The following is a 41,599-nucleotide window of genomic DNA, read 5'->3' as shown; positions in this document are numbered from 1 at the left end:
CTGCTGCGGGGGCGGTCTGGGCCAAAGTCGGCGTCGCGACGGCGGCGGCGAGCGCCGCGAACATCATGAGCTTCATGCGGGGTCTCCTGCAAACGGGCAGCAATCTGTGCTGCTCGTCCGGTCCAACGCACATTTCCCCGCATGGCTCCCGATTTTCTTTACGCTCCCGAATCGAGCGCGTAGCCCGCCGAGCGTACGGTGCGGATGATGTCGGGACGGTCGCCGCGATTGATCGCTTTCCGCAGGCGGCGGATGTGGACGTCGACCGTGCGGCTTTCGATGTCGCTGTCATGGCCCCATACCGCATCGAGCAAGCGCTCACGCGAGAACACCCAGCCGGGATGTTCGAGGAAATGCTTGAGCAGGCGGAATTCGGTTGGGCCGAGCGGAATGACCTCGCCCGAACGGCGCACCTTGTGGCCGACCGTGTCCATCTCGATGTCGGAATAGGTCAGTTGCTCGCCCGCCAGTGCCGGGCGCACGCGCCGCAGCACCGCGCCGACGCGCGCGACCAGTTCGCGCGGGGAGAAGGGCTTAGTGACATAATCGTCCGCGCCCGTCTCCAGCCCGCGCACCCGGTCTTCTTCCTCGCCGCGTGCCGTCAGCATGATGATCGGCACGTTCGCCGTCTCGGGCATGCGCCGTAGGCGACGGCAGACCTCGATGCCCGACAGCCCCTCGACCATCCAGTCGAGCAGCACGATGTCGGGGGGTATTCTCCTTGGCGAGCAGCAGCGCTTCCTCGCCATCGGGGGTCTGCGCGATTTCGAAATCCTCGCGCTTGAAGTGCCAGATCAGCAGCTCGGCGAGCGCCGCATCGTCTTCCACCAGCAACATTTTTGGCCCGGGCCATGTCGTTTACTCCGTCACGAGGTAGGAATGTCGCCGCGGTCGCGTTCGGCCATGTGCGTGCCGGTTGCGGCGAAATAGATCATCTCGGCAATGTTGGTGGCATGGTCGCCGACACGTTCGAGATTCTTGGCGATGAACAGCAATTGCGCGACCTGACCGATCGTCTTGGGGTTTTCCATCATGTGCGTGACCAGCACGCGGAACAGACTGTTGTAGAAATCGTCGACCTGCCGGTCGCGATCGCACACTTCGACGGCCGCTTCGGCATCGCGCGCGGCAAAGGCGTCGAGCGCATCATGCACCATCTGCACCGCCAGCGCGGACATGGCGGGCAACACCGAGAGTGGCTCGATCTCGCCGTGGCTTTCGATCATGGGAACGCGCTTGGCGATGTTCTTGGCATAATCGCCGATGCGTTCGACCACGCCTGCGATCTTCAATGCGGCGACGACTTCACGCAGATCATCGGCCAGCGGCGCGCGCAACGCGATGATCCGCACCGCGAGCTGTTCGACTTCCATCTGCAGCGCGTCGATACGCTTGTCGCCCGCGACAATCTCACGCGCGCCTTCCAGATCGTGACGACGGAGTGCTTCCATCGCGGCCGCGATGGCATGCTCCGCCAGCCCGCCCATTTGCGCGATCAGCCCGCGCAACTGGCCGATATCTTCGTCGAAAGCTTTTACCGTATGGTCGTTCAAGGGCGTGGTCCTGCGTTCAGCCGTAGCGGCCGGTGATATAATCCTTGGTGCGCTCCTGCCGAGGATTGGTGAAGATGTCCGAGGTTGCGCCATATTCGACGAGCGTGCCGAGGTGGAAAAAGGCGGTGCGCTGCGACACGCGCGCCGCCTGTTGCATGTTATGCGTCACGATCACGATGGCATAGCGGCCCTTGAGCTCGTGGATCAGTTCCTCGATCTTGGCGGTAGCGATCGGGTCGAGTGCTGAGCAGGGCTCGTCCATCAAGATGACTTCGGGGTCGACCGCGATCGCGCGCGCGATGCACAAGCGCTGCTGCTGGCCGCCCGACAGAGCGGTACCGCTTTCGGTCAGGCGATCTTTCACTTCCTCCCACAGCCCCGCGCGGCGCAGCGACTTCTCGACGATCTCGGCGAGTTGCGGCTTGTTGGCGGCAAGCCCGTGAATGCGCGGGCCGTAGGCGACGTTTTCAAAGATCGATTTGGGGAAGGGATTGGGTTTCTGAAATACCATGCCGACACGGGCGCGGAGTTGCACCACGTCCATTTCCGGCGAGTAGATGTTCTCGCCGTCGAGGGTGATATCCCCTTCGACCTTCGCCCCGGCGATCGTGTCGTTCATGCGATTGAGCGTGCGGAGGAAGGTCGATTTGCCGCAGCCGGACGGGCCAATCAGCGAGGTGACATAGTCCTGCCCGAAGGTGAGCGAAACGTCGGCAATGGCCTGTTTCGCGCCATACCACACGTTGACGTGCTGCGCGGAGATTTTCGGTTGATTGGGAATGCTCACCAGCGGGTCTCGAATTTGTTACGGAGGTAGATCGCGAAGCCATTCATCGCGAGCAGGAAGACGAGCAGCACGATGATCGCCGCGCTGGTTTTCTCAACGAAACCGCGGTCGATCTGATCGGACCAGAGGAAGATCTGCACCGGCAGCACGGTTGCCGGATCGGTCAGCCGCGCCGGGGGCGAGGCGATGAACGCGCGCATCCCGATCATCAGCAGCGGGGCGGTTTCGCCGAGTGCGCGCGCCATGCCGATGATCGTGCCGGTCAGGATGCCGGGCAGCGCAAGGGGCAGGACATGGTGGAACACCACCTGGATCGGGCTTGCGCCGACGCCCAGCGCAGCATCTCGGATCGACGGCGGCACCGCCTTTATCGCATTCCGCCCGGCGATGACGATCACCGGCATCGTCATCAGCGCCAGCGTCAATCCGCCGACGATCGATGCCGAGCGCGGCATGCCGAAGGTGCCGAGAAACACCGCCAGCCCGAGCAGCCCGAAGATGATCGAAGGGACCGCCGCGAGGTTGTTGATCGATACCTCGATCAAATCGGTCCAGCGGTTCCGCGGGGCGTATTCTTCGAGATAGAGCGCGGAAAGAACGCCGATCGGAAACGCGATCAGCAACGTCACCAACATCGTGAACAGCGATCCCTTGAACGCGCCCCAGATCCCGGCGCGGGTCGGGTCGTTGGAATCGGAGGCGGTCAGGAAGGGCAGGTTGAACCCGGTCGAAATCGCGCCGCGTGCCTGCAACGTCGCGACGATCGCCTCGGCGGCGGGATCGCCCTGGCGCTTGGCGGCGACGTCGATCGTGTCGGCGGCCGGCACCCAAATGATGCTGCGCCCACGGAGGATGGCGGGGTCGCGCTTCACCGCCTCACGGACGCTGAGCCAGGCACCGTCCGATAGCCACTGGTCGCCGTTCTTGCCGAAAGCGGCGATTGCGGCGTCGTCGGTCGCGCGTTCGATTCCGGCACCGGCCAGCGCCAGGTCGGCACCCGGACCGTGCAGGCGGTTTGGGTCGAGCATCAGCCCGGCGCGTGGGAAATCGATCGGGAGCGCGATCCGCGTTTGCAGGAAGCCGCTCGCACCGTTCATCACCATGGTGACGAGCAGTACCGCAAGAAACCCGGCCGAGAGGATTACCGCAGCGAGGCCGAGCAACCGAAAGCGTTGCTCCGCACCATATCGTCGGCGGATACGCCGTTGCATGGCGGGGGCACGCCAATCGGTCGGCTCGCGGTCGCGGGCGGGGTTTGTGGGTTGGGCGACGGGACTGTCACTCATAAGCTTCGCGATACCGTTTAACGACCGTCAGCGCGACGATGTTGAGGAGCAAGGTAATGACGAACAGCGTCAGCCCGAGCGCAAAGGCGGCGAGCGTCTTCGGGCTGTCGAACTCGGCCTCGCCGGTGAGCAGGTCGACGATCTGCTTGGTGACGGTGGTGGCGCTGGCAAACGGATTGAGCGTCAGCGTGGCAACGCCCGATGCAGCCATCACCACGATCATCGTCTCGCCGACCGCGCGGCTCACCGCGAGCAGCACGCCGCCAACCACGCCCGGCAACGCTGCCGGAAGCAATACCCGCTGGATGGTTTCAGACGTCGTCGCACCCATCGCCAGACTGCCGTCGCGCATCGCATCGGGCACGGCGGCGAGCGAATCGTCGGCCATCGACGAGACGAACGGGATGATCATCACCCCCATCACCAGCCCGGCGGCGAGCGCGCTTTCCGAACTGGCCCAGGTGATCCCGATTGATACCGCGAAATCGCGCACCGCCGGGGCGACCGTCAACGCCGCGAAATAGCCGTAGACAACGGTCGGAACGCCCGCGAGCACCTCCAGGATCGGCTTCATCCAGCGACGCGCGGCGGGCGTCGCATATTGGGTGAGGTACACCGCGCTCATCAGCCCGAACGGTATCGCCACCAGCATGGCGATCACCGCGCCGATGAAAAAACGTTCCCCAGAACAGCGGCACCGCGCCCAGCGTTTTGCCTGGGGCGGCGGGATCGATCACTTGCGGGCTCCAATGCGTCCCGAACAGAAAATCGCCAATCGGCACGATATTGAAAAAGCGCCAGGATTCGAACAGCAGCGACGCGACGATGCCGATCGTGGTGAGGGTTGCGATCAGTGAAGCCGCGAGCAGCCCGGCCATCATCACCCGTTCGATCTTGGTGCGGGCGCGGAAATCGGGGCGGACGCGGGTATAGGCGAAGCCGCCGGTCGCAAAGCTCAGCAACAGTGCAACGGCCGCACCGATCCAGTCATTGCGGGTCTGCGCGGCCGCATAAGCGGGCGCGAGTTGCTTGGACAGGGGATTGAACGCCCCGAAGCTGTTGCCCGAAGCGAGACTGCGCGCCTCCGACAGGATGGCTGCGCGGTTGAACCCCGGCGGGGGCAATTGTGCCGCGGCGGGGTCGCGCAACACGCGGTCGGTCACCAAGGCCGGTGAGGTCGCCGACCAGACACAGAGAAACAGGGCAGCGGGGATCACCGTCCACAAGGCGACATAGCCGCCGAAGTGCGAGGGCAGCGAGCTGAACCGCGCGGTACTGCCACGGCGAAAGCTGACGGCGCGCAACCGCGCCGTCAGCCAGCCGATCAGGCCGAGCCCGGCGATGACCAGGAAAAGAGCGAGCATGGACAAAGCGAGGGTTCGACTTCGAATAAGAGTGTTGGACTTGGACTAGAGCAGCTTCTTGGGGTCGAGCAGGATCTCTTCCTTCAGGATCTGCGCGCTGCGCTTGCGCACGTCATCGGGGGCTGCGATCAGCCTTTGGCGACAAGCGAACCCTTGGGGTCCCACGAAGCGGCATACAGCGCGAGAAAGTCGCGCAGGCCCTTGATCGCGCTGAGATGGGCTTTTTTGACGTAGAGGAACAATGGACGCGATCCCGGATAGGCCCCGCGCGCGATCGTCTCATAGGTCGGCTCGACCCCGTTGATCGGCACGCCGTTCAGCTTGTCCTTATTCTCTTCGAGATAGGAATAGCCGAAGATACCGATCGCATTCGGGTTCGATTGCAGTTTCTGCACGATCAGATTGTCATTCTCGCCAGCGTCGACATAGGCACCGTCCTCCCGGATCGCGGTACAGCCCTTGGCATAAGCCGCCGGGTCTTTGTCCTTATGGTCGGCCAGCGTCGGGTTGATCGCGTCGCAGCCCTTGGCGAGGATCAGTTCGGCCAGCGCGTCGCGGGTGCCGCTGGTCGAGGGCGGCCCATAGACCTGGATCGGCACTGCGGGCAGCGAAGGATTGACGTCCTTCCACGTCTTGGCCGTGTTCTTTTGGCCCATCGGCGATGCGGCGAGCGCTTTATAGATATCGACCGCCGTCAATTGCAGCTTGGGGCCGCCTTTCGATTCGGCGAAGGCGATGCCGTCGAGGCCGATCTGCGCCTCGATAATGTCGCTGACGCCATTGTCCTTACACGTGTTGTATTCAGTGGCCTTCATCCGGCGCGAAGCATCCTCGATATCAGGATGTGCAGCCCCGATCCCGGCGCAAAACAGCTTCATGCCTGCACCCGTACCGGTCGACTCGATCGCGGGAGATTTGGTGCCGGGGGTCTTGTTGACGAATTGCTCGGCGACAATCGTCGTAAACGGAAAGACCGTCGATGACCCGACGACCGTGATGTGGTCGCGCGAGCCCGCGCCGCCGCCATTCGCCTGATCCTGACAGCCGGTGAGTGTCAGCGCTGCCGCACTCGTGGCAAGAGCGAGTATCGCACATTTCCTGATCATGGAATCTCCCCTCGGGCACTGGACGGCCCCGGACTCGGGCTACCACGACGACCTGCTGCCTGTGTGACATTGACGTTACCGTTTAATGACAGCGGCATTCGGATCCGAACTTGCGGGGGTGGCTTGATATGTCTGGACGTGGGCGGGCAGCATGACGGTGACCGTCGTACCCTTGCCCAACAGACTTGTGACGTCGAAGCGACCGCGATGGCGCTCGATAATATGTTTGACGATCGCCAGGCCAAGTCCGGTTCCGCCCGCCGCACGGCTGCGGCCCGGATCGACGCGGTAGAACCGTTCGGTCAGGCGCGGAAGATGCTCGGGCGCGATCCCGTCGCCTTCGTCGGCGACGCTGATCCGCACCGTGCCCGCCGCATCGCGCCACAATTTGATGGTGATCGGCGACCCCGGTCGCCCATATTTCATGGCGTTGCCGATGAGATTGTGGAGCACCTGGCTCAATTGGGCGCGGTCGCCCGCGACCGGCGGGACGCCAAGATCGATATCGGTTACAATGTCACCGCTGCGCTTGTCCTGCGCGTCCAGCAGTTCGGAGCGAACCTCGCTGATCAACGCGCCGAGATCGACCGCCCGATCTGGCAAGCGATATTTCTCGGCCTCGATTCGGCTGAGCGAAATGAGATCCTCGACCAGGCGCTGCATGCGGCGCGCTTCGTCAAACATGATCTTGAGGAAGCGGCCCCGGACCTGCGCATCCTCGCCGGCTTTGTCGTCCCCCAGCGTCTCGATATAACCGAGGATCGACGCGAGTGGCGTCCGCAACTCATGGCTGGCATTGGCGACGAAATCGACGCGCATCCGCTCCGCTGCATAATTGCCGGTCTGGTCGACCAGTTGGACAATCCGCTGCCCACCGCTGGCGCGCGCGACGTGCATTTCCCAGTGCTGGTCCTTCGTGCCCAGCCCGACCAGATTGATCGGCCCTTGCGGAACGCCGGTGGTCGGGCTGGCCAGGCGTTCGGCGGCACCGGGGTGGCGGATGGCGACGCGCACATCCTCGCCCACGATATGCTTGCCGAGCAGCGCCAGGGCGACCGCATTGGCATGGGTGACGCGTCCGTCCGCCACGATCAGGACGGGGTGCACGATCGCCTGAATCACGTCCTGCACGTCGGGCGGGCTGGGCTGGCGGACGCTTTCGACGGGGCGTAGCATTTCGATCGGGCCGTCGCCCGTGCCCGTTGCCGCCAACGCGGCCGCGATGCCGCCGACCAGGGTGATGATGGCGGGCTGCAGATCCCAGTCGAGCAAAAACACCGCGATCGCCGCCACGACGACGATGGCGATGGCCGTGATTGTTCGAGAGCCGAAACCTTGGAGCATGCACTGCGCCTTAGCCTAAAGATCGTTAACCCCGATAGCCTTGCTTGCCAGCGTTTTGCGAATGTGAAAGGGCTAGTGCAATGAACGACGATACGCCTGAACTTCCGAACACGACGCGCCGTCGGGCGCTGATGCTTGGCGCGGTCGGCGCGGCGGCGGTGGTGTCGATCCGCCCGGCCCTGGCGTCGACAGCGGCGTCGATTTCGACCTGTGAAATTCCGGTGCCGGATTCAGGGCGCGCGGGCAGCTATATCGCCGCGGACGGGACGGTGGTGCCTGCTGGCACGCGTGGTGCGTTCGCGCCGCCGGGGCGGCCGTTCAAGGGCGAAGAGGTCAAGACCGCGCTGGCGGGGGGGCAATTGCCCGGGACCAATTACGAGCAGAGCCGCGCTTACACCAATTACATCCGGCGGCTGCAATCGGGGACGAGCGGTTTCACCTGCTTCGCATCGCTGCAAATGCCGCGCGGCTGACGCCGTGAACGATTCCCGCGGCGATATCGTGTATCGCATGGCGCGGCCGGAAACGCTGAAGATCGTGCACCTGGACAGCTTCACTGCGGTTTTCCACCGCGCGTCGGGCATCACGCATTTGGTGACGTCGCCCGTGCCGGAAATCCTCGCGGCATTGGGCGAGGCGGGGATGACCCGCGCTGATCTGATGGCGCGGTTGTCGGTCGATTATGTGCTGGGCGATGCCGAGGAGGGTTCCCTGGACGCGCGGCTGGAAGAACTCGTGGCAACCGGTCTGGTCGCGGTCGCATGAGGCATGTGTTCCAGGTGCGGATTGGCCCGATCGGCTTTCGCATCGGCTCGGACTGGCGCGCGCCCATCGCGCAGCTCGAAACGCTCTATGCCGCTTATCCCAAGCCTGAGGACGGCGTGCCCGATTTCACCGTGCGCCTGTTCGCGGCGCGGCCGTGGCGGCGAGTCGTGCGGCCGGCGGTGATGATCGGCGGGGATTATATCCTGCCCGAGGCGGCCCCGCTTCCGCTCGCGCAGGGGCTGCTCGCGGCCGAAATGGGGATGAATTTGCAGATGGCGCTGGGCCAGCGCCATTTTTTGCTGTTGCACGCCGCCGTGGTGGAACGCGACGGGAAGGCGCTGGTCCTCACCGGCGTGTCGGGCGCTGGCAAATCGACATTGGCGGCGTTGCTATCGCTACGCGGCTGGCGCTTGATGGGCGACGAGTTCGCCTTGCTCGATCCCGCGACTGGCTTGCTGCACGCCTTTCCCCGGCTGGTCAGCCTCAAGAACGCCAGCGTCGCGACCGTCGCTGCCGAAGTCCCGGCCGATCGGCTCGGGCCGATGCTGGAGGGCACGCCCAAGGGGACCATCCGCCATCTTGTCCCCGATGCGGCGGCGCTGGCGGCGATGGATGCTCCGGCCAGACCTGCGCTGATCCTGTTCCCGAGTTTCGGCTACGACTCGGCCACGCGCGATGTGGCGCAAAGTGAAGTGTTCGTACGTCTTACCCAGGCCTCGACCAATTATGTCGCGATGGGCGAGCGCGGTTTCGATGCGCTGACCGCGCTGGTGCAGGGCGTTCCCGCGCGCGCGATCGATTATCCCGATACCGACAGCGCGATCGCGCTGGTGGAGGCGGCATGGGCCGCGCGCTAGACGGCTGGTTGCTCGCGCAGGCGCTCCGCGATCCGGGCGGCACGGTGGCGCTGGGTGCGGATGAGTGGACCGCCTTGCTCGCCATTGGCCGCGCGGAACAAATGATCGGGACGCTGGCGTGGCGGCTTAATGGCATAGACGTGCCGCCATCGGTCGCACGCATCCTCGCCGACGCGCGCGCCTCCGCCGAACAGGGGCGGGTGGCGGCCCTGTGGGAGGCGGAAGTGGCGCGGCGTGTGCTGGCCCCGCTCGGGGTGCGCATGGTGTTGCTCAAGGGCACAGCCTTCGTCGCGGCGGGCTTGCAAGCGGGGCGGGGGCGCTCGATCGGCGATCTCGACATCCTCGTGCCGCGCGCGGCGCTCGATGCGGTCGAGGCGGCGCTGCTGGAGGCCGGCTGGGAATGGGTAAAGCCCGATCCCTATGACGATGCGTATTACCGGCAATGGATGCACGAACTGCCCCCGCTCATCCACCGTGACCGTGACCGGATGATCGACGTCCACCACACCATCCTGCCGCTGACCGCGCGGATTACCCCGGATGCAGGCGCGCTGTTGGCGGATGCGGTGGAGCTGAAGCCTGGCCTATGGGCGCTGTCGCCCAATGATATGCTGGTCCATGCGGCCGCACATCTGTTCGCCGATGGCGATCTGGCAGGCGGTATGCGCAATCTGTGGGACGTGCACTGCCTGGTGGCCGAGTTTGGTGCCGATGGCCTCGCCGGGCGGGCGGCGCAGCATGGTCTGTCGCACGAAGTGGCGCGGGCGCTGCGGCTGGCGGCGGCGCTCTATGGCGAGGGCGCGCGATTGACCCCGGTCGACCGGCTTTACCTGTACCGCCTCACCGCGCGGGATGGCTGGGGCAGGGCGATGCGGCCGATCACGCGTATGGCCTTTTACATCCGCTCGCACTGGCTGCGCATGCCGCCCGCAATGCTGGCGCGGCACTTGTGGACCAAGTGGCGCAAGGGCGGGGCAGGGCCAGCGTCAGGTTGACAGGCGTTCCAGTGTCGGCACCAGTGCATCGAACGAATCGATCACGGCGTCCGCACCCATCTCCTCGACCGGGTGGAGCAGGAAGCCGAAGCTGACGGCGATACCCGGGATTTCGGCATTCCTCGCCGCCATGATGTCGTAAATCGAATCCCCGACGAACGCCGCCGTCCCGCCGCCGCAGCGCCGGATCATTTCGTCGATCGGGGCGCGGTTGGGTTTGGACAGACCGGGGCCCATCGTGTCGCCGCCGATGACGCACGCAAACCGTTCGCGCAGGCCGAGATCGTCGAGCAGCCGCAACGCCAGACTTTCGAACTTGTTGGTAACGATCGCGACCGTCACGCCCATCGCGTCGAGCTGATCGAGTGCCGCGACTACGCCCGGAAAGGGCCGTGTATGCACCGACAGGTGCTCGCCATAATAAGCCAGCATCCGCTTGTAGAGCGGTCGGAACGTTTCCGGCGTACAGCCGCCGGTCGCCTCCAGTCCCTGGCTCAACATATGCTTGGCCCCGCCGCCGACCATCGTTTTGACCTGCTCGACCGTCAGTAATGGTCGCCCGGCAAAGGCAAGCGTGTGGTTGACGGCATCGGTCAGGTCGCCGCTGCTGTCGACCAAGGTTCCGTCGAGGTCGAAACCGACGATGGCGAAGGAATTCTGTGTCATGAACGATTGCCTGACAGCGTTGCTCTGGAAATGGCAAGAGCGTCGTGGCAGGGCTGTCCGCATGGCTAACACACCCGCACCGAACATCGCCGCCGTCGTCCTTGCCGCCGGCAAGGGCACGCGCATGAAGTCGGATCTGCACAAAGTGCTGCATCCGATCGCCGGGCATCCGATGCTGCTGCATTTGATCGGCAGCGTTGCCACGTTGAATCCGCAGCGCACCGTCGTCGTGACCGGCGCGGGGCGCGAGCAGGTCGAGGCGGCGGTCGCACCGCTCGGCATCGTCACCGCGTTGCAGGCCGAGCAACTCGGCACGGGCCACGCGGTTGCCCAGGCGGAAGCGGCCTTGGCCGGATTCGAAGGCGACGTGCTGGTTCTTTATGGCGATGTGCCTTTGGTGTCCTCGGCGACGATGCGGGCGATGGTCGCGCGGCTCCACGCGCCCGATGCGCCCGCCGTAGTGGTGCTCGGCTTCCGCCCTGCCGATCCCGCCGCTTATGGCCGGATCATCGCCGACGAGCAGGGCGTGATCGCCAAGATGGTCGAATATAAGGATGCGAGCGACGCCGAGCGCGCGGTCACCCTGTGCAATTCCGGGCTGATGGCGGTGCGCAGCGCCGATTTGTTCGCGCTGCTGGCGCGCGTCGGCAATGATAATGCTGCGGGCGAATATTATCTGCCCGATATCGTCATGCTCGCCGCCGCTGACGGCCGCGCCTCCGCGGTGATCGAAACCAGCGCGGCGGAAGTCGCCGGGGTCAACAGCCGCGCGGAATTGGCGGGCGTCGAACTGTCCTGGCAAAATGCGCGCCGCGCGCAGGCGATGGCCGATGGCGCAACGCTGATCGCGCCTGAAACCGTATGGTTCGCTTATGATACCGTGCTCGGCCGCGATGTCGTGATCGAGCCCAATGTCGTGTTCGGCCCAGGCGTCACCGTCGCCGATGACGTGGTGATCCACGCCTTCTCGCATATCGAAGGGGCGACGATCGGCGCTGGCGCGGAGGTTGGCCCGTTCGCGCGGTTGCGCCCCGGCGCGGTGCTGGGCGAGCATTCCAAGATCGGCAATTTCGTCGAAATGAAGAAGGCCGTGCTCGGCGTGGGTGCAAAGGCCAGCCACCTCACCTATCTTGGCGATGCGAGGTCGGGCCCGGCGTCAATATCGGCGCAGGCACGATCACCTGCAATTATGATGGCTTTTTCAAATACAAAACGGTTATCGGCGCGGGCGCGTTCATTGGGTCTAACTCGGCGCTGGTGGCCCCGGTCACCATCGGCGCGGGCGCGATTGTCGGGGCCGGGTCGGTGATCACCGGCGATGTCGATGCCGACGCGCTCGCGCTCGCGCGCGGCAAGCAGGAAGCGCGGCCCGGCTGGGGCAAGCGCTTCCGCGACGCAATGATGGCGAAGAAAGCCGCCACCAAGAAATAGCCCGGTCCGGGCAACGGAGAGACGAAACTATGTGCGGTATCGTAGGGATTCTCGGCAAGGGCGCGGTCGCGGACCGGCTGCTCGACGGGCTCAAGCGGCTCGAATATCGCGGCTATGATTCTGCGGGCATGTGCACCGTGCACGACGGCGAATTCGATCGCCGCCGCGCGCCCGGCAAGCTCGTCAATCTCGCCGCCGAACTGGCCAAGGATCCGCTGCCCGGCGACAGCGGCATCGCCCACACCCGCTGGGCGACGCATGGCGCGCCGACCGTCGACAATGCCCATCCGCATATCGTCGGCGACGTGGTGCTGGTTCACAACGGCATCATCGAGAATTTCAAGCCGCTGCGCGATGAACTGATCGCCGAGGGGCGGCAGTTCAAGTCGCAGACCGACACCGAAGTCGTCGCGCACCTCATCGACCGCGAATTGTCGCGCGGGTTCAAGCCACGCGAGGCGGTGGCCAATGTACTTCCGCGCCTGCACGGTGCGTTCGCGCTGGGGGTGATGTTCAAGTCCGAGCCCGATCTCTTGATCGGCGCGCGGCTCGGCGCGCCGCTCACCGTCGGTTACGGCGATGGCGAGAATTTCATCGGTTCGGACGCGCTCGCGCTCGCACCGCTGACCCAGCGCATCGCGTATCTCGAAGAGGGTGACTGGGCGGTCGTCACGCGCGAAGCGGTGCAGGTCTATGACAAGAACAATGATCCCGTCACGCGCCCGATCGTCAATTCAGGTGCCTCGGGCCAGTTGATGGACAAGGGCAACCACCGCCACTTCATGCTCAAGGAAATTTACGAGCAGCCGGTGGTGGTCGCGCAGACGCTGCGCAGCTATTTGCGACCGCTGGAAGAGCGCGTCGCTTTGCCCGACATGGAGTTCGATCTCGGCTCGGTCGAGCGCGTCGCGATCGTCGCGTGCGGCACCGCGTCTTATGTCGGCATGATCGGCAAATATTGGATCGAGCAGCTCGCGCGCGTCCAGGTCGAAGTCGATGTCGCCTCCGAATTCCGCTATCGCGATCCGGTGCTCACCCCCAACATGCTGGGCGTGGTCATCTCGCAATCGGGCGAGACTGCCGATACGCTGGCGGCGCTGCGCCACATGAAGGCGGCGGGGCTGACCACGGCGGGCATCATCAACGTGCCGACCAGTTCGATGGCGCGTGAAGTCGATCTGTTGTTGCCGACCCATGCCGGGCCGGAAATCGGCGTGGCCTCGACCAAGGCCTTCACTTGTCAGCTCGCCGTCATGGCGGCGCTCGCGGTCAATCTCGCCCGCGCCAAGGGGCAGTTGACGCCAGAGGCCGAGCGCGAAATCGTTGGCCATTTGCAGGAAGTGCCGCAGGCGATGAGCCGCGCGATCGCGCATGACGAGGAAATCGCCGCGATGGCCCCCAAGATCGCGGCGGCGCGCGACGTGTTGTATCTGGGGCGTGGACCCGATTATCCGCTGGCGCTGGAAGGCGCGCTGAAGCTGAAGGAAATCAGCTACATCCATGCCGAAGGCTACGCCTCGGGCGAGATGAAGCACGGGCCGATCGCCCTGATCGACGACACCGTGCCGCTGATCGTGCTCGCACCCTCCGGCCCGTTGTTCGACAAGACCGTCAGCAACATGCAGGAAGCACAGCGCGCGGCGCGCTGGTGGTGCTGATTTCGGATGCGGATGGCATCGCGCAGGCCGGCGAAAATACGATCGCGACGATCGAAATGCCCAAGGTCCACCCGCTCATCGCGCCGCTGGTTTATGCCGTGCCGGTGCAGTTGCTGGCCTATCACGTCGCGGTTGCCAAGGGCACCGATGTCGACCAGCCCCGCAATCTTGCCAAGTCGGTGACCGTAGAATGACAGCGCCGTTGATTGCCGGAGTAGAACTGGGCGGGACCAAGTGCATTTGCGTCCTCGCCAGCGGTCCCGATGATGTGCGTGATCGCGTCCAGATCCCCACCACCACGCCCGAGGAAACGCTCGGCGCGGTGGAAAAACGTGCTGCGTGGCTGGTCGCACTACGATGCGCTGGGCATCGCCAGTTTCGGACCCGTCTCGCTGGATCACACCGCGCCCGATTACGGCTCGATTACCGCGACTACCAAGCCAGGCTGGTCGAACACCGATGTCGGCAAGCGGCTCGCCAGCATTGGCCTGGTGCCGACCGGTTTCGACAGCGACGTTAACGGGGCGGCCCTGGGGGAGGGGCGCTGGGGCGCGGCGCAGGACGTTGCCGACCACGCCTATATTACCGTCGGCACCGGGGTTGGCGTCGGCCTGGTGCTGGGCAACGCCCCGGTCGCAGGGCTGACCCATGCTGAACTCGGCCACATCCGGCCGGTCCGCCTGGCAGGCGATAGTTGGGGCGGGAGTTGCTCGTTCCACGGTGATTGTATCGAGGGGCTGGTCTCGGGCACCGCAATCCGCGCGCGTACCGGCGTGGGCGCGGAGACGCTGGCCGAGGACGATCCGGTATGGGAGGGCGTCGCCCATACGCTCGCGCAATTGTGCCACACGCTGGTGCTGACCGGCATCCCGCGGCGGATTGTGATGGGCGGCGGCGTGATCGTCGGTATCCCGCATTTGCTGCCGATGATCCGCACTCGACTGGAAGCGAGCCTGGGTGGCTATGTGGCGGCGCGCGGGCTGCTGCCGATCGACGCCTATGTCGTGCCCGCCGCGCTGGGCGGCATGGCCGGGCCGCTTGGCGCGATCGAACTGGGCGCGCGTGCCCTCGCTGGGGCCTGAAGTCGACAACGTCGTTTACGGGCCTTTAACCGTGTCCGCTTAGGTCGTTGCAGCGGGCTGTTAGGCCCGGTGATTTTGCGACTGGCGGTGCTTACATGCGAATTCTGATCGTCGATGACGAACCGGCCATGCACGACAGCTATCGGCGCAGCTTCGCGCCGGTCGCGGTCGCTACGGGCCTGCTCGACGCGATGGCGGCGGAGTTGTTCGGTGACGACGATGCTGCCGCGCCGGACGAGACCGGGCCCGATTTCGCACTGACGCATTGTATGCAGGGGCTCGACGCCGTCGCTGCGGTTGAGACGGCGCTCCGCGATGGAGATCCGTTTGCGGTGGCGTTTATCGACGTGCGGATGCCGCCGGGGATCGACGGCAAGGAAACTGCGGTGCGGATCCGCGCGCTCGATCCCAATATCAATCTCGTCATCGTGACCGGCTATTCCGACTTTTCGCCGGTCGAAATCTCCAAGGCGGCGGGTCCGGCCGACAAGATTTTCTACATCGCCAAGCCGTTCGAAGTCGCCGAGGTGACGCAAATGGCGAGCGCGCTGGCGCATCGCTGGCAGGGCGACCGCGAACTGGCCGAAGCGCGCGAAGTGCTCGCCGCGCAAGTGGTGCAGTTGCAGGAGCAGGGCCATGAACTCGCCGCGAACGAAAGCCGCGCGATCCACATGGCGAATCATGATTCGCTGACCGAGGCCCCCAACCGGCTGGCGTTCCGCCGCGCGCTGACCGACCGTGCGCGGACCGACGCGCGTTTTGCGGTGGCGATGGTCGATCTCGATCGCTTCAAGCTGGTCAACGACACGCTCGGTCACCTCGCCGGCGACGAACTCATTCGCAAGATTTGTTCGGTCTTGCAGGCCAATGTGCCAGCCGGCGGCATGGTCGCGCGGCTTGGCGGGGACGAATTCGGGCTGATGTTCGATACGCCCGGAATCCAGGCCGCCGAAATGGACTGCACCCGCGTGCTGAAGGCTTGCTCGGGCACGTTCAAGGTGCTGGGCAATTCGGTGCAGGGTGGCGCGTCGATCGGCTTGATCGTGACCGAGGCTGGCGAATCGCGCGATCCGACCGATCTCATGCGCCGAGCGGACCTGGCGCTCAACGACGCCAAGCGGGACGGGCGCGGCGTGGTGCGCGTGTTCGATGAAAGCATGGACGAGAACATCCGTCTGCGCCGCGCGATCGAGGGGGGGCCTCTCGCAAGCGATTGCCAAGGGCGAACTGAGCCTAGTCTATCAGCCGATCGTGGCGCGCGAAGCGTTCGAAGTGGTCGGGTTCGAGGCGCTGCTGCGCTGGAATACCGAGGATCACGGGCCCATTTCTCCCGCCGTGTTCATCCCGATCGCCGAGGAATCGAACCTCATCCACGAACTGGGCGATTGGGTGCTGGCCGAATCGCTCAAGGTGCTGGCCGAGTGGCCGGGCCAATATGTGTCGGTGAACTTTTCACCGCGTCAGTTCCGTCGCCACAATTTCGTCGGGCGGCTGGTCGAGAACGTGCAGCAGGCTGGGATCGATCCGCGTCGCGTACAGATCGAGATTACCGAGACCGCGATTTTCGACGATGCCGATCGCGCCGCCGATACGCTCTACAAGCTGCGCCAGATGGGTTTTCGCATCGCGCTGGATGACTTCGGAACGGGCTATTCGAGCCTGTACAACATCCGCAAATTCGCGCTCGATTGCCTCAAGATCGACCGCAGTTTCATCGACGGCATGGGCCGCGAGCGCGAGAGTGCCGCGATCGTCCATTCGATCATCCACCTCGGTCGCGCGCTCGGGCTTGGCGTCGTTGCCGAAGGGCGTCGAGACCGAAACCCAGTTGCAGGCGCTGCGGGTTGCGGGCTGCAGCCATATGCAGGGCTATTTCTTCTCGCGTCCGGTGGTGCAAGAGCGCGCGAAAGAGATTGCCGAGGCGCGCTTCATCGCGGTTCCCGGGGTGCTCGACGTGGCGGCCGACATACCCGAGCTGGGTAACGGGACGCACGGATGACGGGCAGCATGATCCGTGCCGCGCGCGGCCGGATCGGACGATGGCGCGGGCGCGGCTCGCTCGGTGTCAAGCTCGTCCTGATCCTGACCGCAGTCGGCCTCGCCGGTTCGCTGGCGCTTACCTTGCTGCTCGCCAGCGTTATTGTCCCGAGCTTCAACCAGCTTGAGGCGAAGTCGATCGATGCCCAGGTCGAGCGGACCCATGCCGCGCTGAGCGATTTCGCGACCAAGGTCGAGAATGCGGTGCGCGATTATGGCGATTGGACCGCAAGCTACACCTATATGGCGCATCCCACGCCGGAATTTGAGCGCGAGAGTTTTTCGACGCTGGCGATGGCCAATCTCAATGTCGATGGCATGGCCTATATCGGCAATGACGGGCGGATCGTGATCGCGCGCTGGCGCGATCTCGCGCGCGGGCTGGACCGGCTTGATCGCCGCGATGCCTTTGCGGCGGCGCTGGTCCGTACCGATTTCAAACGGTTCCTGGGGGCGAAAAGCTCAGGCCATTATTATCTGCGGCTCGGCGATGAGCTGGCGGCGATCGGCGTGGCCAAGGTGCGGCGCAGCGACGGGACCGGCGATCCGCACGGCTATGTGGTGATGGCGCGGCGGATCACGTCGCGGGCGCTGTCGGAGGTGCTGCAATTGCGCGCCACGATCGATCTTGCCAATGCGCCCGACGCCAACCGGATTGTCGCTGCCAACGCGACCATGCGCATTGCCGTGCCGATTCAGGGCGCGGACGGGCATGCCGTCGCGAGCGCCGCCTTCACCGTGCCGCGCGATGTGTCGGTGTTGGGGCAGCGGATGCTGCTGCTCGCGGTGACCGGCGCGATCGTTTTGCTGCTGGGCGTGTTGGTGATGCTGCGGCGCATGATCACCCGGCTGGTGCTGCGCCCGCTCGCGCGGGTCGAGGGGCATATGCAGATGGTGCGGTCCTCGGGCACGTTGGGATTGTTGCCCGACGAGGCGCGTCGCGACGAGATCGGCTCGCTTGGCAAGAGTTTCAACGCGATGCTGCAGCAATTGAAGGATCTGCGCGAGCAGTTGGAAGTGCAGAGCTTCGCTCTGGGCAAGAGCGAGAGCGCGGTGGCGGTGATGCACAATGTCCGCAACGCGCTCAATCCGATCAGCACGATCCTGAGCCAGGGAATGGCGCAACCGGCCCCGGTCGACCGCGCAGTGCTGGAGCGGGCGGTGGCGGAACTGGCCAAGGACGATCTGCCCGCGCCGCGCCGCGCGAAGTTGATCGCCTTCGTCTCGGCGGCGATCGAAGCGGAAGGCGCGGATCGCGCGCACCGCCGCGACCAACTCCAGATCGGGCGTGAGGCGATGAGCCATGTGCTGGAAATCATCGGCGAGCAGCAAAGCGCCGCGCACGAGCGCCCGGCGGTGGAGCCGTGCGACGTAACCGAAATCATCGCCAAGAACGCGACCATCGCGCGCTATTCGGGTAGCGTCTCGATCGCGTTCAGCTTTCCGGCCCAGCCCTGTTATGTGCTCGCCAGCCGCATCATCTTGAGCCAGGTGATCGGTAACCTGTTCTCCAACGCCGCCGATGCGATTGCGGCCAAAGGCACCGCCAGCGGTTCGATCTCGGTTTCGATCGAGGAGCAAGGCGACACCGCGCGAATCGCGATTTGCGACGATGGCGAGGGTTTTGCAGCAGATGCGACGCCGACGCTGTTCCAGCGCGGCTTTTCCACCCGGCGGCACAAATCGGGCGGGCTTGGCCTGCATTGGTGTGCCAATTCGATGGCGGCAATGCACGGCACGCTCCGGTTGGAAAGCGAAGGCCCGGGCCGGGGGGCTGTCGCCGTGCTGACGCTGGGGCTCGCCCCGCGCGCTGCCAGCGAGATTGCGGCGTAAGGCTGACTGCTGCGCGGAAGGCCGCAAGGTCACGCGGAACACGGATTGTTTTTGATACGGATTCCGGCCCGTCAGCGGGTTAGCTAGGAGAAAGTCCGGTCGCCTTTCCTGCAAAGTCGAGTATCGTCGGCAATGCACCGGCCAGTGTCGGGGCGAGAACCACCAATACTTTGCCGAGGGCGGGAAGCAAGCCCGCGTCGAGCAGCGGGGCCGTCTTCCCGTCGCTCGGCGTTTGCGGCGCGCCCGTGGCACGGGCATCCAGAATCGTGGCTGCGGGTATCGCAAAGAGTGCAATCACGATGGAGCCACTGACTCCAGTGAAGACCGCCCAGGCATCGACCTGATGGCTCATCGCGTCCGCAACGGCTGGTGTCGCCGCGATGAGCGTCCAGCGCATCCAAGCAATCTGGAACAAGAGCGAAATGACCAGCAGTCCCGCCGCCGCGTTGACATAACTGCGCAAGCGAAGGCGCTGGTGGAGGAGAAACGCATACGCTTCTTCTCCCGTGAGCGGTTTGATGGATTCGACCAGCGAGGAGATGCCGCCGGTCACCACAATACCGGCCGCGACCATGAAGGCTATTCGATCGCACACCGCCAAAGCCTGGAACTTGAGAAGCAGCGTATCATCGGGGACGCCCTGCATCGACCCGAACAAGCCAAGAGCGCTTGCCAAAAGGTCACCTCCGGGCTGGGCGCTGGTTGGCACCAGGAGATAGCCGCCGGCTACCCAGAGCGTGCCCACCAGGATGCCACCGCCATACCAACGTAAAATCCAGCCGCGCACTTGCGGGCCGAACTCGTCGCGAAGATCCGCGACAAAACGCAGCACAATCAGGTACGACAGGCCAAAACCCGCCAACGCTGCCGCGATTACGAACAGGCGGCTCGTGGCATCGGTTTGCTTTGCTGCGGAGTCCAGTGCAGTTAAGATGGGAACCTTTCCTTGCCAAGCGAAGATCCATCCCAGCATGTCGCTAAGGAAGAATACGCCAATCGAAGGTAGAGCGAGCAGCGTTACTGCTAACGATATGCGGGTATCGTCGATTTGTTTCATAGTGTCGTCCCCCGGGATCAATATTACAGATTCCGCAAAAGGGAGCAATTATCTCAAAACGGCAGAATACTCTCGTAGGTAGCGAGTGGCAGTGCGCCGCGCACGAAGCCGCCATGGCGCAGCACGAAGGTATGGCGCACGATTTCGGCCTGCTGCTCGATCCCGTAGCGGTGCAGCGGTAGGCCGGGCCGGATGGCGTAATGGTAGCGGCAGAAGGGATGGCGGCGCAGCGGCAGGAAAGTCCCCTGCTGGCTTTGCCAGATATGCGTCAATTCGTGGATCAGGAGCCCTTGGTCATCAAGGGTGCCGCACGAGAAATCGGCGCGGTAGCGGGTGCCTTCCGGATGAAAGTGGATCGTGCCGGTCGGTGCCATCACCGTTTCGCGCGGCTGGAAAAATGCCCATTTGCGTTGCTCGAGCCGTACCGGCGCATAATCGATTGCGTCGCCGAACACGCCGCGGGCAAGCGAGATCTCGCCTGTTGTCAGCGCACGCCCGGTCACTCGGAGGGGGCAGGGGCCCCTGCCGCGATGGTCGGTGCGTCGTACAGGACGCGCTGGTTGTTCGAAAAGGTGAAGGTCAGCGTGACCGCGCGGCCCGGCTTGATCCCGGGGTTCATGTCGAACAACATCACATGCTTGCCGCCGGGTTTGAACACGGTGGTCGAGGCGGCGGGGATCGGCAGGTCGCCGATCGGCTTCATCGTCGCCATGTTTCCCGACATCATGGATTCGTGCAGTTCGCTCTTCACCGACACATCGCTGCTGACCGAAAGCAGGGTGGTGTCTGCGGTGCCGCCATGAATGGTAAAGTATGCGACGGCGGGACGGCTGGGGATTGCCGCAAGCCGCACATAGCCTTTGTCGACCGACAGCACCGGCGGCTGGCTGCACCCACCCACGGCCAGTGCTGCCGCCACCAGAATCTTTCGCATCTGCAACCACCTTCTCCCGCTTTGGGAACTTATCGCGTCACTCTACGTGCTGCGAAATCTTGCGACAAGCGAAAGCCCCCCTATATCGCCGGAGTGAAGTGTCGCGTTGCTTATCGTAAGGGCGCGGCGGAATGGCAATTTTTTGACAGACGGGGGCCCCAGAGGACCAATGGCAAAAGTAATCGGAATCGATCTCGGCACCACCAACAGCTGCGTCTCGGTGATGGAGGGCGGCAAGCCCAAGGTTATCGAAAACGCCGAAGGCGCGCGCACCACGCCGTCGATCGTCGCCTTCGCCAAGGATGGCGAGCGACTGGTCGGCCAGCCTGCGAAGCGCCAGGCGGTGACCAACCCTGAAAACACCATTTTCGCGGTGAAGCGCCTGATCGGTCGTCGCTTCGACGATCCCATCACCAAGAAGGACACCGAGCTGGTCCCGTACAAGATCGTGCGCGGCAACAATGGCGACGCATGGGTCGGTGCCGGCGGCAAGGAATACTCGCCCTCGCAGATCTCGGCCTTCACGCTCCAGAAGATGAAGGAAACCGCGGAAGCCTATCTCGGCGAGACGGTGACCCAGGCGGTCATCACCGTTCCTGCATACTTTAACGACGCGCAGCGCCAGGCAACCAAGGACGCCGGGCAGATTGCCGGGCTCGAAGTGCTCCGCATCATCAACGAGCCGACCGCAGCCGCGCTCGCTTACGGGCTCGACAAGGACACCAACAAGACCATCGCGGTCTATGACCTTGGCGGCGGCACCTTCGACATCTCGATCCTCGAGATTGGCGATGGCGTGTTCGAAGTGAAGGCCACCAATGGCGATACTTTCCTCGGCGGCGAAGATTTCGACAACAAGCTGCTGAACTTCCTGTCGGACGACTTCAAGAAGGCCGAAGGCATCGACCTCACCAAGGACAAATTGGCGCTCCAGCGTTTGAAGGAAGCGGCAGAAAAGGCGAAGATCGAGCTGTCGTCGGCTGCGACGACCGAGGTCAACCTGCCCTTCATCACCGCCGATGCGACGGGTCCGAAGCATCTCGTCAAGTCGGTGTCGCGCGCCGATCTGGAGCGTCTGGTCGATGACCTGATCCAGCGCACGCTCGAGCCGTGCCGCAAGGCGATGGCCGATGCCGGCGTCAAGGCGTCCGACATCAGCGAAGTGGTGCTGGTCGGCGGCATGACGCGCATGCCCAAGGTCCGCCAGGTGGTGAAGGACTTCTTCGGCAAGGAACCGCATTCGGGCGTCAACCCGGACGAGGTCGTGGCGATGGGTGCCGCCATTCAGGCAGGCGTGCTGCAGGGCGACGTCAAGGACGTGCTGCTGCTCGACGTGACGCCGTTGTCGCTCGGCATCGAGACGTTGGGGGGCGTGTTCACCCGCATGATCGATCGCAACACCACGATCCCGACCAAGAAGTCGCAAACCTATTCGACCGCAGACGACAACCAGCAGGCTGTGACCATCCGCGTGTTCCAGGGCGAGCGCGAAATGGCGGCGGACAACAAGATGCTCGGCCAGTTCGACCTGGTCGGCATTCCGCCCGCACCCCGCGGTGTGCCGCAGATCGAAGTGACCTTCGACATCGACGCCAACGGCTTGGTCAATGTCTCGGCCAAGGACAAGGGTACCGGCAAGGAGCAGCAGATCCGCATCCAGGCTTCGGGTGGCCTGTCGGAGCGCGACATCGAGCAGATGGTGCGCGACGCCGAGCAGTTCGCCGAGGACGACAAGAAGCGCCGCGACGCGGCCGAAGCGAAGAACAACGCCGAGAGCCTGGTTCACACCACCGAGCGTCAGCTCGCCGAAAATGGCGACAAGGTCGACGCCGCGCTGAAGGGCGAGATCGAGGCCGCGATTGCCGCGACCAAGACTGCCGTTGAAGGTGGCGATCCCGAAGCGATGAAGGAGAAGGCAGGCGCGCTCGCGCAGGTCGCGATGAAGCTGGGCCAGGCGATCTACGAAAAGCAGGCCCAGGCCGAAGCGTCGCCGAGCGCTGACGCCGCCGAGGCTCCGAAGGAAGACGTGGTCGACGCGGAATTCTCCGAAGTCGACGATCACAAGGCGTAAAATACTATCTCCCTCTCCCCACATGTGGGGAGAGGGTCGGGGAGAGGGGCCGTGCTGCGATGCAGATCGCACTGCGGCTTCCTCATCATTCCCTCTCCCAAACCCTCTCCCGCTCGGGACAGGGCCTAGAGGCGCAAGATGAGCACTGAAGTCGATTTCTACGAATTGCTGGAATGCGAGCGCGACGCCGATGAAGGCACGCTCAAATCCTCCTATCGTCGCCTGGCAATGCGCTATCACCCCGACAAAAATCCGGGATGCGATGATTCCGAGGCGCGCTTCAAGGCGATCAGCGAAGCCTATGAATGCCTGAAGGACCCGCAGAAGCGCGCGGCCTATGATCGCTATGGCCATGCCGCGTTCAGGCAGGGCGGCGGTGGCGGCGGCGGCCCGCAGGATTTTAGCGCCTTTTCGGATATCTTCGAAAATATCTTCGGCGAATTCATGGGCGGGCAGCGTGGCGGTGCCAGCGGCCCGCGGCGTGGTGCCGATTTGCGCTACGACATGGAAATTACCCTCGAAGAGGCGTTCCACGGCAAATCCACCGACATCACGATCGATGTGACCGGCGTGTGCGACGTGTGCAACGGCACCGGCGCGACCAAGGGTACGGCGGCGAAGTCGTGCACGACCTGCCATGGCCATGGCAAAGTCCGCGCGCAGCAAGGTTTCTTTGTGGTCGAGCGCACCTGCCCGACCTGCCACGGCGCGGGCCAGACCATTTCCGATCCGTGTGGCAATTGCCGCGGCGAGGGCCGCGTCGAAAAGACCAAGACCCGCACGGTCAACATCCCGCCCGGCGTCGATGAGGGCACGCGCGTGCGCCTCACTGGCGAAGGGGAAGCGGGGATGCGGGGTGCCCCTCCGGGTGACCTCTATATCTTCCTGCACGTCGCGCGGCATCCGTTGTTCCAGCGCGAGGGCACCACGTTGTTTGCGCGTGCGCCGATCAGTTTCACTACTGCGGCGCTGGGTGGGGAAATCACCATCCCGGGACCAGACGGTGTCCAGCACACGATCAAGATTCCAGCGGGAACCCAGTCGGGCCGCGAATTGCGGCAGCGTGGTGCCGGAATGCCGGTGCTGCAGGGGCGTGGGCGCGGTGACCTGGTCATCCGCATCGAGGTGGAAACGCCGAGCAGCCTGACCTCGCGCCAGCGCGAATTGCTCGAGGAATTTCGTGCGACCGAAACCGGCAAGGAATGCCCGCAGACCAGCGGCTTCTTCAAGAAAATGAAGAGCGCCTGGGGTTAAGGGGCGGGGCGGGGCCGGCGCTATGACCTGTCACCCCGGGCTCGTCCCGGGGTCCACCGGAAATACCCACCGCACGCACAGGATTTGCGGCACGGTTGACCCCGGCACAGGGCCGGGGTGACGACGGATGTTTGGCGGACGCCTTCCGCTAAAGATTTGAAAAACTGCTCTCAACCCCACAGCCCTGGCCGCCCCGTCAAGAAGAAGGGGCGGGTGGGCCGATGGGTTAGAGGCTAAGAACCTCGACCACCAGCGCGACGCCGGCAACGGCGATGAGGCCGCTCGCGAGGCTTTGCAGAATGCGCATGGTAGGATCTCCGTGCGGACCGTTCCGGCAGGGAGGCATTTGGAGATTGTTGCTTATGCGCGCAATATTATTACGCGCATTCGCGCATGCAGCATTTGCACGTTGAGGCGTGCAAAAAATGTCGTTCAGTCGTTACCGAAGACGCGCGCAAAGATCGTGTCGACATGCTTCAGGTGATAGCCGAGGTCAAACTTGTCTTCGATCTCCGCAACCGACAGTGCCGCCGTCACTTCCGGGTCGGCCTTGAGCAATTCCATCAGCGATAGCGCGCCGTCCGAATCCCACACCTTCATCGCGTTGCGCTGCACCAGGCGATAGGCGTCCTCGCGGCTCACCCCCGCTTGCGTCAGCGCCAGCAACACGCGCTGCGAATGGACCAGACCGCCCATCTTATTGAGATTCTTGTCCATCCGCGCCGGATAGACGACGAGCTTGTCCATCACGCCCGTCAGCCGCGCCAGCGCGAAGTCGAGCGTGATCGTGGCGTCGGGGCCGATATAGCGCTCGACCGAGGAGTGCGAGATATCGCGCTCATGCCACAGCGCCACATTCTCCAGCGCAGGCGTCACATACCCGCGCACCATCCGGGCAAGGCCAGTCAGGTTTTCGGTCAGCACCGGGTTGCGCTTGTGCGGCATCGCCGACGAGCCCTTCTGGCCCGGCGAGAAAAACTCCTCGGCCTCCAGCACTTCGGTGCGCTGCAAGTGGCGGATCTCGGTCGCGAGCCGCTCGATCGACGAGGCGATCACGCCCAGCGTCGCGAAGAACATCGCGTGGCGGTCGCGCGGGATGACCTGGGTCGAAACCGGCTCGACGGTGAGGCCGAGCTTCTCGGCGACATGCGCCTCCACGAACGGATCGATATTGGCGAAGGTGCCGACCGCGCCCGAAATCGCGCAGGTGGCAATATCGGCCCGCGCCGCGACGAGCCGCGCGCGGTTGCGGGCAAACTCGGCATAGGCCTGGGCGAGCTTGAGCCCGAACGTGACCGGCTCGGCATGAATGCCGTGGCTGCGGCCGATCGTCGGGGTCAATTTATGCTCGACCGCGCGACGCTTCAGCACCGCCAGCAGCGCATCGAGATCGGCGATCAGCAAGTCGCTCGCGCGCGCCAACTGCACCGCAAGGCAGGTGTCGAGCACGTCGGACGAAGTCATGCCCTGGTGCATGAAGCGCGCTTCGGGGCCGACATGTTCGGCGACATTGGTCAGGAAAGCGATGACGTCGTGCTTGGTCTCGCGCTCGATCTCGTCGATGCGCTCGACCTCGAACGCACCCTTGGCCCAGATCGCGGCGGCGGCTTCCTTGGGGACGACACCCAGTTCGGCGAGCGCATCGGTCGCATGCGCCTCGATCTCGAACCAGATCTGAAAACGCGCTTCGGGCGTCCAGATCGCGACCATGTCGGGGCGGGAATAGCGGGGGACCATCGGATTTCCTTGATGCGGCAGAGTCGGGCCATCGCGGAATCGCAACGGGTCCGCGATGACACGCGCGTTAGCAGGGACAAGCCGATCCTTCAAATCGGCAATAAAGGGACCGATCCGGAAGCACAGGGGTTCAGACAAGGAACGCTGGTTAGGACGCAAGGCGTCGCGTTCAACGAGATATGCAACAGTCAGATGGAGAGATCCGATGTTCAAATATGCTTTACTTGCAAGTGCAATGACTTTTGCTGTGCCTGCATTTGCGCAGGACACGCAATCCATGCCGAGCAGCCCGCAACCCGCACAGTCTGTGCCAACGACGACTGACCAAGCTCTTCCGGCTCAACCTGCGTCGGCCACACCACAGAGCGCTGTACCCGCCGATTCGGCAACTGCCCCGGCGGCTGATTCAGCTGTCGCCGCTCAGCCAGCGACGGGCACGCAAGTGGCGCAGGTCGTCAGTCAGGAATTTTCCAACTACGACAAGGACGGCGATGGCGTGCTGAATGCGAAGGAATTCGACGCCTGGATGATCGCGCTGAAAAGCGCGAGCGCCCCCTCGACCAAGGCAACCTCGCCAGCAACCAAGGCATGGCTGAACCAGGCGTTTGCGCAGGCCGATACCGACAAGAATAAGAAGGTCAGCAAATCCGAGCTGACCGGCTTCCTGTCGCAGCAAGGCTAAACCTCACCGTGTCACCACAGCGCCGCTGCCCCGTCCGGGGCGGCGGGCGCTTGGCTTTCTATAACAACCCCATCGCGCGCAGGCTGGAATGCCCGCTCGCCCCGATGATGATGTGGTCGTGTACTGCGATGCCCAGGCGCTTGCCCGTTTCGGCGACCTTGCGGGTGACTTCGATGTCGGCTCGGCTGGGGGCGGGGTCGCCGCTCGGGTGGTTGTGCACCAGAATGATGGCAGCGGAGCCCAGATCGATCGCGCGCCGGATCACCTCGCGCACGTACAAGGCGGCTTCGTCGATCGAGCCCTCGCTCATCGCTTCGTCGCGAATCAGCATGTTGCGCGTGTTGAGATGGAGCACGCGGACCCGTTCGTTGGTGCGGTGCGCCATGTCGGCGTGGAGATAGTCGATCAAGGCTTGCCAGCTGGCCAGTACGGGTTGCGCGCTGGCTTGCACACGTAACAGCCGCAGCGCGGTCGCCTGCACGATCTTGATCGCCGCGACGGAGGTTTCGCCCATGCCGGCGACGCGCAGCAATGCCTCGGGATCGGCGCTGAACAGCCCGCCGACCCCGCCGAATTCGGCAAGCAATGCTTTCGCCAGCGGCTTGGTGTCGCGCCGGGGAATCGCCAGCGCCAAAAGATATTCGACCAATTCGTGATCGAGCAACGCGTCCCCGCCTTGTTCGATCAAGCGCTGCCGCAGTCGCGCGCGGTGTCCGGCATGATCGGGGAGGGGCTCGCTCATTGGACCAAAGGAGTATCGCGGGCAGGGGCGATAGGCAAACGCGGCGGTCCGGATCGGCCACAACAGTTGACACCCCCCGGTCACCTTCCTAAACGGCGCGTGAACGGGGCTCTTTCCCCACGATCCCCGATGTTCACCGTCGCGGTGCCAAAGGCACGGCGGCGTTTTCTTATCAGGATAAGCGCCCCTTGGCCGACGTACACCAGAAGAACGACCTGGATGCCCGCATCGCTTCGGCGAAGGCGGCTGGCCAGGTGCGTGCTGGTGTCGCGCTGCCCCCGGCGAAAGGCTATTCGCAGCGCGCGCGTGCTGACGCTGCTGCTGGGTGCCTTGTTCGGTGGCGGGGTCATGGGCTGGGCGCTCGACCATTGGTTGGGAACCTCGCCCTGGGCGCTGCTGATCGTCTTGACGCTCGCGGTTATCGGGGCGTTCCTTAACATCATCAAGATTTCGAAGGAGCGCGCGGAGTGAGCGCCGGCAAAATCGATCCGATGGAACAGTTCAAGGTCGAGCCCGTCTTGGGCCGGCATCTGGACCTGTTTGGCTATGACGTATCCTTCACCAACTCGGCGCTGTTCATGGTGGTGGTGTTCGTGCTGCTCGCCGTGTTCATGGCTGGTGGCCTGAAGCGTCAGCTCGTGCCTGGCCGCTGGCAGGTCGCCGCGGAGGACGCCGTCAGCTTCATCGACAATATGGTGTCGGTAAACATCGGTTCGGGCGGCAAGAAGTTCGCGCCCTATATCTTCTCGCTGTTCTTCTTCATCCTGTTCGCCAACCTGGTCGGCGTGCTGCCGTTGGCGATCCTGCCGGGTCTGCACACCTTTGCAGTCACCAGCCACATCACGGTGACGGCGGTGCTGGCATTCCTGTCCTTCGGCATCGTGCTGGCGGTCGGTTTCGCGACGCACGGCCTGAAGTTCTTCAGCCTGTTCGTGCCGCACGGGGCGCCCGCCTGGCTGATGCCGGTGATCATCCCGGTCGAATTCGTCTCGTTCATGGTGCGCCCGTTCTCGCTCGGTCTGCGACTGTTCGTCGCGATGACGGCGGGGCACATCCTGCTCGAAGTGTTCGGTAGCTTCGTCGTGCAGGGCCTCAACGCGGGCGGTGCGCTCGGGCCCGTCGTCAGCTTGCTCAGCTTCGTGATGATCGTCGGGGTCAGCGCGCTGGAGTTGCTGGTGTGTGCGATCCAGGCCTATGTGTTTGCGCTGTTGACGTCGCTGTACCTGCACGACGCGGTGCACCTGCACTAATCTTTTCAATACCCTCACTACGCAATTCTCAAGGAGCCTATCATGGATCATACTTCTGCAATGTACATCGGTGCCGGCCTCGCGGCGATCGGCGTTGGTCTGGCCGCGCTCGGCGTGGGCAACGTGTTCGGTTCGTTCCTCGAAGGCGCACTGCGCAACCCGGGTGCCGCAGACGGTCAGCAGGGTCGCCTGTTCATCGGCTTCGCGGCTTCGGAACTTCTGGGTCTGATCGCGTTCGTCGTCGCGATTCTCATCCTCTTCGTCGTCAAGTAAGCAAGAGCGAGCGCCACCAATGCCGCAGATTTCCCAGATTGGCGAGATTTACGCCTCGCAGCTGTTCTGGCTCGCGATCGTATTCGCGCTGATCTATTTCGGGATCGGCAAGGCGATGGTCCCCAAGATCGAGGCGACGATCGAAGATCGTAACGGCCGGATTGCGGGGGACATCGCTGCGGCGGAGGCGGCGCGCGCTGCTGCGCTCACCTCCGAGCGCGATTATCAGGCGGGGCTCGAATCCGCGCGTGCCACGGCGGCCGTCGCTCTCGGCGAAGCCAAGGCGCGGGCGATTGCCGGCACCGAGGCCAAGCTGAAGACCAGCGACGCCGCGCTGGCCGCGCAACTCGATGCCGCCACCGGTCGCATCGGTGCCGCAAAGGTGCAGGCGCTCGCCGAAATCGAGACCAATACGGTCGAGGCGGTCGAACAGATCGTCGCCAAGCTTTCGGGCGTGGCGGTCGACCGCACGACCATCGAAACGCAGGTTAAGGCAGAGCTGGCACATGGCTGACGGTCAAGCAGTCAAGACGATGGAGCATACCGGAGCCACCGAGCTGCATCACGAAATGGCATTCCTCGGCATCACCCCGCCGATGTTCGTCGCGTTGTCGATGCTGGTCGTGATTGCGATCATGATCTGGCAGAAAGTGCCCAAGATGATTGCGGGCATGCTCGACAGCCGCATCGCGACGATCCGTGGTCAGTTGGAGGAAGCGTCCAAGTTGCGCGCGGAAGCCGAGGCACAGCTTGCCGAGGCCAAGGCGCGTAACGCCGCCAGCGCTGGCGATGCCGCCGCTATCGTCGCCCATGCCGAAGCCGAGGCGGCAGCTATGCTGGCCAAGGCTGAAGCCGATCTCACCGATTTGATCGCACGCCGTCAGACGATGGCCGAAGACAAGATTGCCGGTGCCGAACGCACCGCCATTGCCGAGGTCCGCGCGCGCGCAGCCGATGCTGCAACCCGCGCTGCCGCGACGATCATCGCCCAGCGTCACGGTGCCGAAGCGGACAAGACCCTGGTCGACCGGACCATCGCTGGGTTGGGCAAGCTCAACTGACCGTAATGCACCCGTTGTCGCGGGTGCATTTCGTTTCGCCACTTATCGGGGTAACGTTGGCATCGCGGTGATTCGCGCCGCTTACCTTTCGAAAGAGGCCCTCCCATGAAGTCTGTCGTTCTCGCTGCGGCCGTCGCTTTTATCGCAACGCCGCTCGCTGCCCAGACCGCGCCTGCGCCGGCCACCGCATCGGCTCCTGCCGTCGCTGCACCGGCTACGACCGCCACCGCAACCGGTGCCGCCAAATTCGATCTCGACACCCCGATCGAGACGATCGCCGCTAACACGGCCGGCAAGACGGTACTCGACACAGATCTGCAGAACATCACCGCGCACCCGATGTACGACTCGTTCAAGGGCATGTCGCTCAACCAGGTGCAGCCGTTGTCGCAGGGCGCGCTGACCGATGCCGCGCTGGCCAAGGTCAAGGCTGACCTCGCCGCGATCAAGTGAGCTTTGGCGGCGGCGGGTATCCCGTCGCCGCTGTTGCACAATTCAGATCACGCGACCCCGGTCGCGCAGGAGCGCTGGCACCTCGCTCCAGGCCGGGGCGGTGTCATCCTCATACCCAAACACAGTGCCCGTCCCGATGCTGCGCGACGCGCGCATCGCTCCGCGGTGGGCCCCTTGGCTGAGATAGGCGCGCATCGCCGCGCGATCGACCCATAGCGTAAGCGTGTGGTGTGTGCCGTCAATCGTGCGCGCCTCGACCGAGATATTGCCGGCCGCACGTTGCGCTTGCCGCATTGAGCGGATCGCATGCCACCAGAAGCGGGGCACCTGCAGCGCGCTTTTGGGCTTCAGCCCGGTAATCGAAATGTACATCGTGCCCTGCTTTCATCGACGGCGGCATTTGCCCAGCAAGGAAGGCGTGGCATCCCGGCGCACGAATGCCTAGATCAAACGATAATGTCCGATCCCAACGCCCCGACACGCTTCAACGAAGACAAGGCCACCTTCACCGTCCGCGGCAGCGACACGCCCGATCTCGATGCCGGGGTTGCCGCAATCCGCAACGTGCTGGCGACGCTCCCGGCACGGCCCGGCGTCTATCGGATGCTCGATGCGCGGGGGGACGTGCTGTACGTCGGCAAGGCGCGCGCGCTGAAGAACCGCGTCACCAATTACACGCAGGTGGAGCGGCTGTCGCGGCGCTTGCAGCGCATGGTCGCGCAGACGCGCGCAATGACGATCGTCACGACCAATAATGAGGCCGAAGCGCTGCTGCTCGAAGCGCAACTGATCAAACGCTACCGACCTGCCTATAACGTCCTGCTGCGCGACGATAAATCCTTTCCGTTCATCCTGTTACGCGCCGATCATGACTTTCCGCGGATCCAGAAACATCGCGGCGCGCGGCGCGCCAAGGGCAATTATTACGGCCCCTTCGCCAGCGCGGGCGCGGTCAACAACACCTTGAACGCGCTGCAAAAACTGTTCCTGCTGCGCAGTTGTACCGACGGTTTCTTCAAGAATCGCGACCGACCGTGCCTGCTCTACCAGATCAAGCGCTGCTCGGCCCCGTGCGTCGGGCGGATCGATGCGGCTGGCTATGGCGAACTCGTGGCCGACGCCAAGGCGTTTCTCGCCGGAAAGTCGACCGAGGTGCAGGCGAAGCTCGGCGCGCAGATGCAGGCGGCGGCCGAGGCGATGGACTTCGAACTCGCTGCGATCCTGCGCGATCGGCTGCGCGCGCTGACCTTCATTCAGGGCAGCCAGGCGATCAACGCCGAGGGGCTGGGCGATGCCGACATCTTTGCGATGGCCAACAAGAATGGCGTGATCGGCATCCAGGCCTTTTTCATTCGCGGCGGGCAGAATTGGGGGCATCGCAGCTTCTTCCCCGCGCACACCGCCGACGTGCCCGAGGACGAGATCCTGACCGGTTTCCTTGCGCAATTTTACGAAGAGGTTCCACCGCCGCGCACCGTATTGCTCGACCGCGAACTGGACGAGGCGGTGCTGCTGGGCGAGGCGCTGGGCGGGCAGGCGGGGTTCAAGGTCACGCTGTCGATGCCGCAGCGTGGCGCGCGCCGCAAATTGCTCGATCAGGCCAAACGCAATGCCGAGGAAGCGCTCGACCGGCGGCTGGCCGAGAGCACGACCCAGGCGAAGTTGCTGCGCGAAGTGGCCGAACTGTTCGACTTACCCGAGCCGCCCGACCGCATCGAGATTTACGACAACAGCCATATCCAGGGCACCAATGCGCTGGGCGCGATGGTCGTCGCCGGACCCGAGGGCTTCCGCAAGGGCCAGTATCGAAAGTTCAACATCAAGAACCCCGACACCATTCCGGGCGACGATTTCGGCATGATGCGCGAAGTGTTCGCCCGCCGTTTCGCGCGCGCGCAAAATGAGGACCCCGATCGCGACGCGGGCGACTGGCCCGATCTGGTGTTGATCGATGGCGGACGCGGGCAGCTCAACGCGGTGAAGGGCGTGCTCGAGGAATTGGGGATCGAGGATGTGTGCCTGGTCGGCATCGCCAAAGGCCCGCACCACGGCCGCGATGGGCGCGAGGTGTTCCACATGCTCGACGGGCGCGAGTTTCAGCTGCCGGTCAATGCGCCGGTGCTATTCTATCTCCAGCGGCTGCGCGACGAAGTCCACCGCTTCGCGATCGGTGCCCACCGTGCCAAACGGGCTAAGGCAATCGGCGCATCACCGCTCGATGACGTGCCCGGCATCGGCCCTGCACGGAAGAAGGCGCTGCTCATGCACTTCGGCACCGCGCGCGCGGTGCGCAATGCCAGCTTGGAGGATTTACAAAAAGGCCCCCCGGCGTCAGCGCGGCGGTCGCGCAGCAGCTCTACGACTTCTTCCACGCGCGCTGAGCGCGGCCTCACGGGGAGGGGGGGCTCACGTAACGCGATCCGTTCAGCCTTCGGCTGGCGGCGCGAACGACAGCTCTTCGTCGGCCAGCGTCTCGGCGATGCTGCGTTTGGTGACGAGGCGGAAGATCCCATAGAGCAAAACAGCCGCCGGAAGGATATTGAGGTAATCGGGGGCACTCACGATGTGCAAAGCCGAAAACAAGACGAGTGCGGCACCCACGGTAAACGACCCAGCACGGTCCATCATCACTCTCCTCGATTTTTTATTCTTGACGACAAGCTGCAATGCGCCGTGACGGCCGTCAATCGGAAAGTTGACGGACAGCGCGCGCTGATGTCGGGCGGTGATGGACCTGTCGACTGCGATCCCTTGCGCAGCGTTGCGCACAACCGCAACATCGGTCGAGCGTCGCGGTTGGCTTGTCCGCTATTTCGGCTGGGCCACCCATAAGGACCAAACGATGTCGAAGCGCCCAATCCATCCAGCACACTATCATTCGCGGATGCAGCGGGTGCTTGCGCATATCGACCGCCATCTCGACGAAGATGTGGGATTGGAGGCGTTGAGCGCCGTGGCGGCGTTCTCACCCTATCATTTCCATCGGCAGTTCAGCGCCATTTTCGGGCTGTCGCTGCATCGGTACGTGCAATTGGCGCGGATGAAACGGGCGTCTTGGCGACTTGCCTATCGCAGCGGGGATTCGGTTACGGAGATTGCGTTCGATGCTGGCTATGAGGCACCGGACAGCTTTGCCCGCGCCTTTCGCCAGCGGTTGGGGCAAGCGCCAACGGCATTTCGCGAGGACCCGGATTGGGCGGCATGGGCAGCGGCAATGGTGCCACTGGCCGAAGCACGGAGCCTGATGATGACGCAGAATTTTTCGATCGATGATGTGATGGTGCGGGAGGAAGCCGACATTCCCGTGGCGTTCCTGACGCATAAGGGGGCACCTGAACGGCTGGGAGAGACGATCCGCCGCTTCATCGATTGGCGCAAGGCGAGTGGCGTGCGTGCGGCAAGCCATGCCACCTACACCATTTTCCACAATGACCCAGACAGCGTGGCACCAGAGGACTATCAAATCGACCTTGCCGCCGCCACCGACCGGACGATCACCGCTGCCGATGGTGGCATCGAGGCGGGGCTTATTCCGGCCGGGCGGTGCGCCGTATTGCGCATCGTCGGCGCAAGCGACAATCTGCGACCCGCCGCCGCGTTTCTCTATGGAACATGGCTACCGGCGAGCGGGGAAGAGCTCCGCGACTTTCCCCTTTATGCCCAGCGCGTTCGGTTTTTCCCCGATGTGCCCGAGCATGAAGCGATCACCGACCTGTTCTTGCCGCTTCAATAGCGCTTAAGACCACCGGAACGGGCACCGACAAGATCGTGGCTCGTTCCGGCGGGGATGAGCAAAGAGCGCTCAGGCCCAGCCTTCCAGCACCTGATCGGGCGGGCGGTGACCGTCGGCCCACATGCGGATGTTGGCGATAACTTTCTCGCCCGTCGCCAGCCGTCCCTCGAAGGTGGCGGAGCCCATGTGCGGGGTCATCACGACATTGGGCAAGGCGAGCAGGCGCGGGTCGATTTGCGGCTCGTGCTGCCATACATCGAGCCCGGCCCCGGCCAGCCGTCCGCCTTCCAGCGCCACGATCAGCGCGCCTTCGTCGACGATCCCGCCGCGTGAGGTGTTGATGACATAGACATGCGGCCGCAACAGCGCGATCCGGCCAGCGTCGATCAGCCCTTCGCTATCGGGGTTGCGCGGGGTGTGGATGGTCAGAATGTCGATCGTCGACAGCATCTCGTCGAGATTGGGGTGCCACTGCGCCTGCAGTTCGGCTTCGACCACCTTGGGCAGGCGGAGGCGATTGTGATAATGGATCGTCAGCCCAAAGGCGCGCGCCCGCCTTGCGACCGCCTGGCCGATCCGCCCCATGCCGAGAATGCCGAGCGCCTTGCCGCCAATGCGGTGGCCGAGCATCCCGCCCGCGTCCAGCCCTTCCATTCGCCGGACCGCACCAGCTTCTCGCCCTCGGCCAGGCGGCGCGGCACCGACAGGATCAACGCCATCGTCATGTCGGCGGTGTCCTCGGTCAGTACGCCGGGGGGTGTTGGTGACGATGATGCCGCGCGCGCGGGCTGCCTTCAGGTCGATATGGTTCACGCCCGCGCCGAAATTTGCGATCAGCTTCAACGCGGGTCCCGCGCTTGCGATCAGCCCGGCATCGATTTCGTCGGTGACTGTGGGCACCAGCACATCGCATTCCGCCATGGCGGCGGCGAGTTCATCGCGGGTAAGGGCGGCGGGGCCGCGGTGGATAGTGGTGTGGAACAATTGCTCCATGCGGTCCATTACCGCATCGGGCAATTCGCGGGTCACCCAAACCTTCGGGTTGGGCACTCTCGGGTTCGCGGCACGTGTCATTTCGGGCATGGCCAAGGCTTGGCGGAGGTGTCTGGCGGCGTCAACGGGTGTTGAAGCGCGCCGTGCTTCCACTGTAAACGGCGACGGATTTTGTGGGGGATTGAGATGCGGTTGCGAGCCAGAGTTTTGCTGGCGGTGTTGGGGGGGGCGCTGGCGGTGCCGTCGGTGGCGGGGCTGGTGCAGAAGAAGCCGCCCTATTTCGCCTCGATCGGCGCGGGCAAGGCGCGGATGCGCACCGGCCCGGCACGCACCTATCCGTCGAGCTGGCTGTATCAGCGGGCCGATCTGCCGGTGAAGGTGCTCGACATTTATGGTCGTGGGCAATGGTATAAGGTCGAAGATCCGGACGGCACGCAAGGCTGGATGATGGGCACGTTGATCCGGGAGACGCGGACGGCACTGGTGATGGGCACCGTCGCCGAGCTGCGCGATTCGCCGCGCGATGCCGGACGGGTGCTGTGGCGCGCGGCTCCGGGTGTGGTCGGACGGATCAGCAAATGCGCGCAGGGCTGGTGCTATTTTGATGTGCGCGGTCGCGGCGGTTTCGTCGAGGCGGTGCATTTGTGGGGCGTGGAGCCGGGCGAGACGCTGAATTGAGCGGCAGCGCGGCAGGCTGGCGGATCATCCGGGATGATCTTACGCATCCCGATGTCGTCGCGCTGGTCCAACTGCATTTGCGCGCGGCGCACGAAAATTCGCCGCCGGGCAGCGTCTTCGCGCTCGACCTCAGCGGGTTGCGCGATCCTCGGGTGACGCTGTGGACGGCATGGGAGAAAGAGACCCTGCTCGGCATGGCGGCGCTGAAGGAGCTCGATGCGACGCACGGCGAAGTGAAGTCGATGCGCACTGCGCCGGAGCAGGTGCGGCGAGGCGTCGCGGCCCACCTACTGGACCATGTGATCGAGGTCGCGCGACAGCGCGGTTATGGGCGATTGAGCCTGGAGACGGGCTCCAACGCTCCGTTTGCAGCGGCACGTGCGCTCTATGCACGCGCTGGCTTTACACCGTGCGGGCCGTTCAACGGGTATAGCGACGTCGCCTTCTCCACCTATTTCACCCGAGCGCTGTGAGCATGGAGTCCGGCGACCGGCGCGGGCGTCGAGGCCCGGCCACCGTGCCCGAATCCGCCACCTTCCCATGACCGACTGGCTTTGGCTTTTGGCATTGGCAGCCTTGGGCGCAATCGTCGGAAGCTTTCTGGCCACGATCGTTGTGCGCTGGCCGGAGGGGCGATCGGTCGCGCGTGGACGGTCGCGGTGCGATGCGTGCGGGGTCACGCTGGCCCCGCGCGATCTGATCCCGTTGCTGAGTGCGGCGCTGTCGCGAGGGCGGTGTCGCGCGTGTAGTGCCGCTATCGACCCGCGACACTGGCAGATCGAGCTGGGCTGTGTGGCGATCGGGCTGTTGGCGGGGCTCGCCGTGCCGGGGCCGACGGGGCTGGCCGGGGCGGTGTTTGGCTGGTTGCTGCTAACGCTGGCGGCACTCGACATTGCTGAATTCTGGTTGCCCGATGCGCTGACCGCGACGCTGGCAGGGGCGGGGCTTGCGACCGGCATGTTGGGGGTTGAGCCGACGCTTACCGAACGCGTGATCGGTGGCGTCGGCGGATTTGCCGCCTTGTGGATGGTCGGGGCGGGTTACAAGGCGCTGCGCCACCGCGACGGGCTGGGTGGCGGCGACCCCAAGCTGCTCGGCGCGATCGGGCTGTGGCTTGGCTGGCGGATGTTGCCGGTGGTGGTGTTGCTCGCGGCGCTGACCGGGCTGACGGTGGTGTTGTTCGGGATGATGCGCGGGCGCGCCGCATCGCTTGGCGATCGGTTGCCGTTCGGCGCGCTGCTGGCGATCGCGGCTTACCCGGCGTGGCTGTTCCTGTTAGGTTTGGCCGCATGAAAGCGCTTCTCCCGCTCGCGCCGTTGCTGCTCGCTGCCGCTCCGCAAAGCGCGCCGACGCCGACTCCGCTGCCGTCCTCGATCGATGGTCTGCCGCTTGGGGCCATTCCTCGGCAGGATCTCCCGGCCAAGGGCTGCGCCGCCTATCTATGGACGGCGAGCGGCACGCGCGCGCTGGTGGCGATGGCGCAGGCCGATCCGGCGCGCCTGCGTCTGTCGATCGGTGGGACGATCACCGATCTTGATCGCAATAGCCAGACCGGGGCGGGCGGCTTCGGCTTTGGCGAGAGCAATGACTATGGTGCCGCCGGGATATCTGCGAAGCTGACGATGAAGATCGAGACGCGCGAATCGATCAGCGGTGGCGCGGTGGTGACCGAAGGCTTGTTGCAGCTCGATCGCGCCGGGCAGGATACGGTAGTGATTCCGGTCGGAGGTTTGATCGGCTGCGCGACGTGATACGATAACACTCCAAAAGGGGATGAGGATGACGATGCAGGATGTGCTGGCGCGGCAACGCGCGGCGTTCATGGCCGAACTCCCGGTTGGTCTGGCGGTCCGCAAGGATCGCCTCGCGCGTGCGGCGGCGATGATCGCCGACAATGCCGCTGCCTTTTGCGATGCGCTGAGCGAGGATTTCGGGCATCGCAGCCGCGAGCAATCGATGCTGACCGATATCGCGGCATCGATCGCGCCGATCAAGCACGCCATCAAATCGCTCGATCGCTGGGCACGGCGCGACACGCGCGCGGTGCAATTTCCGCTGGGGCTGCTCGGCGCCCGTGCCTGGGTGGAGTATCAGCCCAAGGGCGTGGTCGGGGTGATCGCGCCGTGGAATTTCCCGGTCAATCTGGTGATGGGCCCGATCGCTGGCATTTTCGCGGCCGGCAACCGCGCGATGGTCAAGACCAGCGAATTCACCGCGCGCACGGCGGCGTTGTTCGAAGAAGTCAGCCCCAAATATTTCGCGATCGAGGAACTGGCCTTCTTCAGCGGCGGGCCGGAGGTGGGCAAGGCTTTTTCCGAATTGCCCTTCGACCATCTGATCTTCACCGGCGCGACCGGGATCGGGCGGCATATCCTCCACGCCGCTGCCGACAATCTGACGCCGGTGACGCTGGAACTGGGCGGCAAATCGCCCGTTATCATTGGCAAGGACGCCGACATCGCGCGCGCAACCGAGCGCGTGGCGATCGGCAAGATGCTCAACGCCGGGCAAATCTGCTTGGCGCCCGATTACATGCTGGTGCCCGAGGCGCAGGAGCAAGCCGTGGTCGACGGGCTGAAAGCGGCGGTGTCGAGCATGTACCCGACTTTGCTCGCCAACCCCGATTACACCGCCATCATCAACGACCGCCACCACCAGCGCCTGCAGGACTGGGTCGCCGATGCCCGCGCCAAGGGCGCGACGGTGGAGACGGTCAACCCCGCCAATGAGGATTTCGCCGGGTCCAACGCGCGCAAGATGCCGCTCCACATCGTCCGCAACGCAACCGACGACATGATCGTGATGCAGGAGGAACTGTTCGGACCGATCCTGCCGGTGCGGCGCTATACTAACATCGACAGCGCGATCGCCGAGGTCAATCGCCGCGACCGTCCGCTCGGCCTCTATTATTTCGGGCCAGATGAGAGCGAGCGTCGCACGGTCCTCGATCGTACTATTTCCGGCGGTGTGACGCTCGACGACGTGGTCTTCCATGTCTCGATGGAAGAGCTACCCTTTGGCGGCATCGGGCCATCGGGCATGGGCTCATATCACGGCTTTGACGGCTTCAAGACCTTCAGCCACGGCAAAGCGGTGTTCAAACAAGCCAAGCTCGACGTCGCGAAACTCGCCGGGCTCAAGCCGCCCTACGGCAAGGCGACGATGGCCAGCGTCAAGCGGCAGATGAAGTGACGGAAGCCGTGTCCACCCGGTAGTGGATCGGTTTGAAGCTTCCGCCATTGCTCGCAGGGGCCGAGCAGGCGGTGAGGCCGACGACCAGGTCCATCGCCGCGCGGAACACGATATGGTCGCCCGCCTGGCTGATCGGCGGCAGCACTTCGAGCTTCCCTGTGGCACCGTCGACCGGCACGTTCATGAAGCAATTGAACGCCACCGGGATGCGATCGGGCGTGATGCCATAGGGTGCCAGCGCTTCGGCAAGATTGCCGAAGCAACCGCGATGCGTTGGCAGGTCAGGGTAGAAATGGGCGAAGGTGTCGTGCGAACACGGCGTCAGCAGGAAGTCATGCCGCCCGACCGTATCCGCGACGATCTCCAACATCGGTTGCGAGCGATTGGAATAGAGCATGTGCCCGGTGGTCAGATAGATCGTCTCGGCATAATCGAGGGTCCGTCCCGACGAGATCACCTCGTCGAGGTCGCTAGCGTTAAAGGCGAGCAGATCGGCCACCTGACGCCCGCGCGGATCGATCACCGTCAGAGTGTCACCTTTGGCAAGACGGAAAGCGGTGCCGCTGCGCTCGGGGATTTCGATCGTGGCGCTCATTCGGGCGATCCCGAATAATGGAATGGACACTTCCAGCCATCCTCCACCGCGCGCCCGCTATATTGCCGCGCCTCGCTCGCGTCGCCGTGCCGCGCGAGCATTGGGTTGCGCGATCCGGCCAAGGCTTCGTCCCGAACCAGGATCTTCTCGCGCATGCCTTCATAGCGGCCTTGCGCCCGCAGCGTCTCGAACTGGTCGTGCAGGTTGAACACCATGGTCGGCCGCGCAAAGCGGCGCGCCGGGCGGCTGGCGCGCGGGTGCAGCCCGACGATGAAGAACGCTTCGCCGCCAAAGCTCAGCGAGAAATGCGCGCTTTCCGGATCGGCGCTTACCGCGCGATCATAGCCCTGGCCGCGCCAGACGTCCTTATCCGACAAGGATTGCGCACGCTCCCACAGTGCCGCTTCGAACGCTTCCTCGGATAGAGTGTCGGGTCCGTCGAAGATCACCGCGAAGCTGCGAAACAGGCTTGGCTGCTCGCGATAGGCCTTGGCAAAATGCAGCAACCCATCATGGATGCGCAAATCGTCCCATGCACTGTCGATCCGGTCGCACGCCAGCACCGACAGAGTGCCCTTGGCGAGCGCCGCTTTTGCGCCGACACAGGGAAAATCCGCCGCCGCGACATGCGCGTCGAGCAGAGCCTGAAAGTCGCCCTGCGCGCGGTGCTGCCAGGGAAATAGGGGGGTGATGGGCGTTGGCATGTTCGTCAAGACGAGCAAACCTCCCGCTAAGTTCCCGAAAATGCTACTGATCGGGATCAAGTCATCAGGGAAGTATCGCCTTGGGAAAGCCGCCCCACGCCGCATCATAATCGGCATCCAGCGCGCTGGTCTCGAGCGCAAAGTCGGTCGGCCGGAACACCCAGCGACTTTCGATCATGAACGCCATCGTGTCGCTGAGCTTCTGGGGAATGAGATGGGCTGCGCTCGCGCCTTGCCAACTCGCAACATCCGGCCCGTGCCCACTCATCTGATTGTGCAGCGACAGTGCCCCCGGAACGAAGCCGCCGACCTTGGCATCATACGCGCCGCGCAGCAGCCCCATGCACTCGCTCATCGTGTTGCGATGGAACCAGGGCGGGCGGAAGGTGTCCTCCGCCACCAGCCAGCGCGGCGGGAAGATCACGAAATCGACATTGGCCGTGCCGGGCATGTCGCTGGGCGAGGTCAGCACGGTGAAGATCGAGGGGTCGGGGTGATCGAAGCTGATGCTGCCGATCGTGTTGAAGTGCGCCAGATCATATTTCCACGGCGCGTAATTGCCGTGCCATGCCACCACGTCGAGCGGCGATCGGCCGAGATTGGTCTCCCACAGCGTGCCCAGAAACTTCTGCACGAGCTGATAGTCGCCCTCGACATCCTCATACCAGGCGACCGGCGTTTCGAAATCGCGCGGATTGGCTAGGCCGTTGGCACCGATCGGCCCGAGATCGGGCAGGCGGAACGGTGCCCCGTAATTTTCGGCGACATAGCCGCGCGCGGAGCCATCGGGCAGGGTGACGCGGAAGCGCACGCCGCGGGGGATCAGCGCGATCTCGCCCGGCTTGACGTCGATCCGCCCCAATTCGGTCAGCAGCGTTAGCGCGCCCTGTTCGGGCAGGATCAGCACTTCGCCATCGGCCGAAACGAAGGCGCGGTTCACCATGTCCTTGGTGCAGCGATAGAGGTGCATCGCGACGCCGGTCTGCGCGCGCGCGCCATCGCCTGCCACCATCATGGTAGTGAGCGAATCGAGCCAGTCGGCATCCACGCCGTCGAGTGGCCCCCAGCGCAAGCGATTGGGCGCGAGCGGGGCGTCCGATGGGGCTGCGGTGAACAACGGCGCGCCGTCATAGCGCGTGAACGCCGGATGCGCGGCGGACGGCCGCAAGCGATAGAGCCACGACCGGCGATTTTCGTGGCGCGGCGCGGTGAAGGCGGTGCCGCTCAACTGCTCGGCATAGAGGCCGAACGCCGGGCGTTGCGGCGAATTGCGGCCAAGGGGGAGGGCACCGGGCACGGCCTCGGTGGCGAAATGGTTGCCGAAGCCGGTCATGTAGTGGGTCATCATCTCCCTTTCTCCCTCGCCTGGCGGGGAGAGGGTAGCGCAGCTTGGCAGCTTGCTGCCTAGCGAAGCTGGGAGAGGGGC

Annotated in this window: 36 protein-coding genes and 8 pseudogenes; 25 read left to right on the top strand and 19 right to left on the bottom strand. The window is 64.4% G+C overall.

Annotated features, from left to right (window positions below):
- Positions 1–158 precede the first annotated feature (158 nt).
- The 7 genes and pseudogenes from phoB to NW75_RS05550 form a co-directional block, all read right to left on the bottom strand.
- Positions 159–837 (bottom strand): annotated as a pseudogene (gene phoB / locus NW75_RS05580) (phosphate regulon transcriptional regulator PhoB).
- Between the two features lie 29 nt (positions 838–866).
- Positions 867–1,553, bottom strand: coding sequence for a phosphate signaling complex protein PhoU (gene phoU, locus NW75_RS05575; RefSeq protein WP_033964222.1), 687 nt, complete (start codon positions 1,551–1,553; stop codon positions 867–869).
- Between the two features lie 16 nt (positions 1,554–1,569).
- Positions 1,570–2,340, bottom strand: a complete 771-nt coding sequence (gene pstB, locus NW75_RS05570) for a phosphate ABC transporter ATP-binding protein PstB (protein ID WP_033964220.1) — start codon at positions 2,338–2,340, stop codon at positions 1,570–1,572.
- Entirely contained in the window at positions 2,337–3,626 is a 1,290-nt protein-coding gene (gene pstA / locus NW75_RS05565; RefSeq protein WP_033964214.1) for a phosphate ABC transporter permease PstA, read from the bottom strand. Before pstA ends, pstB begins: the two co-directional genes overlap by 4 nt.
- Positions 3,619–4,990, bottom strand: a pseudogene (gene pstC / locus NW75_RS05560) (phosphate ABC transporter permease subunit PstC). The gene pstA and the pseudogene pstC overlap by 8 nt, the downstream one beginning before the upstream one ends.
- 45 nt (positions 4,991–5,035) lie before the next feature.
- A pseudogene (locus NW75_RS05555) lies at positions 5,036–6,096 on the bottom strand (substrate-binding domain-containing protein).
- 75 nt (positions 6,097–6,171) lie between these two features.
- Positions 6,172–7,440 (bottom strand): ATP-binding protein, encoded by a 1,269-nt coding sequence (locus tag NW75_RS05550; protein WP_033964212.1) that lies wholly within the window; start codon positions 7,438–7,440, stop codon positions 6,172–6,174.
- An 80-nt stretch (positions 7,441–7,520) separates the two neighbouring features.
- On the opposite strand from NW75_RS05550, the gene NW75_RS05545 reads away from it, so the two are divergent.
- Genes NW75_RS05545 through NW75_RS05530 form a run of 4 tightly spaced genes read left to right on the top strand, consistent with a single transcriptional unit; the run spans position 7,521 to position 10,057 of the window.
- Complete coding sequence (locus NW75_RS05545; protein WP_010403104.1) at positions 7,521–7,913, top strand: hypothetical protein; 393 nt, start codon at positions 7,521–7,523, stop codon at positions 7,911–7,913.
- 4 nt (positions 7,914–7,917) lie between these two features.
- Positions 7,918–8,205, top strand: coding sequence for an HPr-rel-A system PqqD family peptide chaperone (locus NW75_RS05540; protein WP_231564978.1), 288 nt, complete (start codon positions 7,918–7,920; stop codon positions 8,203–8,205).
- Positions 8,202–9,062, top strand: coding sequence for an HprK-related kinase A (locus NW75_RS05535; RefSeq protein ID WP_033964210.1), 861 nt, complete (start codon positions 8,202–8,204; stop codon positions 9,060–9,062). Before NW75_RS05540 ends, NW75_RS05535 begins: the two co-directional genes overlap by 4 nt.
- The gene (locus NW75_RS05530) at positions 9,047–10,057 is read left to right on the top strand and encodes a nucleotidyltransferase domain-containing protein (RefSeq protein ID WP_033964209.1); all 1,011 of its coding nucleotides are present in this window, start codon (positions 9,047–9,049) and stop codon (positions 10,055–10,057) included. The genes NW75_RS05535 and NW75_RS05530 overlap by 16 nt, the downstream gene beginning before the upstream one ends.
- Here the strand turns inward: NW75_RS05530 and NW75_RS05525 are convergent.
- The gene (locus NW75_RS05525; protein ID WP_033964207.1) at positions 10,049–10,723 is read right to left on the bottom strand and encodes an HAD-IA family hydrolase; all 675 of its coding nucleotides are present in this window, start codon (positions 10,721–10,723) and stop codon (positions 10,049–10,051) included. The genes NW75_RS05530 and NW75_RS05525 overlap by 9 nt on opposite strands.
- Before the next feature lie 61 nt (positions 10,724–10,784).
- On the opposite strand from NW75_RS05525, the pseudogene glmU reads away from it, so the two are divergent.
- From glmU to NW75_RS05500, 5 genes and pseudogenes are all read left to right on the top strand, one after another.
- Positions 10,785–12,154: pseudogene (gene glmU / locus NW75_RS05520) on the top strand (bifunctional UDP-N-acetylglucosamine diphosphorylase/glucosamine-1-phosphate N-acetyltransferase GlmU).
- A gap of 29 nt (positions 12,155–12,183) precedes the next feature.
- Positions 12,184–14,006 (top strand): annotated as a pseudogene (gene glmS, locus NW75_RS05515) (glutamine--fructose-6-phosphate transaminase (isomerizing)).
- Positions 14,003–14,894 (top strand): annotated as a pseudogene (locus NW75_RS05510) (ROK family protein). Before glmS ends, NW75_RS05510 begins: the two co-directional pseudogenes overlap by 4 nt.
- A 95-nt stretch (positions 14,895–14,989) precedes the next feature.
- Positions 14,990–16,893 (top strand): annotated as a pseudogene (locus tag NW75_RS05505) (EAL domain-containing protein).
- A complete protein-coding gene (locus NW75_RS05500) occupies positions 16,890–18,764 on the top strand; it encodes a sensor histidine kinase (protein ID WP_231564977.1) in 1,875 nt (624 codons plus the stop codon). The pseudogene NW75_RS05505 and the gene NW75_RS05500 overlap by 4 nt, the downstream one beginning before the upstream one ends.
- Before the next feature lie 79 nt (positions 18,765–18,843).
- Here the strand turns inward: NW75_RS05500 and NW75_RS05495 are convergent, their stop codons facing one another.
- From NW75_RS05495 to NW75_RS05485, 3 genes are read right to left on the bottom strand one after another with little or no spacing between them, the layout of a single operon-like run.
- Positions 18,844–19,821 (bottom strand): hypothetical protein, encoded by a 978-nt coding sequence (locus NW75_RS05495; protein WP_137902268.1) that lies wholly within the window; start codon positions 19,819–19,821, stop codon positions 18,844–18,846.
- A 53-nt stretch (positions 19,822–19,874) separates the two neighbouring features.
- A complete protein-coding gene (locus tag NW75_RS05490; RefSeq protein WP_033964204.1) occupies positions 19,875–20,324 on the bottom strand; it encodes a hypothetical protein in 450 nt (149 codons plus the stop codon).
- Complete coding sequence (locus NW75_RS05485; protein ID WP_033964203.1) at positions 20,321–20,755, bottom strand: copper chaperone PCu(A)C; 435 nt, start codon at positions 20,753–20,755, stop codon at positions 20,321–20,323. The genes NW75_RS05490 and NW75_RS05485 overlap by 4 nt, the downstream gene beginning before the upstream one ends.
- A 169-nt stretch (positions 20,756–20,924) precedes the next feature.
- Here NW75_RS05485 and dnaK point away from each other — a divergent pair, with 169 nt between their 5' ends.
- Both dnaK and dnaJ read left to right on the top strand, forming a co-directional pair.
- Positions 20,925–22,826 carry a molecular chaperone DnaK gene (gene dnaK / locus NW75_RS05480; protein ID WP_033964200.1) on the top strand — a complete coding sequence of 634 codons (1,902 nt, stop codon included), beginning with the start codon at positions 20,925–20,927 and terminating at the stop codon, positions 22,824–22,826.
- Positions 22,827–22,964: 138 nt separating this feature from the next.
- Positions 22,965–24,080, top strand: coding sequence for a molecular chaperone DnaJ (gene dnaJ, locus NW75_RS05475; RefSeq protein WP_033964198.1), 1,116 nt, complete (start codon positions 22,965–22,967; stop codon positions 24,078–24,080).
- 432 nt (positions 24,081–24,512) lie between these two features.
- On the opposite strand, the gene purB is transcribed toward dnaJ, so the two are convergent.
- Positions 24,513–25,817, bottom strand: a complete 1,305-nt coding sequence (gene purB / locus NW75_RS05470) for an adenylosuccinate lyase (protein ID WP_033964233.1) — start codon at positions 25,815–25,817, stop codon at positions 24,513–24,515.
- 205 nt (positions 25,818–26,022) lie between these two features.
- Here purB and NW75_RS05465 point away from each other — a divergent pair, with 205 nt between their 5' ends.
- Positions 26,023–26,499, top strand: a complete 477-nt coding sequence (locus NW75_RS05465; protein ID WP_033964196.1) for an EF-hand domain-containing protein — start codon at positions 26,023–26,025, stop codon at positions 26,497–26,499.
- Positions 26,500–26,557: 58 nt separating this feature from the next.
- Here the strand turns inward: NW75_RS05465 and radC are convergent, their stop codons facing one another.
- Entirely contained in the window at positions 26,558–27,241 is a 684-nt protein-coding gene (gene radC / locus NW75_RS05460) for a RadC family protein (RefSeq protein ID WP_033964195.1), read from the bottom strand.
- Between the two features lie 219 nt (positions 27,242–27,460).
- Between radC and NW75_RS05455 the strand changes: the two genes are divergently transcribed.
- The 6 genes from NW75_RS05455 to NW75_RS05430 all read left to right on the top strand — a co-directional run bounded on the left by NW75_RS05455 (position 27,461) and on the right by NW75_RS05430 (position 30,278).
- Positions 27,461–27,712: an AtpZ/AtpI family protein gene (locus NW75_RS05455; protein WP_331386007.1), complete on the top strand. Its 252-nt coding sequence runs from the start codon at positions 27,461–27,463 to the stop codon at positions 27,710–27,712.
- Positions 27,713–27,732: 20 nt separating this feature from the next.
- A complete protein-coding gene (locus tag NW75_RS05450; protein WP_033964231.1) occupies positions 27,733–28,491 on the top strand; it encodes a F0F1 ATP synthase subunit A in 759 nt (252 codons plus the stop codon).
- A 42-nt stretch (positions 28,492–28,533) separates the two neighbouring features.
- On the top strand, positions 28,534–28,764 hold the full coding sequence (locus NW75_RS05445; protein ID WP_029622390.1) for a F0F1 ATP synthase subunit C: 231 nt from the start codon (positions 28,534–28,536) through the stop codon (positions 28,762–28,764).
- A gap of 19 nt (positions 28,765–28,783) precedes the next feature.
- Complete coding sequence (locus NW75_RS05440; RefSeq protein ID WP_033964194.1) at positions 28,784–29,278, top strand: F0F1 ATP synthase subunit B family protein; 495 nt, start codon at positions 28,784–28,786, stop codon at positions 29,276–29,278.
- The gene (locus tag NW75_RS05435) at positions 29,271–29,825 is read left to right on the top strand and encodes a F0F1 ATP synthase subunit B family protein (protein ID WP_033964193.1); all 555 of its coding nucleotides are present in this window, start codon (positions 29,271–29,273) and stop codon (positions 29,823–29,825) included. The genes NW75_RS05440 and NW75_RS05435 overlap by 8 nt, the downstream gene beginning before the upstream one ends.
- Before the next feature lie 105 nt (positions 29,826–29,930).
- A complete protein-coding gene (locus NW75_RS05430; protein WP_033964192.1) occupies positions 29,931–30,278 on the top strand; it encodes a hypothetical protein in 348 nt (115 codons plus the stop codon).
- A gap of 42 nt (positions 30,279–30,320) precedes the next feature.
- Here NW75_RS05430 and NW75_RS05425 read toward each other — a convergent pair whose 3' ends face one another.
- Positions 30,321–30,650, bottom strand: coding sequence for a hypothetical protein (locus NW75_RS05425; RefSeq protein WP_033964191.1), 330 nt, complete (start codon positions 30,648–30,650; stop codon positions 30,321–30,323).
- Positions 30,651–30,734: 84 nt separating this feature from the next.
- Here NW75_RS05425 and uvrC point away from each other — a divergent pair.
- Positions 30,735–32,659 (top strand): annotated as a pseudogene (uvrC, locus tag NW75_RS05420) (excinuclease ABC subunit UvrC).
- A gap of 43 nt (positions 32,660–32,702) precedes the next feature.
- On the opposite strand, the gene NW75_RS24300 reads toward uvrC, so the two are convergent.
- A complete protein-coding gene (locus NW75_RS24300) occupies positions 32,703–33,047 on the bottom strand; it encodes a hypothetical protein (protein WP_156142973.1) in 345 nt (114 codons plus the stop codon).
- 73 nt (positions 33,048–33,120) lie between these two features.
- Between NW75_RS24300 and NW75_RS05410 the strand changes: the two genes are divergently transcribed.
- Entirely contained in the window at positions 33,121–34,011 is an 891-nt protein-coding gene (locus NW75_RS05410) for an AraC family transcriptional regulator (RefSeq protein WP_033964229.1), read from the top strand.
- A gap of 69 nt (positions 34,012–34,080) precedes the next feature.
- On the opposite strand, the gene NW75_RS05405 is transcribed toward NW75_RS05410, so the two are convergent.
- The gene (locus NW75_RS05405; protein ID WP_231564976.1) at positions 34,081–35,040 is read right to left on the bottom strand and encodes a 2-hydroxyacid dehydrogenase; all 960 of its coding nucleotides are present in this window, start codon (positions 35,038–35,040) and stop codon (positions 34,081–34,083) included.
- A gap of 150 nt (positions 35,041–35,190) precedes the next feature.
- Here NW75_RS05405 and NW75_RS05400 point away from each other — a divergent pair, with 150 nt between their 5' ends.
- The 5 genes from NW75_RS05400 to NW75_RS05380 all read left to right on the top strand — a co-directional run bounded on the left by NW75_RS05400 (position 35,191) and on the right by NW75_RS05380 (position 38,874).
- On the top strand, positions 35,191–35,682 hold the full coding sequence (locus NW75_RS05400; RefSeq protein ID WP_033964189.1) for an SH3 domain-containing protein: 492 nt from the start codon (positions 35,191–35,193) through the stop codon (positions 35,680–35,682).
- Entirely contained in the window at positions 35,679–36,155 is a 477-nt protein-coding gene (locus NW75_RS05395) for a GNAT family N-acetyltransferase (RefSeq protein ID WP_052192240.1), read from the top strand. Before NW75_RS05400 ends, NW75_RS05395 begins: the two co-directional genes overlap by 4 nt.
- 67 nt (positions 36,156–36,222) lie before the next feature.
- A complete protein-coding gene (locus tag NW75_RS05390; RefSeq protein WP_033964188.1) occupies positions 36,223–36,975 on the top strand; it encodes a prepilin peptidase in 753 nt (250 codons plus the stop codon).
- Positions 36,972–37,433: a hypothetical protein gene (locus NW75_RS05385; RefSeq protein ID WP_033964187.1), complete on the top strand. Its 462-nt coding sequence runs from the start codon at positions 36,972–36,974 to the stop codon at positions 37,431–37,433. The genes NW75_RS05390 and NW75_RS05385 overlap by 4 nt, the downstream gene beginning before the upstream one ends.
- Positions 37,434–37,455: 22 nt before the next feature.
- On the top strand, positions 37,456–38,874 hold the full coding sequence (locus tag NW75_RS05380) for a coniferyl aldehyde dehydrogenase (RefSeq protein ID WP_331386006.1): 1,419 nt from the start codon (positions 37,456–37,458) through the stop codon (positions 38,872–38,874).
- Here NW75_RS05380 and NW75_RS05375 read toward each other — a convergent pair.
- The 3 genes from NW75_RS05375 to hmgA all read right to left on the bottom strand — a co-directional run bounded on the left by NW75_RS05375 (position 38,855) and on the right by hmgA (position 41,518).
- Entirely contained in the window at positions 38,855–39,469 is a 615-nt protein-coding gene (locus NW75_RS05375) for a DUF1989 domain-containing protein (RefSeq protein WP_033964184.1), read from the bottom strand. The two genes, NW75_RS05380 and NW75_RS05375, sit on opposite strands and share 20 nt — an antisense overlap.
- Entirely contained in the window at positions 39,466–40,173 is a 708-nt protein-coding gene (gntA, locus tag NW75_RS05370; RefSeq protein ID WP_033964225.1) for a guanitoxin biosynthesis heme-dependent pre-guanitoxin N-hydroxylase GntA, read from the bottom strand. The genes NW75_RS05375 and gntA overlap by 4 nt, the downstream gene beginning before the upstream one ends.
- A gap of 64 nt (positions 40,174–40,237) precedes the next feature.
- Positions 40,238–41,518 (bottom strand): homogentisate 1,2-dioxygenase, encoded by a 1,281-nt coding sequence (hmgA, locus tag NW75_RS05365; RefSeq protein ID WP_033964224.1) that lies wholly within the window; start codon positions 41,516–41,518, stop codon positions 40,238–40,240.
- Positions 41,519–41,599 lie beyond the last annotated feature (81 nt).

Origin of the sequence: Sphingomonas sp. Ant H11 (assembly GCF_000797515.1) — a bacterium.
Lineage (GTDB): Bacteria > Pseudomonadota > Alphaproteobacteria > Sphingomonadales > Sphingomonadaceae > Sphingomonas.
The sequence above is the reverse complement of the archived record's forward strand: the minus strand, read 5'-3'. Positions and strand labels throughout refer to the sequence as shown.

Coding starts and splice junctions, on each gene's coding strand:
- pstA (WP_033964214.1), bottom strand. CDS start 3,626: ATGAGTGACAGTCCCGTCGCCCAACCCACAAACCCCGCCCGCGACCGC.
- NW75_RS05550 (WP_033964212.1), bottom strand. CDS start 7,440: ATGCTCCAAGGTTTCGGCTCTCGAACAATCACGGCCATCGCCATCGTC.
- NW75_RS05545 (WP_010403104.1), top strand. CDS start 7,521: ATGAACGACGATACGCCTGAACTTCCGAACACGACGCGCCGTCGGGCG.
- NW75_RS05535 (WP_033964210.1), top strand. CDS start 8,202: ATGAGGCATGTGTTCCAGGTGCGGATTGGCCCGATCGGCTTTCGCATC.
- NW75_RS05530 (WP_033964209.1), top strand. CDS start 9,047: ATGGGCCGCGCGCTAGACGGCTGGTTGCTCGCGCAGGCGCTCCGCGAT.
- NW75_RS05525 (WP_033964207.1), bottom strand. CDS start 10,723: ATGACACAGAATTCCTTCGCCATCGTCGGTTTCGACCTCGACGGAACC.
- NW75_RS05500 (WP_231564977.1), top strand. CDS start 16,890: ATGACGGGCAGCATGATCCGTGCCGCGCGCGGCCGGATCGGACGATGG.
- NW75_RS05495 (WP_137902268.1), bottom strand. CDS start 19,821: ATGAAACAAATCGACGATACCCGCATATCGTTAGCAGTAACGCTGCTC.
- NW75_RS05485 (WP_033964203.1), bottom strand. CDS start 20,755: ATGCGAAAGATTCTGGTGGCGGCAGCACTGGCCGTGGGTGGGTGCAGC.
- dnaK (WP_033964200.1), top strand. CDS start 20,925: ATGGCAAAAGTAATCGGAATCGATCTCGGCACCACCAACAGCTGCGTC.
- dnaJ (WP_033964198.1), top strand. CDS start 22,965: ATGAGCACTGAAGTCGATTTCTACGAATTGCTGGAATGCGAGCGCGAC.
- purB (WP_033964233.1), bottom strand. CDS start 25,817: ATGGTCCCCCGCTATTCCCGCCCCGACATGGTCGCGATCTGGACGCCC.
- NW75_RS05465 (WP_033964196.1), top strand. CDS start 26,023: ATGTTCAAATATGCTTTACTTGCAAGTGCAATGACTTTTGCTGTGCCT.
- radC (WP_033964195.1), bottom strand. CDS start 27,241: ATGAGCGAGCCCCTCCCCGATCATGCCGGACACCGCGCGCGACTGCGG.
- NW75_RS05455 (WP_331386007.1), top strand. CDS start 27,461: ATGCCCGCATCGCTTCGGCGAAGGCGGCTGGCCAGGTGCGTGCTGGTG.
- NW75_RS05450 (WP_033964231.1), top strand. CDS start 27,733: ATGGAACAGTTCAAGGTCGAGCCCGTCTTGGGCCGGCATCTGGACCTG.
- NW75_RS05445 (WP_029622390.1), top strand. CDS start 28,534: ATGGATCATACTTCTGCAATGTACATCGGTGCCGGCCTCGCGGCGATC.
- NW75_RS05440 (WP_033964194.1), top strand. CDS start 28,784: ATGCCGCAGATTTCCCAGATTGGCGAGATTTACGCCTCGCAGCTGTTC.
- NW75_RS05435 (WP_033964193.1), top strand. CDS start 29,271: ATGGCTGACGGTCAAGCAGTCAAGACGATGGAGCATACCGGAGCCACC.
- NW75_RS05430 (WP_033964192.1), top strand. CDS start 29,931: ATGAAGTCTGTCGTTCTCGCTGCGGCCGTCGCTTTTATCGCAACGCCG.
- NW75_RS05425 (WP_033964191.1), bottom strand. CDS start 30,650: ATGTACATTTCGATTACCGGGCTGAAGCCCAAAAGCGCGCTGCAGGTG.
- NW75_RS05410 (WP_033964229.1), top strand. CDS start 33,121: ATGTCGAAGCGCCCAATCCATCCAGCACACTATCATTCGCGGATGCAG.
- NW75_RS05400 (WP_033964189.1), top strand. CDS start 35,191: ATGCGGTTGCGAGCCAGAGTTTTGCTGGCGGTGTTGGGGGGGGCGCTG.
- NW75_RS05390 (WP_033964188.1), top strand. CDS start 36,223: ATGACCGACTGGCTTTGGCTTTTGGCATTGGCAGCCTTGGGCGCAATC.
- NW75_RS05385 (WP_033964187.1), top strand. CDS start 36,972: ATGAAAGCGCTTCTCCCGCTCGCGCCGTTGCTGCTCGCTGCCGCTCCG.
- NW75_RS05380 (WP_331386006.1), top strand. CDS start 37,456: ATGAGGATGACGATGCAGGATGTGCTGGCGCGGCAACGCGCGGCGTTC.
- NW75_RS05375 (WP_033964184.1), bottom strand. CDS start 39,469: ATGAGCGCCACGATCGAAATCCCCGAGCGCAGCGGCACCGCTTTCCGT.
- gntA (WP_033964225.1), bottom strand. CDS start 40,173: ATGCCAACGCCCATCACCCCCCTATTTCCCTGGCAGCACCGCGCGCAG.
- hmgA (WP_033964224.1), bottom strand. CDS start 41,518: ATGACCCACTACATGACCGGCTTCGGCAACCATTTCGCCACCGAGGCC.